Origin of the sequence: Nocardia colli (genome assembly GCF_008704205.1) — a bacterium.
Classification (GTDB): Bacteria; Actinomycetota; Actinomycetes; order Mycobacteriales; family Mycobacteriaceae; genus Nocardia; species Nocardia colli.
On record NZ_VXLC01000011.1, the window covers coordinates 115,343 to 173,013 of the forward strand.

General features: G+C 66.7%; 53 protein-coding genes (2 of these 53 running past the window's edge). 41 read left to right on the top strand and 12 right to left on the bottom strand.

The features are described 5' to 3' along the window. The 13 genes from F3087_RS22885 to F3087_RS22945 form a co-directional block, all read left to right on the top strand. Positions 1–2,202: the 3' portion of a non-ribosomal peptide synthetase gene (locus F3087_RS22885; RefSeq protein ID WP_150404080.1), read on the top strand. Its footprint begins 2,121 nt before the window's first position; 2,202 of the gene's 4,323 nt are visible here — the last part of the coding sequence; the start codon falls outside the window, past its left edge; the stop codon is at positions 2,200–2,202. A gap of 157 nt (positions 2,203–2,359) precedes the next feature. Continuing rightward, positions 2,360–5,800 carry a non-ribosomal peptide synthetase gene (locus F3087_RS22890; protein ID WP_150404081.1) on the top strand — a complete coding sequence of 1,147 codons (3,441 nt, stop codon included), beginning with the start codon at positions 2,360–2,362 and terminating at the stop codon, positions 5,798–5,800. 51 nt (positions 5,801–5,851) lie between these two features. After that, positions 5,852–11,980 carry a non-ribosomal peptide synthetase gene (locus F3087_RS22895; RefSeq protein WP_150404082.1) on the top strand — a complete coding sequence of 2,043 codons (6,129 nt, stop codon included), beginning with the start codon at positions 5,852–5,854 and terminating at the stop codon, positions 11,978–11,980. 37 nt (positions 11,981–12,017) lie between these two features. Beyond that, the gene (locus F3087_RS22900; RefSeq protein ID WP_150404083.1) at positions 12,018–12,782 is read left to right on the top strand and encodes a thioesterase II family protein; all 765 of its coding nucleotides are present in this window, start codon (positions 12,018–12,020) and stop codon (positions 12,780–12,782) included. Then, positions 12,779–14,107, top strand: coding sequence for a beta-ketoacyl [acyl carrier protein] synthase domain-containing protein (locus tag F3087_RS22905; protein WP_150404084.1), 1,329 nt, complete (start codon positions 12,779–12,781; stop codon positions 14,105–14,107). The genes F3087_RS22900 and F3087_RS22905 overlap by 4 nt, the downstream gene beginning before the upstream one ends. Then, positions 14,100–17,216 (top strand): nocobactin polyketide synthase NbtC, encoded by a 3,117-nt coding sequence (gene nbtC, locus F3087_RS22910; protein WP_150404085.1) that lies wholly within the window; start codon positions 14,100–14,102, stop codon positions 17,214–17,216. The genes F3087_RS22905 and nbtC overlap by 8 nt, the downstream gene beginning before the upstream one ends. A gap of 52 nt (positions 17,217–17,268) precedes the next feature. Further along, entirely contained in the window at positions 17,269–18,249 is a 981-nt protein-coding gene (locus tag F3087_RS22915; protein WP_150404086.1) for an ATP-binding cassette domain-containing protein, read from the top strand. Further along, positions 18,246–19,016: an ABC transporter permease gene (locus F3087_RS22920; RefSeq protein WP_150404087.1), complete on the top strand. Its 771-nt coding sequence runs from the start codon at positions 18,246–18,248 to the stop codon at positions 19,014–19,016. Before F3087_RS22915 ends, F3087_RS22920 begins: the two co-directional genes overlap by 4 nt. Continuing rightward, positions 19,013–19,777 (top strand): ABC transporter permease, encoded by a 765-nt coding sequence (locus tag F3087_RS22925; RefSeq protein WP_150404088.1) that lies wholly within the window; start codon positions 19,013–19,015, stop codon positions 19,775–19,777. The genes F3087_RS22920 and F3087_RS22925 overlap by 4 nt, the downstream gene beginning before the upstream one ends. Positions 19,778–19,832: 55 nt before the next feature. Then, a complete protein-coding gene (locus F3087_RS22930) occupies positions 19,833–20,906 on the top strand; it encodes an MAB_1171c family putative transporter (RefSeq protein ID WP_150404089.1) in 1,074 nt (357 codons plus the stop codon). After that, positions 20,903–21,976 carry an MAB_1171c family putative transporter gene (locus tag F3087_RS22935; protein ID WP_150404090.1) on the top strand — a complete coding sequence of 358 codons (1,074 nt, stop codon included), beginning with the start codon at positions 20,903–20,905 and terminating at the stop codon, positions 21,974–21,976. Before F3087_RS22930 ends, F3087_RS22935 begins: the two co-directional genes overlap by 4 nt. 107 nt (positions 21,977–22,083) lie before the next feature. Further along, a complete protein-coding gene (locus F3087_RS22940; RefSeq protein ID WP_150404091.1) occupies positions 22,084–23,859 on the top strand; it encodes an MFS transporter in 1,776 nt (591 codons plus the stop codon). Between the two features lie 59 nt (positions 23,860–23,918). Beyond that, positions 23,919–25,019, top strand: coding sequence for an MAB_1171c family putative transporter (locus F3087_RS22945; protein WP_150404092.1), 1,101 nt, complete (start codon positions 23,919–23,921; stop codon positions 25,017–25,019). A 102-nt stretch (positions 25,020–25,121) separates the two neighbouring features. On the opposite strand, the gene F3087_RS22950 is transcribed toward F3087_RS22945, so the two are convergent. Together F3087_RS22950 and F3087_RS22955 are read right to left on the bottom strand one after the other, a co-directional pair. Beyond that, positions 25,122–27,161: a M13 family metallopeptidase gene (locus F3087_RS22950; RefSeq protein WP_150404093.1), complete on the bottom strand. Its 2,040-nt coding sequence runs from the start codon at positions 27,159–27,161 to the stop codon at positions 25,122–25,124. A gap of 97 nt (positions 27,162–27,258) precedes the next feature. After that, complete coding sequence (locus F3087_RS22955) at positions 27,259–29,307, bottom strand: M13 family metallopeptidase (protein ID WP_150404094.1); 2,049 nt, start codon at positions 29,305–29,307, stop codon at positions 27,259–27,261. Between the two features lie 394 nt (positions 29,308–29,701). Between F3087_RS22955 and rplN the strand changes: the two genes are divergently transcribed. The 4 genes from rplN to F3087_RS22975 are packed head-to-tail and all read left to right on the top strand — an operon-like array spanning position 29,702 to position 31,142. Further along, positions 29,702–30,070: a 50S ribosomal protein L14 gene (rplN, locus tag F3087_RS22960; protein WP_107654146.1), complete on the top strand. Its 369-nt coding sequence runs from the start codon at positions 29,702–29,704 to the stop codon at positions 30,068–30,070. Between the two features lies 1 nt (position 30,071). Continuing rightward, the gene (gene rplX / locus F3087_RS22965) at positions 30,072–30,389 is read left to right on the top strand and encodes a 50S ribosomal protein L24 (RefSeq protein ID WP_150404095.1); all 318 of its coding nucleotides are present in this window, start codon (positions 30,072–30,074) and stop codon (positions 30,387–30,389) included. Between the two features lies 1 nt (position 30,390). Next, positions 30,391–30,954 (top strand): 50S ribosomal protein L5, encoded by a 564-nt coding sequence (gene rplE, locus F3087_RS22970; RefSeq protein ID WP_150404096.1) that lies wholly within the window; start codon positions 30,391–30,393, stop codon positions 30,952–30,954. Between the two features lie 2 nt (positions 30,955–30,956). After that, the gene (locus F3087_RS22975; RefSeq protein ID WP_040731429.1) at positions 30,957–31,142 is read left to right on the top strand and encodes a type Z 30S ribosomal protein S14; all 186 of its coding nucleotides are present in this window, start codon (positions 30,957–30,959) and stop codon (positions 31,140–31,142) included. Between the two features lie 103 nt (positions 31,143–31,245). On the opposite strand, the gene F3087_RS22980 is transcribed toward F3087_RS22975, so the two are convergent. Together F3087_RS22980 and F3087_RS22985 are read right to left on the bottom strand one after the other, a co-directional pair. Continuing rightward, positions 31,246–31,452 carry a hypothetical protein gene (locus tag F3087_RS22980; RefSeq protein WP_150404097.1) on the bottom strand — a complete coding sequence of 69 codons (207 nt, stop codon included), beginning with the start codon at positions 31,450–31,452 and terminating at the stop codon, positions 31,246–31,248. Between the two features lie 277 nt (positions 31,453–31,729). Continuing rightward, the gene (locus F3087_RS22985) at positions 31,730–32,119 is read right to left on the bottom strand and encodes a nitroreductase family deazaflavin-dependent oxidoreductase (RefSeq protein ID WP_150404098.1); all 390 of its coding nucleotides are present in this window, start codon (positions 32,117–32,119) and stop codon (positions 31,730–31,732) included. Between the two features lie 87 nt (positions 32,120–32,206). Between F3087_RS22985 and F3087_RS22990 the strand changes: the two genes are divergently transcribed. The 9 genes from F3087_RS22990 to F3087_RS23030 all read left to right on the top strand — a co-directional run bounded on the left by F3087_RS22990 (position 32,207) and on the right by F3087_RS23030 (position 36,652). Then, entirely contained in the window at positions 32,207–32,785 is a 579-nt protein-coding gene (locus tag F3087_RS22990; protein WP_150404099.1) for a TetR/AcrR family transcriptional regulator, read from the top strand. A gap of 84 nt (positions 32,786–32,869) precedes the next feature. Continuing rightward, positions 32,870–33,181 (top strand): WXG100 family type VII secretion target, encoded by a 312-nt coding sequence (locus F3087_RS22995; protein ID WP_150404100.1) that lies wholly within the window; start codon positions 32,870–32,872, stop codon positions 33,179–33,181. A 15-nt stretch (positions 33,182–33,196) separates the two neighbouring features. Further along, positions 33,197–33,499, top strand: a complete 303-nt coding sequence (locus F3087_RS23000) for a WXG100 family type VII secretion target (protein WP_150404101.1) — start codon at positions 33,197–33,199, stop codon at positions 33,497–33,499. Continuing rightward, complete coding sequence (locus F3087_RS23005; RefSeq protein ID WP_150404102.1) at positions 33,496–34,785, top strand: WXG100-like domain-containing protein; 1,290 nt, start codon at positions 33,496–33,498, stop codon at positions 34,783–34,785. Before F3087_RS23000 ends, F3087_RS23005 begins: the two co-directional genes overlap by 4 nt. Positions 34,786–34,841: 56 nt before the next feature. Beyond that, complete coding sequence (locus F3087_RS23010; RefSeq protein ID WP_223885274.1) at positions 34,842–35,165, top strand: hypothetical protein; 324 nt, start codon at positions 34,842–34,844, stop codon at positions 35,163–35,165. A gap of 269 nt (positions 35,166–35,434) precedes the next feature. Further along, entirely contained in the window at positions 35,435–35,701 is a 267-nt protein-coding gene (locus tag F3087_RS46035; RefSeq protein WP_223885275.1) for a hypothetical protein, read from the top strand. A 102-nt stretch (positions 35,702–35,803) separates the two neighbouring features. Next, on the top strand, positions 35,804–36,016 hold the full coding sequence (locus tag F3087_RS23020; RefSeq protein WP_150404105.1) for an Imm8 family immunity protein: 213 nt from the start codon (positions 35,804–35,806) through the stop codon (positions 36,014–36,016). Between the two features lie 64 nt (positions 36,017–36,080). Beyond that, complete coding sequence (locus tag F3087_RS23025; protein ID WP_150404106.1) at positions 36,081–36,284, top strand: CopG family transcriptional regulator; 204 nt, start codon at positions 36,081–36,083, stop codon at positions 36,282–36,284. Beyond that, on the top strand, positions 36,281–36,652 hold the full coding sequence (locus F3087_RS23030) for a type II toxin-antitoxin system death-on-curing family toxin (RefSeq protein ID WP_223885276.1): 372 nt from the start codon (positions 36,281–36,283) through the stop codon (positions 36,650–36,652). The genes F3087_RS23025 and F3087_RS23030 overlap by 4 nt, the downstream gene beginning before the upstream one ends. 100 nt (positions 36,653–36,752) lie before the next feature. Here F3087_RS23030 and F3087_RS47470 read toward each other — a convergent pair whose 3' ends face one another. After that, positions 36,753–37,001 (bottom strand): DUF3916 domain-containing protein, encoded by a 249-nt coding sequence (locus F3087_RS47470; RefSeq protein WP_150404138.1) that lies wholly within the window; start codon positions 36,999–37,001, stop codon positions 36,753–36,755. A gap of 345 nt (positions 37,002–37,346) precedes the next feature. Between F3087_RS47470 and rpsH the strand changes: the two genes are divergently transcribed. The 9 genes from rpsH to map all read left to right on the top strand — a co-directional run bounded on the left by rpsH (position 37,347) and on the right by map (position 42,907). Beyond that, positions 37,347–37,745 (top strand): 30S ribosomal protein S8, encoded by a 399-nt coding sequence (rpsH, locus tag F3087_RS23040; RefSeq protein ID WP_069161946.1) that lies wholly within the window; start codon positions 37,347–37,349, stop codon positions 37,743–37,745. 15 nt (positions 37,746–37,760) lie between these two features. Next, entirely contained in the window at positions 37,761–38,300 is a 540-nt protein-coding gene (rplF, locus tag F3087_RS23045) for a 50S ribosomal protein L6 (RefSeq protein ID WP_150404108.1), read from the top strand. Between the two features lie 2 nt (positions 38,301–38,302). Next, entirely contained in the window at positions 38,303–38,710 is a 408-nt protein-coding gene (gene rplR, locus F3087_RS23050; protein ID WP_150404109.1) for a 50S ribosomal protein L18, read from the top strand. A 28-nt stretch (positions 38,711–38,738) separates the two neighbouring features. After that, positions 38,739–39,398 carry a 30S ribosomal protein S5 gene (gene rpsE / locus F3087_RS23055; RefSeq protein WP_107654159.1) on the top strand — a complete coding sequence of 220 codons (660 nt, stop codon included), beginning with the start codon at positions 38,739–38,741 and terminating at the stop codon, positions 39,396–39,398. Continuing rightward, positions 39,398–39,577 (top strand): 50S ribosomal protein L30, encoded by a 180-nt coding sequence (rpmD, locus tag F3087_RS23060; RefSeq protein WP_150404110.1) that lies wholly within the window; start codon positions 39,398–39,400, stop codon positions 39,575–39,577. Before rpsE ends, rpmD begins: the two co-directional genes overlap by 1 nt. Before the next feature lies 1 nt (position 39,578). Next, on the top strand, positions 39,579–40,022 hold the full coding sequence (rplO, locus tag F3087_RS23065; RefSeq protein ID WP_150404111.1) for a 50S ribosomal protein L15: 444 nt from the start codon (positions 39,579–39,581) through the stop codon (positions 40,020–40,022). A 185-nt stretch (positions 40,023–40,207) separates the two neighbouring features. Next, complete coding sequence (gene secY, locus F3087_RS23070) at positions 40,208–41,530, top strand: preprotein translocase subunit SecY (protein ID WP_150404112.1); 1,323 nt, start codon at positions 40,208–40,210, stop codon at positions 41,528–41,530. Beyond that, complete coding sequence (locus F3087_RS23075) at positions 41,527–42,084, top strand: adenylate kinase (RefSeq protein WP_150404113.1); 558 nt, start codon at positions 41,527–41,529, stop codon at positions 42,082–42,084. The genes secY and F3087_RS23075 overlap by 4 nt, the downstream gene beginning before the upstream one ends. 22 nt (positions 42,085–42,106) lie before the next feature. Next, entirely contained in the window at positions 42,107–42,907 is an 801-nt protein-coding gene (gene map, locus F3087_RS23080; RefSeq protein ID WP_150404114.1) for a type I methionyl aminopeptidase, read from the top strand. A gap of 524 nt (positions 42,908–43,431) precedes the next feature. Here map and F3087_RS23085 read toward each other — a convergent pair. Genes F3087_RS23085 through F3087_RS23095 form a run of 3 tightly spaced genes read right to left on the bottom strand, consistent with a single transcriptional unit; the run spans position 43,432 to position 45,148 of the window. Next, a complete protein-coding gene (locus tag F3087_RS23085) occupies positions 43,432–44,223 on the bottom strand; it encodes a class I SAM-dependent methyltransferase (RefSeq protein WP_150404115.1) in 792 nt (263 codons plus the stop codon). Between the two features lie 41 nt (positions 44,224–44,264). Next, positions 44,265–44,693 carry a DUF4254 domain-containing protein gene (locus F3087_RS23090; protein WP_150404116.1) on the bottom strand — a complete coding sequence of 143 codons (429 nt, stop codon included), beginning with the start codon at positions 44,691–44,693 and terminating at the stop codon, positions 44,265–44,267. Further along, positions 44,690–45,148 carry a DNA-directed RNA polymerase subunit beta gene (locus tag F3087_RS23095; protein WP_150404117.1) on the bottom strand — a complete coding sequence of 153 codons (459 nt, stop codon included), beginning with the start codon at positions 45,146–45,148 and terminating at the stop codon, positions 44,690–44,692. The genes F3087_RS23090 and F3087_RS23095 overlap by 4 nt, the downstream gene beginning before the upstream one ends. Before the next feature lie 423 nt (positions 45,149–45,571). Here F3087_RS23095 and F3087_RS23100 point away from each other — a divergent pair, with 423 nt between their 5' ends. Then, positions 45,572–45,853 carry a PLD nuclease N-terminal domain-containing protein gene (locus tag F3087_RS23100; RefSeq protein WP_150404118.1) on the top strand — a complete coding sequence of 94 codons (282 nt, stop codon included), beginning with the start codon at positions 45,572–45,574 and terminating at the stop codon, positions 45,851–45,853. 4 nt (positions 45,854–45,857) lie between these two features. Here the strand turns inward: F3087_RS23100 and F3087_RS23105 are convergent, their stop codons facing one another. After that, entirely contained in the window at positions 45,858–47,381 is a 1,524-nt protein-coding gene (locus F3087_RS23105) for a hypothetical protein (RefSeq protein ID WP_223885277.1), read from the bottom strand. Between the two features lie 147 nt (positions 47,382–47,528). Further along, positions 47,529–47,972: a D-aminoacyl-tRNA deacylase gene (gene dtd, locus F3087_RS23110; protein WP_150404140.1), complete on the bottom strand. Its 444-nt coding sequence runs from the start codon at positions 47,970–47,972 to the stop codon at positions 47,529–47,531. 249 nt (positions 47,973–48,221) lie between these two features. On the opposite strand from dtd, the gene F3087_RS23115 reads away from it, so the two are divergent. Both F3087_RS23115 and F3087_RS23120 read left to right on the top strand, forming a co-directional pair. Beyond that, positions 48,222–50,741: a WXG100-like domain-containing protein gene (locus F3087_RS23115; RefSeq protein WP_150404119.1), complete on the top strand. Its 2,520-nt coding sequence runs from the start codon at positions 48,222–48,224 to the stop codon at positions 50,739–50,741. Next, entirely contained in the window at positions 50,741–51,067 is a 327-nt protein-coding gene (locus F3087_RS23120) for a WXG100 family type VII secretion target (protein ID WP_150404120.1), read from the top strand. Before F3087_RS23115 ends, F3087_RS23120 begins: the two co-directional genes overlap by 1 nt. Before the next feature lie 31 nt (positions 51,068–51,098). On the opposite strand, the gene F3087_RS23125 is transcribed toward F3087_RS23120, so the two are convergent. Then, positions 51,099–53,420, bottom strand: coding sequence for a serine/threonine-protein kinase (locus tag F3087_RS23125; protein WP_150404121.1), 2,322 nt, complete (start codon positions 53,418–53,420; stop codon positions 51,099–51,101). Between the two features lie 103 nt (positions 53,421–53,523). Further along, positions 53,524–55,089 (bottom strand): amino acid permease, encoded by a 1,566-nt coding sequence (locus F3087_RS23130; protein ID WP_150404122.1) that lies wholly within the window; start codon positions 55,087–55,089, stop codon positions 53,524–53,526. A gap of 181 nt (positions 55,090–55,270) precedes the next feature. Between F3087_RS23130 and F3087_RS23135 the strand changes: the two genes are divergently transcribed. The 3 genes from F3087_RS23135 to F3087_RS23145 all read left to right on the top strand — a co-directional run. After that, positions 55,271–56,053 carry a MerR family transcriptional regulator gene (locus F3087_RS23135; protein WP_150404123.1) on the top strand — a complete coding sequence of 261 codons (783 nt, stop codon included), beginning with the start codon at positions 55,271–55,273 and terminating at the stop codon, positions 56,051–56,053. A 409-nt stretch (positions 56,054–56,462) separates the two neighbouring features. After that, the gene (locus F3087_RS23140; protein ID WP_150404124.1) at positions 56,463–56,786 is read left to right on the top strand and encodes a hypothetical protein; all 324 of its coding nucleotides are present in this window, start codon (positions 56,463–56,465) and stop codon (positions 56,784–56,786) included. A gap of 6 nt (positions 56,787–56,792) precedes the next feature. Beyond that, positions 56,793–57,671: the 5' portion of a WXG100-like domain-containing protein gene (locus F3087_RS23145; RefSeq protein WP_150404125.1), read on the top strand. 8,814 nt of this gene lie beyond the right edge of the window; the window shows 879 of its 9,693 coding nt (coding positions 1–879); its start codon is at positions 56,793–56,795; the stop codon falls past the right edge of the window.

Here is a 57,671-nt window from a genome sequence, read left to right on the forward strand (position 1 = left end):
TTGATCGCCGCCGGACTGTTCACCGAATCCACGGAGCCCGTAGGGGAGTACTGTCCTTTGCTGGTGCTCGCACTCGGCGGCGAGGCGATCAGCCAGGACACCTGGACGCGACTGCGGCGACTGCCGAGCACCCGCGTCATCAACTTCTACGGACCGACCGAAACCACGGTCGAAGCGCTGATGGCCGACGTGCACGAGCACGCGGCGCCCACGATCGGGCGCACCTTCGACGGGCTGGCCGCCGAGGTGCTCGATCACCGGCTGCGCCCGGTGCCGCCGGGCGGCCACGGCGAGCTGTACCTGTCCGGCGCGCAACTCGCGCTCGGCTACCTCGGCCGGGCGGGTACCACGGCGGCCGCGTTCGTCGCGGGAACCGGCGGACGGCGTTACCGTACCGGCGATCTGGTCCGCCGGACCACCGCGGGCACGGTGGCCTACGAGGGTCGCATCGACAGCCAGGTCAAGATCAACGGCTATCGGGTCGAACCGGACGAGGCGACGGTCGTGTTGCGTGAGCTCGACGGCGTAACGCATGCCGCCGCACTGGCTTTCGTGGAGAACGGCCGAACCCGGCTGGGCGCCCTGGTCGTCGCCGAGCGCTCGGTCGCCGAGATCCGCGCGGCGCTGGCGCTGCGGCTGCCGCGGTTCCTGGTGCCGACCAGGATCGTGCACGTCGATCAGATCCCGTTGAACCGCAACGACAAACTCGATGTGCACGCCGCGACCGCGCTGTTGCACGCACCGGTCACCGACGCGGTCGCGGCCGAGCCTGCCACCGAGACCGAGCGGACCCTGCTCGGGCTGATCGCCGCGATGGGCGAGGGACGTACGGCGACGGTGGGTGTGCTGGACAGCCTGGTGGATCTGGGCATCGACAGCATCGGAATCATCGATCTGGTGTCCCGGCTGCGTGGCGCCGGCTTCCGGGTAACCGCGAAAGACGTTGTCGCCGCGGCGGATCTGCGTGAGCTCGCGGGCACCCTCGACGCCGCGGACGCGGCGGACCCGGTCGAGGCGGCGCACACGCCCGCGGGCACCGTCCTCGCGCTCACCCCGCTCGCGCACGAGATCATCGCCAACGGCGACTACCGCTACCTGGCGCAGAGTCAGGTGATCACGCTCCCCGACGACGCGTCGGCCGAGCAGATCGCCGAGCGGATCGACGCCTTGGCGGCCGCCCACCCGACGCTGCGTTCCCGGCTCGACTTCGGTGCGCACGGCACGGCAGTGCTGGTCGTCGAGGAATCCGCGGACGCGGCAACATGTCTGACCGTGGTCGCCGACTCCTCGGCCGACGCGGCCGCCCGGCTGTCCGAAACCGTCGACCGGCTGAATCCGGCGACCGGGCAGATGATCGCCGCGACGCTGCTCGACGGCGGACCCGGTCGACGCCGCCTGCTCCTGTCGATCCACCATCTCGCCGTCGACGTCGTCTCCTGGCTGATCCTCGTCGACGATCTACGCAGGCTCGAACAGGGCCGGCTCCCGTTGAACGAGGCCGTCCGGCGGACAGCCGAGGGCCCGGCCCCGACCACCCGGTCACCGATCCTCGGCGCCCCGCTCGGCGGCAGGCTCACCGACCCCGCCACCGACCGTGCGGCCAAAGTGATCCAGCGCGTGCTCGAGCTCGGCCCCGAACGCACCGAGCGGCTGCTCGCCCGATGCGCGGAGACCGGAATCTCGGTGGAGGACATCCTGATTCTCGCCGGCGCGCGCACGTTCGCCGACAGTGCCGACGCCGCGGGCCTGGTCGCGCTCACCAGGGAATCACACGGCCGACCCGCCGACGACGACACCCGTCAGGTCGGCTGGTTCACCGTGGAGGAGACCGTGCTGGTTCCGCTCGCGGAGATCGACGGCTGGACGCCCGGCGCGGGCGCCCCGCCACTCGGCGAGCGCACGCACGCCGCGCGCGGCCAGCTCCGGCTCAATCATCTCGGCCGATTCGACGTGTTGAGCTTCGGCGCCGGCGCGTGGTCGCTGGCCCCGCTGGCGGAATTCACCGCCGAGTTCGGTGTCGCGGGTCATCCCGATCTGCCGGTGCGTTTCACCGTCGACATGACGACGGCGGTCGTTCCCCGGGACGAGGGTCCGTCGCTGGTCGCCCAATTCGACGTCAACTCGGCGGTTCTGGGCGAGGCGGACACCGACGTCCGGGTCGGCCGCTGGGCCGCGGCGCTGACCGAATTCACCGAACGGTGAGCCGGTAACCGGCGGTACGCCGATGACAAGTCATGAAAATGGGTTAGGCAAACCACACTCTGTCTCTGGGCCCCATTCGTGGGTTACGATGCCTTGAGATTAGGCAAGGCTTGCCTACGTGGCCCGATGGGCCGCTTCTCGGCTGGTGAGGAGTCTGATGCTCGGCAAGGCTGAACTGCGCGACCTGGTGGCGGCAGATCTCGGCGTAGCACCCGAAACGGTGGGCTACGACGACGATCTGGTGAGTCTGGGCATGCACTCGATGAAGCTCATGCACTTGGCGGCCAAGTGGCGTAAACAGGGCTACGACGTGCGCAGCTCCACTCTCGCGTTGTCCCCGACGATCGCCGCCTGGGCGCAGTTGCTGGGTGTAAGCCAGATTGCGGAAGAGCCCGCGCCGACTCCGGTTGCCGAGACCGGTGCCGCCACCGACGAATTCGCGCTGGCGACGATGCAGCACGCCTACTGGGTCGGCCGCAGGCAGGATCAGCGGCTCGGCGGCGTGGCGGCCCACCTCTACGTCGAATTCGACGGCCGTGGCCTGCAAGCGGATCGGATGCGCCGCGCGGCCGAGCGGCTGGTGCGGCACCACGCGATGCTGCGCGCCCAGTTCCTGGACAGCGGCATGCAGCGGATCTTGCCCGAGCCGCTGGTTCCGGTATGCCACACGCTCGACCTGAGCGCGCGGGCCGAGGCAGACGTCGAGGCCGAGCTGAGCCGGATCCGGCAGGACAAGAGTCATCAGCGCATGGACGTGGCCGCCGGACAGGTGGTGGACATCGCTGTCACGGTGCTGCCGGACGGCGCGCACCGCCTGCATCTCGACGTCGACATGGTCGCCGCCGACGCGCAGAGCTACCGCCGCATCCTCGACGACCTGGCCACGCTCTACGCGGCCGACGACGACACGCTCCCGCCGCTCGGCTTCACCTTCCGCGAATACCTGGCCGCCAAAGCGCGCACCGCGCCGGACAATTCGGTCGACGAGCAGTGGTGGGCGCAGAAGGCGCCGACGCTGCCCGACATTCCGTCGCTGCCGGTCGTCGCGGAGAACGAGCGACCGGATCCGGCGCGCAGCATCCGGCTGCACCACTGGTTCGACCCCGCGGGCAAGGCCCGATTGCAGCAGTACGCGCACGGCAACGGCGTGACCCCGGCCGTCGCGCTGGCCACCGTGTTCAGCGAGGCGATCGCGCGCTGGTCGGCGCAGCAGCGTTTCCTGCTGAACCTGCCGCTGTTCGCCCGCGAGCCGCTGCACGACGACATCGACCGGGTGGTCGGCGATTTCACCAATTCCGTGCTGGTCGACGTCGACGCGCGCACGACGGAGTCGATGGTGGCCCGGGCGAAGCGGTTGCAGCGCGAACTGCACACCGCGGCCGCGCACGCCGGCTACGAGGGCCTGGACGTGCTGCGCGATCTCGGCAGGTTGCGCGGCGCGCCGGTTACGCCGTCGGTGGTCTTCACCTCGGGGCTCGATCTGGGGGAGTTGTTCTCCGAGCAGGTCACTCGCGTCTTCGGCGAGCCGGTCTGGATCCTCTCCCAGGGGCCGCAGGTCGACCTGGACGCACAGGTCGTGGAGCTGGCCGGCGGGTTGCTGGTGAACTGGGACATCCGCCGTGACGCACTGCCCGCGGGTGTCGCCGAGGCGATGTTCGCCGAATTCCGTGCCACCCTGGACGCACTCGTGCGGGCGGATGCCGACTGGTCCGCGGCGCTGACCATCGCGCTGCCGGAAGCACAGCGCGCGGTGCGTGATTCGGCGAACGACAGCACCGTCGATCTGGGCGAGCGCACCCTGCACGACGCGTTCTTCGCACTGGCCGAGCAGCATCCGGAGCGCGTGGCGCTGCACTGGCGCGACGATGGGTCGTCCAGTTACGGCGAGCTGTCCGCGCAGTCGCTGGCGGTCGCCCGCGCCCTGGTGGACGCGGGCGTCGAGCCCGGCGACACCGTGGCGGTCGTGATCCCGAAGGGGCACCGGCAGATTCCCGCCGTGCTCGGGGTGCTCGCCGCCGGCGCGGCCTACCTGCCGATCGGCACCGACCAGCCGAGCGCACGGCGGGATCGGATCCTCGCGCGCGGCGGTGTGCGGGTCGCGCTGATCGACGACACGGATGCGCTGCCCGCGTCGGTGACCGGCGTCACCCTCCGAACCGCGCTGGCGGCAACGCCTTTGGCCGGTCCGGTGACCACGACACCGGATGCCCTGGCCTACGTGCTGTTCACCTCGGGATCCACCGGCGAGCCCAAGGGCGTCGAGGTCAGCCACCGCGCCGCCGCCAACACCATCGACGCGATCGGCGCCCGCTTCGGCCTCGGCGCGGACGATCGGCTGATCGGCTTGTCCGCCTTGGGATTCGACCTGTCGGTCTACGACATCTTCGCTCCGCTGTCGCTCGGCGGCGCACTCGCCTGCGTCGACGCGGAGATCGAGCGGGACGCCGCCGCGTGGGCCGCGCTCATCGCCGACGCCGGGGTCACCGTGCTCAACTGCGCACCCGGCCTGATCGGCATGCTGCTCGAGCTCGCCGCACCCGATCAACTGCGCTCGCTGCGGCTCGTGCTCACCGGCGGCGACAAGGTGAAAACCCAACTCGCGCAACGGGCCCGTGCCCTGGTGCCCGGCCTGCGCTTCGTCGGCCTCGGCGGCACCACCGAAACCGCGATCCACTCCACCGTCTGCGAGGTCACCGACGACTTCCCCGCCGAATGGGTCGATGTGCCCTACGGCACGCCGCTGGCGAACGTGCGACTGCGCGCGGTCAACGAGCGCGGCGAGGACTGCCCCGACTGGGTGCCCGGTGAACTCTGGATCGGCGGCGCGAGCGTCGCCGACGGCTACCGCGGCGACGCCGAGCGAACGGCGGACCGGTTCGTCCAGGTCGACGGCGTGCGTTGGTACCGGACCGGTGATCTGGCGCGCTATCTGCCGGACGGCACCGTCGACTTCCTCGGGCGGGCCGACCATCAGGTCAAGATTCGCGGCTACCGGGTCGAACTCGGTGAAGTCGAGTCGGCGCTGGTCACGCTCGCACCGCTGCGCTCGGCCGTCGTGGTGATCACCGCGGCGGGCAGGCTCGCCGCCGCAGTCACCGCGGACGGACCGGTCGAGGTTGCCGACATCGTCGAGCAGCTGCGGGAACTGTTGCCCGCCTACATGATTCCCGAAGTCGTCGAGGTGCTCGACGCGCTTCCGCTCACCGCCAACGGCAAGCTCGACCGGGCCGCGATCGGCGCCCTGTTCGCCGCGGATGCCGATACCCGGACCGTCTACGTGCCCCCGGCGAACGAGGTGGAGGCCGCGGTCGAATACATCACCGCCCAGGTGCTCGGGCTCGACCGGCTCGGCGTCGATACGGACTTCTTCGACGCCGGTGGCAACTCGATCCTGGCCACCACGCTGACCGGGCAGATCCGCGGCCTGCTGGCGGTGGACGGCTTCGGCGTGACCGGGGTGCTCGAGGGCCGCACCGTGCGCCGGATCAGCGCGGGCCTGCTGGCCGCCGAGCCGGCGCCGGACCGGCTGGTGCACGTCGCCCGGATCCTGCTCGAGCTGGCCGAGATCAGCCTGCCGCCGACGGTGGCCCTGGTGTAGCGCGGAATGCGTTGCCGCACCGGATAGTTCGAGACAGATTGGTTTGACGTAATGCGATCGCTGGAAGACCTACAGGAAGCGATGCGGGCCAGGCTCGCCGCGGCGGGGCTGGCAAGCACGCCCACCGTGCCGCAGCGCCGGGATCCGGCCCGGGCCGCCATGTCCTTCGGGCAACGCTATGTGTGGGCGCACCAGCAGATTTCACCGGACAGCACCGCGTACAACCTGTGCCTGGCGCTGACCTTCGACGGCGAGGTCGTCGACGACGCACTGCGGCAAGCCTTTCTGGCGCTGGTGCGACGACACGAGGTGCTGCGCACCACCTATCACAACGACGAGCACGGAAACCCGTACCAGCGCATCCATCCGGAGCTCGCGCCCCGGGTGCGCGAGCTCGATCTGACCGGATTCGCGGCGAGCGAGGCAGAGCACAGGCTGGGCGTGCGGGTCGAGGCAGCCGCGCACGAGACCTTCGACCTGTCGAACGAATCGTCGCTGCGGCTCGACTTCGTCCGGCTCGACCCGCGCCGCGTGGTCGTCATCGTCGTGATCCAGCACATCGCCTGGGACGGCATGACCTTGCCCGCGTTGTCGAAGGATGTCGAGCGGTACTACCGCGCGGCGCTGACCGGTTCGATCACCGTCGAGCCGCTGCGCCGCCAGGTCGCCGACTTCGCGGAGTGGGAGCAGGATCGGTTCGCCACCGCCGATCACGGTGCGGACAGCGACTTCTGGGCCGGTCGATTCGACGGTGAGGTGCCGGAACTGCCGCTGCCGTACAACCGGCGTCCCCTGCTCGTCACCGAAACCGGCAGCCGCCTGGACCGGCTGCTCGGCGCGACCGCGGATGCCAACCTGCGCAACCTCAGCGCGGCATTGCGCACCACCCCGTTCTCGGTGTTCCTGGCCGCGTATTACGTTGCGCTGCGCCAGATCACGGGTCAGGCCGATGTGGTGATCGGCACCACGGTCGCCAACCGCGAAGAGCCCGGGATGGAGCTGCTGATCGGCAACTTCAGCAACATGCTCCCGTTGCGGTTGAACCCGCCGGCGGATCGGGCCGGCGGCGGTACCTTCGCCGAGCTGGTCGAATACGTGCGCGCAGTGACCACAGATGCGTTTCGGCACAAGAACTTCCCGCAGGAGGGCGTGGTGCGCGCGGTCAACCGCGCCACCGGCAATGTCGGTTCCGCGCTGTTCGACACCATGGTGCTGTTCCTGGACCAGAAGATCGACGGACCGCAGCTGCCCGGCGCGGTCACCAGCTGGCGGCTGGCCGACCACGGCGCCTCGTTGCTGCCGATCGCGGTCGAGGCGTTCCTGCACAGCGATCGAGTCGACGTCCAGATCACCTATCGGACAGATCTTTTCGACGAGTCGACGATCCAACGGCTGCACGAATACATCGATCAGACGCTCGCCGATGCCACGGCGGCCCGCCGAGTGGACGAACTCCTCGTGCTCTCGGCCGCGGATCGTGCGGCGGTGCAGACCTGGTCCCGCGGCGACCGGGTGCCGATCGAGCCGGCCACCGTCGACGCGATGATCCGCGATTCCGCGCGCGACCATCCCGATCGCATCGCCGTGGTCTTCGGTGAAATCGAGCTTCCCTACGCCGAATTCGACGCGCGGGTCAACCGTCTCGCCCGCCGACTGCTCGAACGTGGCGTACGGACCGGCGACCGGGTCGGTGTCTTCGCCGAGCGCAGCGAATGGCTGCCGGTGGTGTTCGCGGCCGTGCTACGTGCGGGTGCCGTGTATGTGCCGATCGATCCGAGTTACCCCGCCGATCGCATCGAATTCATGCTCGGCGATGCGCGACCGGCCTTGCTGGTGCGTTCGGCCGGGCCCGACCGGCTGCTCGATCCGGAACATATCGCGGGTGTGCCGATCCTGGATCTCGCCGACCAGGCCGAGCAGGCGGCGTCGGCTCGGCTCGACGCGACCCCGATCCGGCCCGGCGAACTTACCCGCCCCATCCACCCGCTCGACGCCGCCTACCTGCTCTACACCTCGGGCACCACGGGCAGGCCGAAGGGCGTGGTGATCAATCATCGCGCGGTCGCCAGTCACGTCCAATGGATGCGCGACTACCTGGGCTTCGGCGCCGAGCGAATCCTGCAGAAGGCGCCGATCGGCTTCGACGTCTCGGTCTTCGAACTGGTCAACGCGTTGTGCACCGGCTCGGCCACGGTGCTGCCGCCGCCGGATTGGTGGCAGGCCGATGTAGAAGCCTTGGCCGACATCATCGATCGGCACCAGATCACCCAGCTGTCCCTGGTGCCCAGCGTGACCCGGGCGTTTCTCGACGCGGATCCCGATCCCGCCCGCCTGCGCTCGATGCGGTTCGTCTATCTCGGCGGCGAGGCGGTGCCGCCGCCGCTGGTCGAGGAGGCCGGCCGGGTATTCGGCGGCACCGTGCTCGGTCTCTACGGGCCGACCGAGGCGGCGATGGACCTCATGCACGAGAACTTCGCGGGCGCGCTGGCCGCACCGGAGGATTTCCGCGCCGCGCTGATCGGCCTGCCCGAATCGAATTCGGACGTCTATGTGCTCGACGATCGATTGCGGCCGGTGCCGCCCGGGGTGACCGGTGAATTGTATTTGGGCGGAACCCAACTCGCGCAGGGCTACCATCACCGCTCGGGCCTGAGCTCGGCGACCTTCGTCGCCTGCCCCTTCACCGACGAACCCGGCGCGCGGATGTATCGCACGGGTGATGTCGTGCGCTGGCATCCCAGCGGCAGCATGGAGTACCTCGGCCGGATCGACGATCAGGTCAAGGTGCGCGGTCACCGGATCGAGCTCGGCGAGGTCGGCTCGGTGCTGCGTCAGGTGCCCGGCATCGCGTCCGCCGCGGCGATCGCGATCAACCGTGCGACCGACGCGGCCTTGGTCGCGTACTACGTGCCCGAACCGGGTTCGGCGTACGAGTCCGGCACCGAGGCCGAGAACTCCGGTGCCATCCGAGTCCACCTCGCCGACCGGCTGCCCGACTACATGATCCCGTCGGCGCTGGTGCGATTGGCCGAGCTGCCGCTCACCGCGAACGGGAAGCTGGACCGCAAGGCCCTGCCGGTGCCGGACCTCGGCGGCGGCACCGGGCGCGGCCGGGCCCTGCGCGACCCGGCCGAGCAGGCGGTCGCCGCGGTGATCCGGCAGGTGCTCGGGCTGGCCGAGCAGGTCGAACTGGCCGCCGACGACGACTTCCTCGCGCTCGGCGGCGATTCCATCAGCGCGATCCGGATGGCCTCGGCGCTCAAGAAGCGCGGCCTGCTGATCACCACCAGCGCGCTGTTCGCGGCGCGCACCATCGCGCTGATCGCCGCGGCCACCGTGCCGATCGACCTGTCCACCGCGCCCGCGCTGGTGGAATCCGGTGACGGCACCGGATGGATCCCGCTCAACCCGATCGCCACCCTGCTGACCGGGCAGAGCGCCGACTACGCCGCATACAGCCAGGCCACCGCCATGGTGACCCCGCAAGACAGCTCGCTCGAGCGACTGACGGCCGTCCTGCACGGGCTGCTCGACCGGCATCCGCTGCTGCGCGCACGGCTGGCGACCGGACCGGACGGCCGCACCGCCTACTATGTGCCGCAGGCCGACGAGCCGTTCACCCACCCCGGCCTCATCGACGTCGAGATCGATTGCGCCGCATGGGCATCGACCGCGACCGAGGTACTCAACGAGCAGTTGCGCGCCATCGCCGAAGCGCTCGACCCGGCGGCGGGCCGGATGGTCGGCGCGGCCTGGGTGCACACCGGCGACCGGTCCGCCGGACGGCTGCTGCTGGTGCTGCACCACCTGGTGGTCGACGGTGTGTCCTGGCGCGTCATCCACGAAGATCTGCGCAGACTCTGGGCGCACGAAGAGGTTTCGGCGGCCGACCTCGGCACGTCGGTGCAGGCCTGGAATACCAATCTGGTCCGGCTCGCGCAGGCCGATTCGGTGACCGAGACCCTGCCGTTCTGGCAGGAGATCGCGGACAGCGCCGACCCGCTGCTCGGCGACCGCGCCTTCGACGCCGCCGTCGATACCGTCGCGACGGTGCGCGAGGTCACCGCCGAGCTGGACATCGCCGACACCCAGTACCTGATGACCACCGCGGCACAGGCTTTCGGCTGCGACTTCCTGGACATCCAGGTGGCGGCGCTCGCCGTGGCGACCCGGCGGTTCCGGCGGGCCCGCGATCGAGACGCAGGTCCGGTCACCTTGACCATGGAGCGGCACGGCCGCGTCGAAAGCCTGTTCGCCGGAGTAGATCTCGCCAACGCCGTCGGCTGGTTCACCACCGCCTATCCGGTCGCGCTGGACATCGCGGCCGATGCGGAGATGGTCGGCGCGGTCAAGGCGGTCAAGGAGCAGCTGCGCGCGGTACCCGACTCCGGCATCGGCTGGGGTCTGCTCCGGCAGCTCAATCCCGACACCGCATCCCGGCTCGCCGATGGCGCGCCGCCGCAGCTCAGCTTCAACTACATGGGCCGCTTCGCCGTCGCCGACGCGGCGACGGAATGGGACGCCGCACCGGAATTCGGCTATCTCGGCGGCCACGCGAACGCGGCCATGCCCGCGCCTGCCCTGCTCGACATCAACACGGTCGCGTTGCTGGACAGCGACTCGCCGCAGCTCCGGGCATCCTTCCGGTTCCCGTCCGGCCCGATCGCCGAGGCCGAGGTCCGCGAACTAGCCGACCGGTGGATCGGTGCGCTGCGCGAACTGGCGAAGACCGTGCGCGAGAACCCGGCGCGGCGGTTGACGCCGAGCGACGTGCTCGCCCGCGACGTGACCCAGCTCGACCTCGATCGCTGGCAGTCGCTCTACGGCCGCTGCGCCGACGTGTATCCGCTCGCACCGCTGCAGGCGGGGCTGTATTTCACCGCGATCAGCAACGCGGGCCGCGACGCCTACACCGTGCAGACCACGATCACCGTGCGCGGTGCGCTGGATGTGCCCCGGTTGACCCGCTCGCTGAACAACGTGCTGAATCGGTATCCGAATCTGCGCGTTGCCATTTCGGTGTCGCACGCGGGACAGCCGTACGCGATCGTCGCCGATCGGATGGACTTCCTGGTCGAGGAGGTCGACTTCGCGGCCAAGCCGGACGCACCGGAACGACTGCTGGAATTCCTGGACGCCGATCAGGCGGGCGTGTTCGATCTGTCCCGCGGACCGCTGATGCGGGCGACCGTGGTGCATCTGCCGGATGCGTCGCACATGCTGGTGCTCGCTTCGCACCACATCCTGACCGACGGCTGGTCCGGCCAGCTGCTGCCGCGTGAGATCTTCGCCGACTACGCCAGCGGCGGCACCGCCGAACCGCTCGGCAACCCGGCGACTTTCGCCGAGTTCCTGCGGCTCACCGAAGATCGAGAGCAAGCGACCGAAGAGGTGTGGAACGAGTACCTCGCCGGGGTGCAGCCGTGCGTGGTCGCACCGAATCGGGTGCCCGGTGGCTCGGGAGTGCCGGTGGCGCACCGCTTCCCGGTCGACGCCGCGGTCGCGGACGCGCTGACCGAACTGGCCGCCGCGGCCGGCACCACGTTCAGCGCGGTCTGCCAGTTGGCCTGGGCGAACGTGCTGCGCTATGTAACCGGCGGCGACGCAGCGGTTTTCGGCGAGGTCGTCTCCGGCCGCCCGGCCGACCTCGACGAGGTGGACAACGCCATCGGCTGCTTCGTGAACACCGTCCCGGTCGCCATCGAGCTACCCGCCGAGCAGACCTGGCGCGGCCGGCTCACCGACGTTCAGCGCCGGCGCGCGGACCTCATGGAATTCCAGCAGTACCGGCTGACCTCGGCGAACCGAGTCGCGGGCGCGCGCAGGCTGTTCGACAGCATGTTCGTCTTCCAGTCCTACCCGTCGGGTCGCGACGAACTGGTGCGGCTGCTCGGCGAGGAGCAGCTGGATCTGGTGTCGTTCGAGGGCCGCGGCGCCACCGACAACGCGCTGCTGATCATGATCTTCCCCGCGGACCTGCTGTTCCCCGGTGAACCCCTTCAGGTCGTCGTCTTCTACGCCGAGGACTCCTTCGACGACAACGACATTCAGATCATCGAATCCGCTTTCACCAACACCCTGCGGGCCATCGCCGAGGACGCCGATCGCCGCATCGGCGACACCGCGATCCTCGACGACGCGGACCTGGGGATGTTGGTCATGCGACGGATGTGGCAGTGAAGCACCGCAATCGCGGTGCCAGGCAGGAGATCAGGTAATGGCTAGTACACCGGGCTGGATCCGAAAGTTTCACAAACCGCGGTCCGCGGACAACCCACCGCTGGTGATCTGTCCGCATGCGGGCGGCGGCGCCTCGACGTACCGGCCGTTCTCCAAGGCGCTCAGTGCGCACTTCGACGTGATCCTGCTGCAATACCCGGGCCGGCAGGATCGGGCCCAGGAACCGGTACGCGACACCATCCAGGAGACCGCAGGCGACGCGTTCGACGAATTCGCGCGCTCGCCGTTCAACCGGGGTGAGCCGATCACCATCTTCGGCCACAGCATGGGCACGATGGTGGCCTTCGAGTTCGCCAGGCTGGCCGACGCCGCGGGCGTGCCGGTGCGGCTGCTGGGTGTCTCCGGGGCCTGCGCGCCATGGCAGGTGGCCGATATGCCGCCGCATCCGACCGAGGACGACGAGCTGCTCGATCATGTCGGCGGGTTGCAGGGCACCGGTGCCGATCTGCTGGCGAACCGGGAATTGATGCGGATGGCGTTGCCCGCGTTGAAGGGTGACTACCGCGCGTTCGACGCCTACAGCTGCCCCAAGGACGTCACGGTCGGGACCCGGATCCACGCGCTCGGCGGTAGCGAGGACGAATTCGTCGGCATCGGCGATCTGTTCGCCTGGCAACAGCACACCGAGCAGGAGCTGGCGGTGACGATGTTCGACGGCGGGCACTTCTATCTCAACGATCAAGTCGACGGCATCGCGGAAATTCTTTCTGCCGAGCTGATTTCGCAGGAGGCCACGCGATGAGCGAACATCCGAGCGAGGACGATCCCATCGTGATCGCCGGGCTTGCCGTCGAGGTACCCGGCAGCATCGACACCCTGGCGGGGTTCTGGTCGGCACTGGCCGAATCACGTGATCTGATCGGCCCGTTCCCCCGCGATCGGGAGTGGCCGATCGAACGATTGCTGGCGCAGTCCGAAGCCGAAGGCTGGAGCCGGGTCCGCGACGCGGGCGGCTTCCTCGACGGCGCGGCGGAATTCGACCCGATGTTCTTCGGTATCACGCCGCGTGAGGCGGTGGCGATGGATCCGCAACAGCGAGTGGCGCTCCGGGTGGCGTGGCGTGCGCTGGAGAACGCCGGTATCAATCCGGAGGATCTGGCAGGCGAGGAAATCGGCTGCTACATGGGCGCCTCGTACACCGAGTACGGGCCGCGCGGCGACGAGGCGAACGAGCAGACCGGGTACCGGGCGACCGGTGCGGCGATGGCTGCCGTTGCCGGGCGCATATCGAACTGTCTCGGGCTGTCCGGACCGTCGATGACAGTGGAAGCGGCCTGTGCGTCCTCGTTGGCCGCGGTGCACCTGGCGGCGTCGGCAATCCGCGCCGGCGAGTGCGAGTGGGCGCTCGCGGGTGGTGTCTGCGTCATGGGCTCACTCGGTGGCTTCTTCGAATTCTCCAAGGTCAACGCGCTGTCCACGGATGGACAATGCAAGCCGTATTCCGCGGACGCGCGCGGCACCCTCTGGGGTGAAGGCGCCGGAGTCGTTGTGCTGGAACGAGAATCACGGGCCAAGGCGCTCGGACATCGAGTGTACGGCCGGGTGCTCGCGACCCGGGTGAACCACAACGGCGCGGGTGCGCCGATCGCCGTGCCGAGTGCCGCGGCGCAGGAGCGGCTGATCACGAAAACACTTCGGGCAGCTGGTATTTCGGCGGACTTGATCGGCATGATCGAGGGGCACGGGACCGGTACCGCAGTCGGTGATCCCCTCGAACTGACCGCGCTGGCCCGGGTTTACGGGGCAGCCGCGCAGCCGGGCAGCGGTCCTCGGCTCGGTTCGGTGAAGTCGAACCTCGGCCACGCGCAAGCGGCGGCCGGGATTCTCGGCCTGATCAAGGTGCTGCTCAGCGGCCTGCACGGACAGATCGCGCCGACCAGGCACTCGGAAAACCCCACCACGCAGCTGGATTGGGCACAGTCCGGGTTACGCCTGGCCGAACGGCTGGAGGACTGGGCGCCCCGCGACGGGGTGCGCTACGGCGCGGTCTCGTCGTTCGGCGTAGCGGGCACGAACGCGCACGCGGTCATCGCGATGCCCGTGCTGGAGAAGGAGATCCATGTCTGACTATCGACTTCCGGACGGCAGCATCCCGGTCCTGCTGTCCTCGGACGCGCCTGATTCGCTGCGTCGCGAGGCCGCGGCCATCCTGTCCTACCTCGGCGATCATCCCGAGGTCGGACCCGATCAGGTCGCCGACATGCTCTTCCGGACCCGGGTGGCGCGCCGGTATCGCGCGCTGGCCATGGTCACCGAGCGGACCGAGCTCATCGAGGCGCTGAGCGCGGTCGCCAACGGTGAGCCGCATGCATCGGTCGTCGCCATCGGGAGCGCCGCCAAGCCGCGCAAGATCGGCTACATCTTCCCCGGCCAGGGCAGCCAGTACCCGGGAATGGGCCGGATGCTCTACGCGCATTCACCTGCGTTCAAGTCTGCGGTGGACGAGGCGGAGACAGTCTTCCAGGACCTCTTCGAGCTCTCGCCGCGGTCCTACCTGCTCGCGGAATCCGATCCGGGACACAACCTGCTGCGCATCGTGCAGCCCGCGCTGTTCATGCAAATGATCGGGCTCGCGGCGATGTGGCGGGCCGCCGGGGTCTCCCCGGGCGTCACCGTCGGGCACAGCCAGGGCGAGCTGGCCGCGGGCGTGGTGTCCGGCGTGATCACACTGGCCGATGCCGTGCGTGTGGTGACCATGCGCGGTGGACTCGTCGACACACTGGCCAAGCAGGAGGGCCGGGAAGACAAGTACTCGATGGCCGTGGTCGGCGTGGACCGCGAGGAGTGCGAGGCCATCCTGGCCCGGCAGTCCGGCTGGGCGGAGCTGTCGGTGATCAATTCCCCGCACGTGCTCGCCATCGGCGGGGAGAGCCCGACGGTCGCCGCCGTGGTGGCCGAGCTGACCGAACAGGGCAAGTTCGCCAAGGAGATTCGCGTCGGTTATCCGGCGCACACCTCCGTGGTGACCGAGTTCCGGGACAGCTTCCTGGACAACTCGCTGGCCGCCAAACTCGATCGCCCCGAATTCGCGGCGACCGAGATCGAATGCATCGGATCCACCCTCGGCGCCGCGATCACCCCCGATCTGCCGGTGGGGGACTACTGGTATTGGAACCTGCGCAACCGGGTTCGCTTCGACCTGGCGATCGCCCTCGCGGCCGAGCGAGGGGTCGACACCTTCCTCGAGATCGCCGATCATCCCGCGCTGTTCCTCGCGGTCCAGGAGAACCTGAGCGCCGTCACCCCGCAGCGCGACTTCCAGACGATCGGGACCTCCCGCCGATCGGCCACCGATCTGCGCGAGTTCACCCGCAACCTCGGTCTCGTCGCGGTCAGCGATCTCGGCTACGACTGGTCCGCGTTGCGCACGAATTCGACTGCCGCACCCCGACTTCCGCTACTCGACTTTCCGAACACCCAGATGAACCCGAAGCATCTGTGGGCGGCCTACGATCACTCCGCGGCTCCGGCGGCGACCGGCACCGCCCCGGTGCGCGCGGCCGCGGTCGAGCAGGACACTGTGCCCGCACAGCGCATTGTCGAACAGTGGGCGCGGATGAGCGGCCGTGCGCTGGTGCCGCCGCGCACCATGGCGGTGCTGGACCACGACGGTCGCAGCGCCGAGCTGGTGACCGCACTCCATGACGCTGCACTGCGGCACGGTGTGTCGATTGTCGATCCGGACGCCACATCGCACAGTGCCGGAACGGTTTTCGACACCGCCGTCATCGTGCTGCCGGAACTGGGTGACCTCGAGGCCGATGCGGCGGTCGCCGAACTAGCCGAATTCCTCGGCGAGCGTGGCCGATTGCCCCGGCTCGACGGTGTTCGCGACGTGTGGCTGGTCACCGTCGGCGGCGAGCAGGTGCTCGACGCGGACGTCCCGAATCTCTTCCACGCCGGCGCGCAGGCCGGATTCCGGTGCCTCGCCGCCGAACACCTCGGTGTCTCGTTCCGGCACGTGGATCTCGCGCCCGGCAGGCCCGTCGCGGACGCGGCCAAGGCGCTCATGGTCGCGCTGCACACTGCTCAGGAACCCGAGCTCGCGCTGCGCGATGGTCACGTGTACGCGAAACGGCTGGTCGCCGAGGATGTCTCGACCGTTCGGCCGCTCGACTCCGCCGACCTGCACGAGGTGGTGATCGTCGGCGGCACCGGCAAGCTCGGGCTGGACTTCTGCGAGCGTTTCGCCCGGGACGGCGCCGGACGGATCACCTTGCTGAGCCGATCCGGCGGTACTGCCGGGGCACTGGCGCGGATCGAGCAGATCAAGCAGCTCGGCGGTACCGAGGTGATCGTCCGGCGCTGCGATGTCACCGACGAGGCCGCGGTGCGCGCTCTGGCCGACGAATACCGCAGCACGCCTGCGGATCTGATCGTGCACGCCGCGGTCGACTATGTCGCGGCCGCCGAGCTCACCCCGGAGTCCGTGCGGGGCGCGGCGGCGCCGAAGGTCGTCGCGCTGGAGCACCTGGTCCGGCACTTCCCGCGCACGCCGGACGGCCGGATCGTGCTGTGCTCGTCGCTCTCGGCGACCATCGGCGGCCGCGGGCACATGGTGTACGCCGCGGTGAATCGGATGCTCGACGCGGCGGCGGCGCGATACCGCGGCCGCGGTATCGCGAGTTCTTCTGTGCAGTGGGGACTTTGGCGTGCGGTCGGAGCCGATCAAGCCGACGCGCTGGCGAAGATCAGCGGAACCGGCCTGCGGCCGATGGAACCGGGCAGCGCGATCGCCGCCGGCGTCACGGTGCAGGCGGAGAACGTCATCGTCGCGACGGCGGACTGGGATCGGCTGGCAACCTTGTTCTCCGCCTTCGGTTTCGATCCGTTGTTCAGTACTTTGGAGCTCGGCGACCTGCCCGAGGAGTTCGCCGAGGTGAAGGCCGAGCCGGTCGTCGCCGCGCCCCCGGCGGCCGCACAGCCGGAACCGGCCACGAGCCGGTCCGTCGCACCGAACACCGCCGAGCAAGTGCAGTTCGCCCTGCGCGCGGTGATGGGCATGGACACCACCGAGGCCATCGACGGATCGATCCCGCTCGTCGCGCTCGGTCTGGATTCGTTGCAGGCGTTGGACTTACGTAAACGCATCGAACTCGAACTGAAGCGTGAACTACCGGTCACCGCCATTTTGGGCGGCGCGTCCCTCGACGAGGTGGTGACTTTGCTGGGCTGATCGGGATTCACAGGGACCGAGCACGATTCGCAGCAAGGACGGAGACAGCACGGTGGATTCGAGCAGGGTAACGGGGGCGCCCGCGGCTTCGGCCGAGCACGCGATCGTCGTAGAGGGCGTGCAGAAGTCCTTCGGCGAGGTGAAAGCGTTGCGCGGCATCAGCTTCCAGGTGCCGAAGGGCAGTGTGCTCGGGGTGCTCGGCCCGAACGGGGCGGGCAAGACCACCACCGTGTCCGTGCTGTCGACGCTCACCAAACCCGACGCGGGCCGCGCCGTGGTGGCCGGATACGACGTCGTCCAGCAGGCCGCCGAGGTCCGCGCGTCCATCATGCTCACCGGTCAGTACGCGGCGTTGGACGAGATGCTGAGCGGCCGGGAGAATCTGGTGTTGTTCGGTCGCCTGATGGGCTTGCGCCGCAAGCAGGCCCGGGCCCGCGCCGACGAACTGCTCGACCAGTTCGAGCTGACCGAGTCCGCCGATCGGCGGGTCGGCCAGTACTCCGGCGGCATGCGGCGGCGCATCGACATCGCGTGCGGTCTGGTCCGGACGCCGGAGGTGGTCTTCCTGGACGAGCCGACCACCGGCCTCGACCCGGTGAGCAGGCAGAGCCTGTGGGGGCTGGTGCGCTCGCTCAAGCAGCAGGGCGTCACCATTCTGCTCACCACGCAGTACCTCGAGGAAGCGGATGTGCTGAGCGACAACATCATTGTCGTGGACCAGGGCACGGTGATCGCGGAGGGCACGGCCGACCAGCTCAAGGCGCGCACCGGCGCGAGTTACTGCGAGGTGGTCCCGGCCGACCCGGGCGATCTGCCCGCCGTCGTCACCGCGCTGAGCGGGCTCGGTGAGATCACCGTCGCCGAGTCCGCCGACCGGGTCTCGCTGCCCGCGCCGGACGGCGCCACCACCCTCGGCGAGGCGCTGCGCCGGATCACCGACGCCGAGATCGAACTCATCGACATCGCGTTGCGCCGGCCCTCGCTCGACGAGGTGTTCATCGAACTGACCAAGCCCGCCGAGGCCGCCAAATGACCACCGACACCATCCTGCGGGTGCCGCACGGGATGCAGTGGACCGCGTTGAGCGGGCGCGGTATTCGGGCTGCGGTGCGGGAGGGCGACCTGGTGCTCGCGTTCGCGGCGCCGCTGACCTTCTTCGTCTGTATCTATGTGCCGCTGCGTCGTTCGATGGAGGCGACGGGGATCGATTACGCGCAGTACCTGCTGCCGCTGATCGCGATCCAGGCCATGTTCTTCACCGCCATGTTCGCCGGCGATCGGGCGGCGCGAGAGGTGGCGGGCGGCATGGGTACTCGGCTGCGGGCCATGCCGGTGCCGCCGTGGGTACCGCCCGCCGCGCGTATCTCCGCGAACGCGGTGCGCGCACTCGCCGCACTGGCCGGCGCGCTGACCATCGGTTCGCTGTTCGGTTTCCGTTTCCACGGATTCGGCCCGACAGTGGCCTTCCTGGTGCTCGTCCTGGGCTTCGGCGCGGCCGTGGTGATCGCCGCCGACGCGCTGGGCACCGCGACGGCGAATCCGGAACTCGGCGCGACGGTGCTGTTCGCGCCGCAGCTGCTGTTGCTCATGATGTCGACGGGTTTCGTTCCCGCGCAGGGTTTCCCGGGCTGGATCCAGCCCTTCGTGCGCAACCAACCGGTCTCGCAGGTGGCGGCCGCACTGCGCGAGCTGTCCGAAGGCAGGCACACATCGACCACCGCGGTGGCCGCGGTCTGGGTGATCGGGTTGCTGGCCGGGGCCATGATCGTGTCGGTGCGAGTGGAAGGACGGCGGCGATGAACGCGCTGGTCGATCAGAGCCTGGTGGAAACCGGCAGGCTGCTGCGCCGCTGGAGCAGGCAGCAGGAGGTGGTGACCACGACCCTGGTGCTGCCGATCCTGCTGCTGCTCATGTTCGATCTGGTGCTCAGCAAGTCGCTCGACCTCGGCGGCGGCACCGACGCCATCTACGGTTTCGTGCCGATGATCGCCGTGGCCGGCGCCATGTACGGGGCGACCGGCACCGGCCTTTCGCTGTACGGCGAGCGGGAGAGCGGCCTGCTGCGCCGCTTCTGGGTGCTGCCGATCAATCGCTCGGCCGGGCTGATCGGCCGGCTGATCGCCGAATGCCTGCGGGCAGTGGCGGCGACGGTGGTCGTGGTGGTGGTCGGCGTCGTGCTCGGCCTGCGCTTCCAGCAGGGCCTGGTCGGTGTGCTCGGCGTGCTGATCGTGCCGGTCATCGTCATCGCGGGGTTCACGCCGATGGTGATCGTGGTGGGAGTCAGCCGGATCGGCGACAAGGTGGTGCAGATCTTCGCCGCGGTCGTGCTGCTCGCGATGTTCTTCAACTCCGGTTTCGTGCCGATCGAGAACTACCCCGATTGGCTGCAGCCGATCGTGCGCGGCCAGCCGATCAGCTGTGCGGTGGAGGCGATGCGCGGGTTCACCGTCGGTGGGCCGGTCGCGGTTCCGCTGTTGCAGACCGTCGCCTGGTCGGTGGGGCTGGTCGCGGTCTTCGGGGCGTTGGCCGTTCGTGGTTATCGCAGAGCGGCGGAGAGCTGAACGACCGGACCCGCCCCATGGCCGGGGGAACGATCGCGAGTTAGTGTCACCGACGATGAATTCTGTACCTGCTTGGCTCGTGCTGTCGATCGGTGTGTTCGCCGCGATCGTCACGATCGGGCGATGGTTCTTCGCGAACAGCACGAGCATGGATCGGCTGATCAACCGCCTGTTCAGCTGGGAGCTGGCCGGGTTCCTGCTGCACGGCGTCGTCACCGGCGCCGGGGCACCGGACCTGGCGCAGCGGGTGTTCATGGGCTGCGGGTTGATGGCGGGTGCGCAGGCCTACGGGTTCGCCAGACTGTTGTTCGACGGGACGGCTCGTTACGAAGCCCGCCGCGGCCAACGCGTCTACGACACGATCGCGGCCGTCGCGGCGGGTTCGGTGCTGCTGGCCGAACCCATCCTCGATCACCTGTTGCCGTTCAGCTGGTCCACCGCCGTGTGGACCGTCTCCCAGGTCTTCGCCGCGGTCTCGGGCTTGCTGATCCTGCGGGTCTGCGTCCGGGAGCTGCGCAAAGACGATCTGGTCGGCAAGGAGACGTTGCTGTATTCGCTCCTGCTCCTGCTCGCGGGCTACTGGACCGTCGGTTCGTTGATCGGCAGCGTGCGAACGGTTTCCGGGGCACCGCCGTCCGAACCGGGCGCGGCGTGGGTCGTCGTCATTCTCGCCAACTTCTTCTTGCTCACGTTGCTGATCTCGGTCCGGTTGGTCGACGTGCTGCTCGCGCGCACCGGGTGGGATCGCGCGGGCAGGCACTGCCGCCGCCTCGGTCCGATGTGGCACGACCTCACCACCGCGGTGCCGGAAGTGGTGCTGCCACCCGACGATTCGGCGAGCCAGGATTCCGCGTACCGCCGCTATCGCATGACGGTCGAGATCTGGGACGCGTTGCTGCAACTGCGGCCGTACGTGCCCGACCTCGCCGAGGACGCCGCGATCCGCCCCCTGTTCGAAGACGATCGCAAGGGCTACGCGGTGTTGATGGCCAGTGCGGCGCGCGCGAGGGCGCGAGGTGCGGCCGCGTCCGGGCGGCGTCCGATCGATGCCGCACCGCGCCCACCCGACCGTTCCTCCGAGCTCCAGATGCTTCTCGGCCTGGCCCGTGAGTGGCCGTCCACCCGATGAATTCCGCACCGCCCGTATTCACCACCGTCGTCATCGCTTTCGTGCTGGCGATCGTCTGTGGTCGTTGGTGGCTGGTCAACGAATCGCTCACCGATCGCTTGATCAACCGCGCATTGACCTGGGATATCGGTGCGGTGGCCGGCTACGGGGTGGTGGCCGGTATCGGCTTTCCCGATGTGGGACAACGAGTGTTCATGGCCATTGGCTTTCTGACGTTGTCCAACACGTGCGGGTTCATCGCTTTGCTCGGCGGCGCTGATCAGCGGACGACCTGGCAGCGCCAGCGCGCATACGATTCGGTGGCCGCGTCGGCCGGACTCCTCGTGCTGCTCTGTGCCGTGGCCGGCGAAATAGGCCTGTTCCCGGCATCGATGCGCGTGGTGGACTGGGACGGTTTGTTGTGGGTGGCCGCCGATATCTTCCTCATCGCGATCGCCGTGACGCTCGGGCGGGCATGCGTGCGTGAACTTCGCGCCGCCGCTGCGACCGCCGGGGAAACGCTGACCTACTGGGCCTTGTTCGCCGTCGCCTGCTACACCGTGTGCGCGTCGACGTATCGAACACTGCACACGCTGTCCGGGGCGTCGCCGCAGGACTTGGGCACCGCCTGGGCGGTGGGTTCGTTCGTCATGCTGGCGATCCTGGCCACGCTGATATCGATGCCGCTGGTCAGCGCCCTGCTCGTGCGGGCAGGTCTCGATCGGGAAAGCAGATGGTGCCGCCGGCTGCGCCCGCTGTGGCACGACCTCACGGCGGCCGTGCCCGAGGTGGTGCTGCCGTTCGACCACGAGGATCGCCCCGGCTCGAGCGCGCGCCTCTATCGCATGACCGTCGAAATCCGGGATGCCCTCTTGCATCTCAAGCAGTACGTGCCCGATCCGAGCGCCACCGAGACCACCGATCTCCGCACCTACGTCCGGGATATCGCGGAGGCCGCCCGCTTGAAACAGCATGGGAGGCCGCCGGCCTATCCGGGCCGAGCGGTGCAGTTTCCGGCGGGCGACCGAACCACCGAGCTCAGCAGTCTGCTCGCGTTGTCGCGCGAGTGGGCGGCCGATCGATCCCGCTGACCTCCTGGTCGAGGTCGATCCGGTCACAGATCACACCGGTCAGTCTTGATCGTTACATCCGCTAACTATATAGTTTGCGGTGATAATCATCTGCGAGGGGCTGTGCTGTGACGTCTCCATCCACCGATCTCGACCTCGGCGAGGTTTCGACCATCCGCCGCAGGCAGCGCTACGACCGGGACCATCCGCACTACAAGTGGATCGTGCTGACCAACACCACACTCGGGGTGCTGCTCACCGCGATCAACTCGTCGATCGTGCTGATCTCGCTACCCGCGATCTTCCGCGGCGTCGGGCTGAACCCGCTCGACGCGGGTAACGTCGGCTACCTGCTGTGGATGTTGATGGGGTACCTGCTCGCGACGGCGGTGCTGGTCGTCATGTTCGGCCGGCTCGGCGACCTGTTCGGCCGAGTACGCGTGTACAACATGGGTTTCGCGGTGTTCGCGTTCTGTGCGCTCGCGCTGTCCTTCGATCCGTTCCACGGTGGTGCGGGCGCCATGTGGATCATCGTCTGGCGCGTGATCCAGGGTGTCGGCGGCGCGATGCTGACCGCGAACGCCACCGCCATCCTCACCGACGCCTTCCCGGCCAAGCAGCGTGGAACCGCGCTCGGCATCAACATGGTGGCGGCGGTCGCGGGCTCGTTCCTCGGCCTGCTCATCGGCGGCGTGCTGTCGGAATGGGATTGGCGCGCGGTGTTCTGGGTGAGCGTCCCGATCGGCATCCTCGGTGCGTTCTGGTCGTACCGCTCGTTGCACGAGGTCGGCATCCGGTCGAAGGGCAAGGTCGACTGGGCGGGCACGATCACCTTCGGGCTCGGGCTCACCGCGCTGCTCACCGGCATCACCTATGGCATTCAGCCCTACGGCGGACATGCCACCGGCTGGTCCAGTCCATGGGTGCTCGGGTCGGTGATCGGCGGCATCGCGCTGCTCGGTGTGTTCTGCGTGGTGGAGAGCAAGGTCGAGGATCCGATGTTCCACCTTGCGCTGTTCCGTAACCGGGCCTTCGGTCTCGGCAACTTCAGCAACCTGATGGTCTCCATCGGCCGCGGCGGCATGCAGTTCATGTTGATCATCTGGTTGCAAGGCATCTGGCTTCCGTTGCACGGCTTCAGCTTCGAGTCGACGCCGCTGTGGGCCGGCATCTACCTGTTGCCGCTGACCGTGGGATTCCTTGCGGCCGGACCGATCTCGGGCTGGCTGTCGGACCGCTACGGTTCGCGTCCGTTCACCACCGGCGGCGCGCTGGTCGCGGGAGTGACGTTCCTGCTGCTGCTGGTCGTCCCCGTCGACTTCAACTACTGGGTGTTCGCCGCGATCATCCTGCTCAACGGCATCGGCAGCGGCCTGTTCTTCTCGCCCAACACCGCCGCCATCATGTCCAGCGTGCCCGCCGCCCAGCGCGGTGCGGCCTCCGGCATGCGCGGCACCCTGTTCAACGGCGGCAACGCGCTGTCCATGGGAATCTTCTTCTCGCTCATGGTCGTCGGCCTCGCCGCCAGCCTGCCCTCGGCGCTCGACGCGGGCCTGCGTGCCCAGGGCGTCTCCGCCGGAGCCGCCGCCGACGTGGCCGGGCTACCCCCGGTGGCCAGCATGTTCGCCGCGTTCCTCGGCTACAACCCGATCCAGGAATTGCTCGGCCCCACCGGCGAATTGGCCAAACCAGGCGTCAACGCCGACACCCTCACCGGCCAGGAATTCTTCCCCCACCTCCTCACCGGCCCCTTCCACACCGGCCTGGTCGTAGTCTTCGTAGCCGCCGCCATCATGATGTTCCTGGCCGCCGCAGCGTCCTTCTTCGCTGGCAACAAATACGTCCACGACGAACAAGCCGAACTCGCCGAAGCCGAGGACCTCATCCCGGTCCCCGCTCGCTGAGCAAAGGCCGGAGCCCAACGGGCAAGGGCCGGAGCGAGTGAGACATATTCTCAACGGCGATGAACGCCGCTCCGCCCTTGCTCACCGGGATTGTCGTCCTGTTCGCGGCCCTGGTCATGGTCGGCCGGTGGTTGCTCGTCAACGAGACGACCACTGACCATCTGATCAATCGAACCCTGATCTGGGTCATCGGCTCGGTGCTCGGATATGCGATTGCCGCGGGCCTCGGCTACCCGGATTTCGGGCAGCGGCTGTTCCTGGCGGTGGGCGCAGGGTCGCTGTCCGGTTATTTCGGGTTTGTCGCGCTGTTCGGCCGAGCCGATCCGCGGACGTGGCGCCGGCACCAGCGCAGCTACGACGCGATCGCGGCGACCTTCGGTACCTTCGTATTGATCTGCGCGGGAGCCGAAGCGGCAGGTTTACCTCTGCATCGCAGTGTCGACTGGGAGCGGATCGCATGGGCGGCGGTCTATCTGGTCCTCGCCTGGACCGGCGTGCTGCTCGGCCGGGCCTGCGTGCGCGAACTTCGCAACGCGGCGCCGACCAGGCGCGAGCGGCTGACCTACTCGGCCCTGCTGCTCTTCGGCGTCTACTCCGTAGACAGCGCGTTCTATGCGATGTTGCAACTGATATCGGGCGGGCCACCTGGAAGACCCGGGACCGTCGGAGTCGTCGGCTCTTTTCTCGGCATGGCCGTGCTCACCGCGTTAATCGCGATCCCGTTGATCAACGCGATTATCGTTCGGGCCGAACTGGATCGGACAGGCAGGCAATGTCGCCGGCTACGCCCCCTATGGCTCGATCTCACCGACGCCGTCCCCGAAGTGGTCCTGCACTCGGCAGACGCCGCGCGCCAAGGATCTGCCGCCCGCCTCTACCGGATGACCATCGAAATCGGTGATGCCCTACTGCATCTGCGGCAGTTCGCCCCGGACACGGCCGCACCCCACGCCGACACCATCAGCAGCTTTGCCATGCGTATCGCCGAGGCCGTCGAGCACAAACGCCGCGGCCTCCCGGTGCCGAACCGAACCGGCCACCCCCGCAGCGCGATTCGGCCTCCGGCTGACGACCGCACCGCCGAACTCCGCAACCTGCTGGCCTTGTCCCGCGAATGGCCGAAGGCCCGAGCCGCGGTCGAAACTCCGGCCGATGCATGAATCCGGAAGTCGCGGACGCCGCGCTGGACGCACACCCGCTGACTTCCCGCACACCGAATCGCCGACGAGACGGTGTGCGGGAAATCAAGGGGTGTGCGGGAATCAGAAGGTGACGCGCTGGTCCGCGGGCATGAAGAGTTTGTCGCCTTCTTTGACGCCGAAGGTGTTGTAGAACTCGGTGAGGTTGCGGACGACCTGGTTGCAGCGGAATTCGGCGGGGGAGTGGGTGTCGGTGGCGAGGTAGCGGACCGTCAGTTCCTTGGTCTGCTTTTCCCGCCAGCTGCGCGCCCAGGACAGGAAGAAGGTCTGGTAGTCGGGGTTGTCGATGCCGCGGCGCTTCTCCGAGATGCGGAAGGCGGACAGCGTGATCTGCAGGCCGCGCAGGTCGGCGAGGTTTTCGCCGACGGTCAGCTCGCCGTTGATGTGCTGGCTCGGCTCGAGACCCTCGGGCACCAGGACATTGAACTGATCGATGAGCTGCTTGGTCTTGGCTTCGAACGCGGCCTTGTCCTCGGGCGTCCACCAGTCTTTCCGGTTGCCGTCACCGTCGTACTTGGAACCCTGGTCGTCGAAACCGTGGCCGATCTCGTGGCCGATGGTCGAACCGACCGCGCCGAAGTTGACGGCAGGCTGGGCGTCCTTGTCGAAAAACGGCGGCTGGAGATAGGCGGCCGGGAACACGATCTGATTGGAGGACGCCGAGTAGTAGGCGTTCACAGTCTGCGGCGACATCCCCCATTCGGTCTTGTCGACCGGGGTGCCGAGCCGGGCGAACGCGCGCTTGGACTCGAAAGTATTGATGGACAGCAGAGATTCGATCAGCTTGCCCCGGGTGATCTTCATCTGCGAGTAGTCGACCCACTTGTCCGGGTAACCGATCTTGGGATCGATCTTGTCCAGCTTCGCGATCGACGCCGTCCTGGTCGCGGGGGACATCCAGGTCGAGTTGGTGAAGTTGTCCCGGTACGCGGCGATGACATCGTCCAGCATTTCCTTGGCCCGCTGCTTGGCCTCGGGCGGAAAGTACTTGTCCACGTACACTTTTCCGAGCTGTTCGCCGAGCTTGTCGTCGACGATCCCGACCCCGTACTTCCACCGGTCCGGGCGCTCCTCCTGCCCGTTGAGCACCTTGCCCTTGAACTCGAAGTTCGCGTCGTTGACGGCCTTCGGCAGGTACGGCGCGAAGTCGCGGATCACGCTGATCTTGAGATAGTCCCGCCAGGTGGCGATGTCGACCTCGGTCCACAACTGGCCGGCCGCCGTGATGAACGACGGCTGGCCGACCACCATCGTCGCGAACAGGTCGCGCGGCCGGTCGGTGTTCCCGGCCATCCACGGATCCCAGTCGAATCCCGGTGCGAGAGCGACCATATCGGCCCAGCTGAACACGTTGTACGTGGCGTCGGTGTCGCGGGTGCGCACGTTGTCCCAGTGCGCGGGCGCAATGCGCTTCTCCAAGTCGAACACTCGCTGCGCCAAGGCCTCCGGATCGGGCAGCCCCGCGCCGGCGGCGATGCGCCCCAGGAAGATTCGATACTGCGCGAGCACGTCGGCGTATTCGGGCTTGCGGTAGTACTGCTCGCCGAGCCCGAGCCCGGACTGCCCGACCGACGGGATATAGGCGTTCGAGTTCTTCCGGTCGGTGCCGATGCCGATGCCGATCAGGCCGGCGATCGGCAGCTCGGCCATCACCTTGGCCAGGTCTGCCTTGGTCGCCGCGCCGTCGATCTTGCCGAACAGTCCGGCCAGCGGGGTCATGCCGAGCCGCTCGATCTCGTCCCAATCCACCCTGGCGTCGAACAGATCCCGGATCTGCTGCTCCTCTGAGCCCGGCTTCGGATCCTTGATGCCGTCGATGATCTCGCGCAGCTGCTGCTCGGTGCGTTCGGCCGCCTCGCTCGTCGAACCGAAGGCGACCTTGTCCGGCGGCAGCTGGTAGTCGCGCAACCACTTTCCGTTGACATGCCGGTACAGATCGTCCTGTGGCCGGATCGCCGGGTCCGCACCCCCCATGTCCACACCGGCGAGCTGCTTGCTCGCCGGTGTGCTGTCGTTCGAGCAAGACGCCAGCGCGGCAGCGGCGGGCACCACCCCGAGCGCGATCAGGAAGGCACGACGGTCCAGGTGTCCGAGACGTGTCACGAGGATTTCCTCTCCCGATGCGGTTCCGCCGCATCCTCGTCAGGCGCGATTTGTTCGCCCGAGGCTACCCGTCGCCGGCGCTACCCGGCTGTCCATCTCAGAGCGTGACCCGCTGCTCCGGCGCCAGGAACAGTTCGTCGCCCGCGACGATGCCGAACGTGGAGTAGTAGTCGGCGATATTGCGCACCACCTGGTTGGCCCGGAACTCGTTGGGCGAGTGCACGTCCCTGGCGAGCATCATCTCCTTGGTCTGCGTGGTGGACTGCTGCCGCCAGATCCTGGCCCAGGACAGGAACACCGTCTGCAGGTCCGGCTGCTTGCCGTCGCGCTCGGCGGCCGCGCGATAGGCGGCCAGGGCGATCTGCAATCCGCGCAGGTCGGCCAGATTCTCGCCGACGGTCAGCGCGCCGTTGACGTGCTTGCTCGGATCGAGACCCTGCGGGACCAGCGCGTTGTACTGCTCGATGAGCTGCTTGGTCTTGGCCTCGAACGCGGCGGTGTCCTCGGGCGTCCACCAGTCGCGCCGGTTGCCGTCGCCGTCGTACTTGGCGCCCTGGTCGTCGAAGCCGTGCCCGATTTCGTGGCCGATGACCGCGCCGATGCCGCCGAAGTTCACCGCGGCCACGGCGTCGGCGTCGAAGAACGGCGCCTGCAAGATGGCGGCGGGGAAGGTGATCTGATTGGCGTTCGGGTCGTACATGGCGTTCACCGTCTGCGGCGGGAAACCCCATTCGGTCTTGTCGACCGGCGTGCCGAGCTTCTCGAATGCCCGGGCGACCTCGAAAGTCCGTACGGCGCGGACGGATTCGACCAGCTTGCCCTTGGTGATCCGCACCCCGGAGTAATCGATCCACTTGTCCGGGTACCCGATCTTCGCGACGATCTTGTCGAGCTTCGCGAGCGCGGCGGTCTTGGTCGTCGGCGACATCCACGAGGAGTTGGTGAAGTCCTGCCGGTAGGCGGCTATGAGATCGGCGACCAGCGCCTTGGCCCGATCCTTGGCCGACGCCGGAAAGTGTTTGGCCACATAGAGTTTGCCGAACGGCTCACCGAGGTTGGCGTCGACCGTGTCGAGGCCGTCCTTCCACGGTTCCTGGCGTTCGTCCCGGCCTTGCAGCGTCTTGTCGACGAACTCGAACGTGGCGTCGGCGATCGCCTTGGGCAGGTAGCGCGCGAATTCCTTCACGACACCGACGCGCAGGTACTCCTGCCACTGTTCGATCGGGACGTCGGCCCACAACTGACCCGCGGTCGTGACGAACGAGGGCTGCCGGACCACCAGGTTGTCGAACAACTGCTTCGGCCGGTCGGTGCTGCCCGCCAGCCACGGATCCCAGTCGAATTGCGGTGCGAGCTTGATCAATTCGGCCCAGGTGGTCGGGTTGTAGGTGGTGTCGGGGTCGCGATCGCGGACGCTGTCCCAGAATCCGGCGGCGATCTTCGTCTCCAGGTCGAGCACCCGCTGCGCGGTGCCGGCCGGATCCGCGAGCCCGGCGCCGGTCGCAACCTGCTCCAGATAGGTCCGGTAGGCGGCGATCTGCTCGGCGTACTCGGGCTTGCGGTAGTACTGCTCGTCCAGATTCGCGTCGATGCCGGACTGGCTGACCTGCGCGATGTAGGTGGCGGAGTTCTTCTGATCCACCACGACCTGCAACCCGATCAGCCCTGCGATCGGCAGCGAACCCATCACCCGAGCCAGATCCGGCTTGGTCTTCGCGCCGTCGATCGCGGCGAGCAGGTCGGCGACCGGCGTCATACCGAGTCGCTCGATCTCGTCCCGGTCGAGCCGGGCGTCGTAGAGATCGCGGATCTGCTGCTCGGTCGAACCGGCCTTCGGATTGCGGATGCCCTCGACGATGCCGCGCAGCTGCTGCTCGGTCCGGTCGTTCGCCTCGTCGAAGGAACCGAACGACGACTTGTCCGGCGGCAGCCGATACTGCGACAGCCAGGTCCCGTTCACGTGCCGGTAGAGATCGTCCTGCGGGCGGATCGCCGGGTTCGCCCCGGCCAGATCGACGCCGGTGAGCCGGACGTTCGAGGCTTGCGAGTCCTGAGAGCAGGAGGCCAACGTCGCCGCGGCGGGCACAGCCGCGAGGGCGAGCAGGAAGGCGCGGCGATCGAGACGAGCGGACGAGCTCAAGAGCATCCCCTTTTCGGTACGGTCGAGCCGAACGGTGCTTCTCCTTTACTGATCTTGCTCGGTCCGAGGGTAGCCTCCGCGCGGACACTCCCCAGGTATCCGAGACCGGCCCTCCTGATGTTTCGTCCCAGGTTGGTCCGCCAACAATCTGGGTCCTCCAGGACCCCACGCGAAGGATGCGCCCCCCGATTTGGGTCGACCTGCGGGTTCACCTACACTGGAACAGTTGCCTGCGGGAGCTATGCCCGCAATTCGGCAGTGAACCCCCAGTGGTTGGTTCTCGAGTTGCACATTCGGATCCACGAAACCGCTGGCAGGCGCGCGTCCGGAGGGCAACTGACCATGCCCGTCGGGTCGGCAATCCGGCGTGCGTATACATCCAGGTCCAGGAGGAGCTGAAGTGATTCAGCAGGAGTCGCGACTGCGCGTCGCCGACAACACGGGCGCGAAGGAAATCCTTTGCATCCGCGTTCTCGGTGGTTCGTCGCGTCGCTATGCCGGTATCGGCGACATCATCGTCGCTACCGTGAAGGACGCTGTCCCCGGTGGCAACGTCAAGAAGGGTGAGGTCGTCAAGGCCGTCATCGTGCGCACCACCAAGGAGCGCCGTCGCCCGGACGGTTCGTACATCAAGTTCGACGAGAACGCGGCCGTGCTGATCAAGGCGGACAACGACCCGCGTGGCACTCGCATCTTCGGCCCGGTCGGCCGTGAGCTGCGCGAGAAGAAGTTCATGAAGATCGTTTCGCTGGCCCCGGAGGTGCTCTGACATGAAGGTGCACAAGGGCGACACCGTGCTCGTCATCTCGGGTAAGGACAAGGGCGCCAAGGGCAAGGTCATTCAGGCCTACCCCGAGCGCAACCGGATCCTGGTCGAGGGCGTCAACCGGATCAAGAAGCACGTCGCGAACTCCACCAACCAGCGTGGCGCCTCTTCGGGTGGCATCGTGACCCAGGAAGCTCCGATCCACGTGTCCAACGTGATGATCGTCGACTCCGATGGCAAGCCGACCCGCGTCGGTTACCGGACCGACGAGGAGAGCGGCAAGCGGGTCCGGATCTCCCGTAACAACGGGAAGGACATCTGACATGACTACCTCTGAGCAGACCCAGCCGCGCCTGAAGGCGCGCTACCGGGCCGAGATCAAGGACGCGCTGAACAGCGAGTTCGACTACGCCAACGTGATGCAGATCCCGGGCGTGGTCAAGGTTGTCGTGAACATGGGTGTCGGCGACGCCGCCCGCGACGCGAAGCTCATCAACGGTGCGGTCAAGGACCTCGAGCTGATCACCGGCCAGAAGCCGGAGATCCGCAAGGCGACCAAGTCGATCGCGCAGTTCAAGCTGCGTGAGGGCATGCCCATCGGTGCGAAGGTCACGCTGCGTGGCGATCGCATGTGGGAGTTCCTGGATCGCCTGGTCTCCATCGCGCTGCCCCGTATCCGCGACTTCCGCGGCCTGTCGCCGAAGCAGTTCGACGGCAACGGCAACTACACGTTCGGCCTCAGCGAGCAGTCGATGTTCCACGAGATCGACGTGGACTCCATCGACCGTCCGCGCGGTATGGACATCACCGTCGTGACCACCGCGACGAACAACGAAGAGGGCCGCGCCCTGCTCAAGCACCTCGGCTTCCCGTTCAAGGAGAACTGACGATGGCCAAGAAAGCACTGCGGATCAAGGCTGAGGCCAAGCCGAAGTTCGCCGTTCGCGCCTACACCCGCTGCCAGCGTTGCGGTCGCCCGCACGCCGTCTACCGCAAGTTCGGCCTCTGCCGTGTCTGCCTTCGCGAGATGGCGCACCGCGGCGAGCTGCCGGGCGTGCACAAGAGCTCCTGGTGATCCTGCCCTCCGCGTGAGTGCAGTCGACTAGGACTTTTAACTGAACAAAGGCTCGGCCTCCGGTGGAGGCCGAGCCTTTGTGCGTTCTTCGCCGTTGAATTCGTCAGTTGAGCTGGCCCAGCAATTCCAGCGAGCGCTGGTGGGCGCTGACTGCCAACGCGGTTTCCCGCGCGGCGTCGGTGCCGCCTTGTCCGGCGAGGTACGAATGCAGATTGGCTTTGGCCTCGTACCAGGCCGCACGCTCGATGTCGCCGGCCCCGGCAGTGGGGCGGCTCAGGGTCAGGGCGGTCATTTCGACCAGGACGTTCACCCGCGGTCCTTCCTCGACGTGGTGCAGATGGTTCCTTCGATACACCGTGACCCGCGTTCGGAGTGTTACGCCCGGTCGCGAGCACCTACGTAGTATGCGCAGCTCGGTCGCCTGCCCAATAGAGGTCACGTGGGGTTCGCTGAGATGTCCTATCGAGGTTGCTGGATCGCGGTGAAGTAGGTCTTGGCTCCGGCAGAACACCCGTGTACAGCCGCATTGCGGCTTTGTTGCATCCAATGTGCTGCATGATTGCTGATCATGCACTTCGGTGTGCGGACTACAGTTCGCGGCGGATGTCGACGCTGAGGAAGTCCGGTGCGGCGAGGACCCTGCGGAGCATGAAGCGGATGAACGGCGGCATGTCGGCGGCGCTGTCGTCGCGGTACACGCGAGGGCTATCGACCTCGTAGCGCCGGCGCCTGGACTCGAGTTGGCAACCGCCGGCGGCGAGAACGTTTCGCACCCAATCGGATTCGGGTCCGTAGGTCAGTGCGATCACATATCCGCCTTCGCGCCGGAACGCCCACAGCGGCGTTCGGAAGGTCCGGCCCGATTTGCGTCCACGATGAACCACCACCGCCCAGCCCGGTGCCCAGGGAGCGATGAACCTGGTGAGTCGGTTGAGTCCGATGCGGTTCGCGCGAGCGACCCAACGTGGAGCAGGCATCTCGGGAACTCCTCACTTGTGGAATTACTGCGCTCAGCGTATCGCGGCGGAAAGCAGGAAATCAACGGTTGTAGAGTTTCCGTCATCATGCCTCCGATCGGACGACGCCCCGGCAAGACCGACACCCGGGAACTACTGCTGACGACGGCGCGACGCATCTTCGCCGAAACCGGCTACGACAAGACAACCGTGCGCGCGGTCGCCACCGCTGCCGCCGTCGACCCCGCGCTGATCAGGCACTATTTTGGCAGCAAGGCCGACCTGTTCCGCGCCACCATGGGCTGGCCGTTCGAGCCGGCCGACATCGCGGCCCGCATCACCCAGGGCGACCCGAGCGAAACCGGCGAGCGGCTGACCCGAGTGTTCTTCGAAGCCTGGGACCACCCGGAAACCCGCGCCCCCCTCCTGGCAATCCTCCGCGGCGCCGCAACCCACGAAGAATCCGCCAACCTGGTCCGCGAATTCATCCAGGGCCAGGTCTACGTCCAGATCGCGGCCGCACTCCCCGCCCCCGACGCGGAACTACGAATCGACCTAGCGATGGCCCAACTACTCGGCATCGCCTACCTCCGCTACATCCTGCGAGTAGAACCCATCGCCTCGGAAAACCTGGACGAACTGACCGCCCGAGTCGCCCCAATAATCAAAACCCACCTCAACATCTGATCCCCTCGTGGAACCGGGACAGCATCCGGTGCGTCAGAGTAAGAACAGAGCACCTGAGCCGCCACCGAAAGGAACTGATCAGCCATGAGCGATCCACCGTCGCTATCGGTTGAGCCCGAAGAGGTGAAAGCGCTGGGGCGCATGGCCTACCAGATCGCGGACGAATTGAAGTCCGGGTATTCGTCGCTGGTCACCGACACGAAGGCCACGATCGACAGCTGGGCGGGGAACAATGCGGGTGCTTTCACCGCCGCCTGGGACGAGTTCCATGAAGGTGCCGACCAAGTGTGGGATGCATTGATCGAGCTGGCCGAAAAGCTGGGCGTGACCGCTGAGACACTCCAGTCGGCCGACCAGTCGTTCGCCTTAGGCATCAGCTCCCTGGACTTACCTTGAACGGGGGCCGATCTCATGACCGCTGATACGCCGGCTTTCTCGGTCGACCTCGACAAACTCGAGGAGTTGGCCGCTCGCATGCGCGCATACAAGGCCGCGGTTGCCGATCGGCTGGCGCAGCTCGAGGCGAAGGCCAAGGAAGTGGAAGGCGTGTGGGTCGGTACGGCAGCCGTGGCCTACAGCCAGGCGCACACCGAATGGATGGCGGGGGTTACCGACATGCAGGACGGGCTAGTGGCTCTGGAAGCGGCGTTGAAGACCGCTCATGACAGCTACACCAACGCCGCATCCCAGACCCTGCGGATTCTCGGCGTATGAGCAAGCTCGAGGTAGATCCCAAGGTCTACTACCAGGCCGCGGTCAACTGCTTCGACGCCGCTGCCGCGCTGAACGACAGCTTCAAATACGTCTTCGGCGAACTCAACAGCTGTGGACAGATGGCAGGCCGCGACGAGGACGGCCGCGCCTGGGCAGCCTCCTACGACGAATCAGCCCGCGATGCCGTGTCGTTCTTCGACCAGACCTTCTCGACCCTGCGCGCCTACGGCACCGCCCTCAACGACGTCGGTTTCGAACACGCCAAATCCGATGCCGCACTGAAAGGTACGGCACAACCAGACAGACCGGCCGACTCGGCATCGACAGCGACCTTCGGGCCCTACGCACTTCCGGCATCGGCCGCAGGCGGAACCCCGCAAGGCTTGGCGAAGACTTCCATCGAAGTACTCGACGCCATCAATTGCCCTCTCCCCGACGGCAACACCGACACCCTGACCAAGGCCGCCGACGCCTGGGACCGTCTCGGCACGATCTACCAGAACACCAACGCCAAAGACAAAATCACCATCGCCGCCGGCCTCTTCGATGATGTGACATCCAAGGACGCGGTACAGGTCCGCGAAGACCTGAAAACCCTGGAGACGTCCATCGGACAACTCCTCACCACCTGCACCCAGATCAGCAAGACCTGCCTCGACTACAAAGAATCGATCGTCGAACTCCGCAACGAGATCAAGGGTTTCATCGAAGCCATCATCGAAGAAGCCGCTATCAACGTGGCAGTCATCGTCATAGCCTCCTGCCTGACGGGTGTCGGCGGTCTGATCGCCGGCGCCAAAGCCGCCGAATCGGCCCACAAATGGGCCGGGAAGATCAAAGCATCCGTTTCTGCCTGGCGTGCCCGCAAGGTCTTGCAGCTGAGGGGCCTCGCGGACGATGCGAGGACTGCGCTGGCAAAGGGCCGCCAAGCTGTCGAGGATCTGTACGAGCGGATACGCAAGGCTGTCGGATCGTTGAATCCCTTCAACCGCAAGAAGTTCGAGGATCTCTTCCAAGGGCGGACGCCCAAAGCCAGTGAGATCGAAGATTTTGCGAAAAACCAGGGCTGGACCAGATCGCAGACCGAGAATGGCCCGCTAAAATACACGGACGAGAACGGAATTGTACGAATAACAATCAAGAAGGGGAGCGATAGAGCGCCTGGCAGTGGAGATCCTCACGTTGAGATCAGGGATAGCACCGGGCAGCGAACGGATCCATATGGAAACCCTGTCACGCGTAAAAGCCCGGATAACCATACGTCGATTGATTGGGACCTACCATGACGCTAAATTACACGGACTATTCAACTCTTGCAGGCCTCTATTTAGAGGACAGTTATGTGATAGACATCGCCGAGGATGCGACTGAAATCAGGTTTGTGCTCGAAGCGGTCTTGACGCCTGATCACCCTCGATATCACGCGCCTGCGGCTGGTGAGCAGTATTGCTATGTTGACGGTGAGCTCGTCTTCGGTGAAGTTCGCAGTGTCGAGTGGCTTGATCGGTCGTTCCGAAAATACAAAGATGCAACCGGTACCGAGGACATGGGCAATATTGATTCGTTGACCAGTTCGGACGGGGTGTACACCGTGGTCGGCGATTGGGGAAAAGTGCAGATTTGCACCAGTGCGGATCCGGAGTTTCGAATCTCCGAGAGTGGCTGATCTCGATGCCACATGAAGGGATGCGTGACAAGCTGCGACCTACGGCTTGGAGTTAGGCGTGACGTATGGCTAATACGGAGAATTTAGAGTCCATGAGAGCCATATGCCGAGACCTCGTCGGGTCGGGGTTTGCAACGGTTGACGAGATCGTTGGTTGCACCGCCGGCGAGATCGCAGAGGTTGTATCCGCGGCCCCAGGCGGGTTTCCGATCCCAGGCGAATATCTTGCATTCTTGAAGGTACTGGGTAGGGGTGCGGGAAGCTTTTTCGTGGGCACCGACCTGTTCTATCCTTCATTGCTAGAGGCAAACGAGGCGGCGGCAGATATAAGCAGCGGGCCGGGGGAGGCGCTGTCTTTGCGTGATCGCTTCTTCTTTGGGCACCATCAAGGCTATAAAGTGTATTTCTTCGATCCGGACTCCGACGCTGTATATGCGTACCAGGAGGGGAGTCCGGAAAATCAGCTGCTGGCGAATTCTTTCCTCGCCTTCCTGCGACAGGCTTTCGAGCTTCAAAAGAATCTGCGCAGCGCGTGAAATCTGCGTACTCGTACTGTAAGCGTAGGCCGCTCCGGCCAATCCGACTAGCCGGAGCGCCTGGCTTCCACTGGCATCGGCGGCGGTCGGCGATGGTCGACGATGAAGGCTGAACTGAAACATATCCACAGTCCAGAGTCTGTTGCGGACTCGAACTCGAACCGCTACCTGCTGGTGCTGGAGCGAATCGATGTCGCGTTGATCAAGCGGCACGCCGATGACTTGCTGCGCGATATCGAGCGCCCGACTTGGCCGGAACTGGCGGTGGAGATCGGCAAAATCGCCAGGTGGGAATTTCACGAGTATCGGCCGTAGCTAAGCGTTCTGATCGCAGATCGGCATGGGGCCATCGTGGGGCCACTCCGGTAGGATGGGTGGCATGACGACGATCAACTATCGCACCGATGACGAGACCAGCAACCTGCTCCGCGACCAGGCCGTCGCCGAGGGGATGAGCATGAATGCGCTGATCAACAAGGCAGTGCAGGAGTACCTGGCTCGGCATGCTCACCGCGACAGGGTTCGCGCGCTCGCTGCCGGTGAAGTGACTCGGTGGGCCGAGCTCATGGAACGGCTCAAGTGACCGAGTACCTCGATCTGGAGGATGTACTGCACATCGCAGAGGTTGCGTTCGGCGGACCGGTGCAGGTCCGGGATCTCGGTCTGCTCGATTCCGCCGTCCACCGACCTTCGTCGGGGATGTTCGGGCAGGAGGCGTATGCGGATCTGTTCGACAAGGCTTCTGCGCTGCTGCAATCGCTGACGATCAATCATCCGTTCGTTGATGGCAACAAGCGCACGGCCTGGATATCGGCAGTGGTGTTCCTCGGTCTGAACGGGGTGACATTGCCCCTGGATGTCGACGGTGCGGAAGCGTTGGTCGTGGAGGTTGCCAAAGGCTCAATCGAAGACGTGCAAGACATCAGTGCGCGATTTCGGGGTCTGAAATAAATTGAGTGCGGACTGAACCCGGCGCCTCGTGTGCCGAGCGGGACATGGTGCACCTCTTAGTCGGCGTTTCTCTCCATCACGTCCCGACGAGTGTGCGTGCTCAGCGCACCCGTTGCTGGCGGTGGGGATAGGTCCAGGTCCAGTGGGTTCTGGTAATCAAGTGCTTGGGGAGGTCCTCGTCGAATTCGAGGAGATTTGTCTCCTCCGACAGGAAGATTGTGACCTCGGAGCTGAATAGGTCGGGTGTGGTCACCAAGCAGGCGACGCGGCTGTGGGGAGGGCGGCGCGGGGAATTTTCGACAGCTTCGGCCGCGGCGAATAATGTCGCGAGGCAGGTGACGGCCGGGATTGCGCAGCTTCTTCGCGGGGTTCAGGTCGAGTCGACGCACTGTGCGGAGTCCGATCCTTCGGAGGAGGGCCAGGTGGGCAGGCTCAAGCCCCCGGATTTGGCCGCCAGCTGGGCGTTGTCTACACTAGACCGGTTGCCTGGGCACCTCTGTGTCCGCAGGTCTGTGTGCAATCACTGACCAGACACCTGCGGCCCGTCCCTGGCACCGAGAACTCATCTTGAGAACTCATCCGGTCGGCAAGCGTCGGCCGGACCAGCCCAATTGCTGTAGGCCCACGATCGGCATGTCTTGTACATGGCGGTGTTGCATGGGAACCGTAGCGAGAAAGGTGTCGAGGTCTAACCATGACCATGACTGATCCGATCGCGGACTTCTTGACTCGTCTGCGCAACGCCAACTCGGCGTACCACGATCAGGTGAAGGCTCCGCACTCGAAGCTCAAGGCGAACATCGCCGAGATCCTCAAGCGCGAGGGCTACATCGCCGATTACCGGACCGAGGACGCGACCGTGGGCAAGGCCCTCGTTGTCGACCTCAAGTACGGCCCCAGCCGTGAGCGCAGCCTGCAGGGCCTGCGCCGCGTCTCGAAGCCGGGTCTGCGTGTGTACGCGAAGTCCACCAACCTGCCCAAGGTCCTGGGCGGCCTCGGCGTGGCGATCATCTCCACGTCGACCGGTCTGCTCACCGATCGCCAGGCGGCCAAGCAAGGTGTAGGCGGGGAAGTCCTCGCCTACGTCTGGTAAGGGGAGGTAGGACAAATGTCGCGTATTGGCAAGAAGCCCATCGCAGTTCCGGCCGGCGTCGAGATCACCATCGACGGCCAGCAGGTGTCGGTCAAGGGTCCCAAGGGCACCCTGACGCACACCGTCGCCGAGCCGATCACCATCAGCAAGGGTGAAGACGGCCAGCTCGAGGTCGTTCGCCCGAACGACGAGCGGCAGAACCGCTCGCTGCACGGCCTGACCCGCACCCTCGTCGCCAACATGGTCGAAGGCGTGACCAAGGGCTACGAGAAGAAGATGGAAATCTTCGGTGTCGGTTACCGCGTGCAGGCCAAGGGCTCGAACCTGGAGTTCGCCCTCGGCTACAGCCACCCGGTGCCGATCGAGGCCCCGGCGGGCATCACCTTCGCGGTGGAATCGCCCACCAAGTTCTCCGTGTCCGGAATCGACAAGCAGGCGGTCGGTCAGATCTCCGCTGTGATCCACGGACTGCGTAAGCCCGACCCGTACAAGGGCAAGGGCATCCGCTACGCCGGCGAGGTCGTTCGCCGCAAGGTCGGAAAGACGGGTAAGTGATCATGGCGCAAACCGAAAACCAGATCGCCAAGCGCAAGCCGCGCGGCAAGGACGTGTCCACGACGCGTCGTCTGTCGAAGACCCGCCGTCACTTCCGTCTGCGCAAGAAGGTCGAAGGCACCACCGAGCGTCCGCGCCTGGTGGTCAACCGCTCCTCGCGGCACCTGCACGCGCAGCTGATCGACGACTCGGTGGGCAAGACCCTCGCCGCCGCGTCCTCGATCGAGGCGGACGTGCGTGCACTGGACGGCGACAAGTCGGCCAAGAGCAAGAAGGTCGGCGAACTGCTGGCCGCACGGGCCAAGGCTGCCGGCGTCGAGGCCGTCGTGTTCGACCGTGGTGGTCACGACTACCACGGCCGCATCGCGGCGCTCGCCGACGCTGCTCGCGAAGGTGGGTTGAAGTTCTGATGATCAAGACCAACGGAAGGAACGTCTGATGCCGGGACGTCAACGGCGTGACGGCGGCAACGGACCCGCCGGACAGCAGAATGGTGCCGCCGGTGGCGGCGACAACCAGCGCGGCGGTGGCCGCGACCGTCGGGGCGGCAACGACCGTCGCGACCAGCAGGCCGAGAAGAACCAGCTCGAGCGCGTCGTCGCGATCAACCGCGTCTCCAAGGTCGTGAAGGGTGGTCGTCGCTTCAGCTTCACCGCCCTCGTGATCGTCGGTGACGGCAACGGTCTGGTCGGCGTCGGCTACGGCAAGGCCAAGGAAGTTCCCGCGGCCATCCAGAAGGGTGTCGAGGAGGCTCGCAAGAGCTTCTTCCGCGTCCCGATGATCGGCTCCACCATCGTCCACCCGGTTCAGGGTGAGGCGGCGGCCGGTGTGGTCATGCTGCGTCCGGCTTCGCCCGGTACCGGTGTGATCGCCGGTGGTGCGGCCCGTGCCGTGCTGGAATGCGCTGGCATCCATGACATCCTGGCGAAGTCGCTCGGTAGCGACAACGCCATCAACGTCGTGCACGCGACCGTTGCGGCGCTCAAGATGCTGCAGCGTCCGGAAGAGGTCGCGGCTCGCCGTGGCCTGCCGCTCGAGGACGTTGCCCCTGCGGGCATGCTGCGTGCGCGCGCCCAGGCTGCGGGAGGTGCCAGGTAATGGCAGATCTCAAGGTGACCCAGATCAAGAGCACGATCGGCGCCAAGAAGAACCAGCGTGACAGTTTGCGCACGCTCGGTCTGCGCAAGATCCGGCAGACCGTGGTTCGCGAGGACAACTCGCAGAACCGGGGACTCATCAATGTCGTGCGCCACCTCGTGACAGTTGAGGAGGTCTGACATGACCATCAAGTTGCATCACCTGCGTCCCGCGCCCGGTGCCAAGACCGAGAAGACTCGGGTCGGCCGTGGTGAGGGATCCAAGGGTAAGACCGCGGGCCGTGGTACCAAGGGCACCAAGGCACGCAAGAACGTCCCCGCCGCCTTCGAGGGTGGGCAGATGCCGCTGCACATGCGGCTGCCCAAGCTCAAGGGCTTCACGAACCGGTTCCGCACGGAATACCAGGTCGTGAACGTCGGCGTCATCGCCAAGCTCTTCCCCGAGGGCGGCGAGATCGGCAAGGCCGAGCTCGTGGCGGCCGGCGCGGTTCGCAAGAACCAGCTGGTGAAGGTCCTCGGCGACGGCGAGATCGGCGTCGCGGTCCAGGTGACCGTCGACAAGGTGACCGGCGCGGCCAAGGAAAAGATCACTGCGGCCGGTGGCACTGTCACCGAGCTGGGCTGACGGTACTCTGACAACCAGTGGCACCGGACGAGTGAAAGCTCGTCCGGTGCCACTGTTAGAGTTCAAGTTGTTGTCTGCCAAGCCTCGTCATGGTTTTCAGCGTCCCCAGATGCCACATCGTCGGATCTGGAGTATTGCTTGAATCAACCATGTCCTGACCACCATGTCGTTCGCCAGGAGGATCTGTGCTTTCCGCCTTCGTATCGGCCTTCCGGACTCCGGACTTACGGCGGAAGATTCTCTTCACGCTGGGGTTGATCGCGCTGTACCGTCTGGGTGCCGCGTTGCCGTCCCCCGGCGTCGATTACAGGGCCGTCCAGGACTGCATCAAGCAGGTATCCGGCGGTGATTCCGGCGGTATCTACCAGCTGATCAACCTGTTTTCCGGTGGCGCGCTGCTGCAGCTGTCGGTGTTCGCGATCGGCATCATGCCGTACATCACCGCGAGCATCATCATCCAGCTGCTGACCGTCGTCATCCCGCGGTTCGAGGAACTGCGCAAGGAAGGCCAGTCCGGCCAGAACAAGATGACGCAGTACACCCGGTACCTGTCGATCGCGCTCGCGGTCCTGCAGGCCACCGGCCTCGTCGCGCTGGCCTCGCGCAAGCAGCTGCTGCAAGGCTGTGACAAGGACATCATCGCCGACAACGGCATCTTCGGCATGATCATCATCGTGCTGGTGATGACCGCCGGCGCGGCCCTGGTCATGTGGTTCGGCGAGCAGATCACCGAACGCGGTGTCGGCAACGGCATGTCGCTGCTGATCTTCGCCGGTATCGCCGCGCGCATCCCGACCGAGGGCAAGCAGATCCTGGACAGCCGCGGCGGTCTGGTGTTCGGCCTGGTCTGTGTCGCCGCGTTCGCGATCATCACCGCGGTCATCTTCGTCGAGCAGGGCCAGCGCCGTATTCCGGTGCAGTACGCGAAACGCGTGGTCGGCCGCAAGATGTACGGCGGCTCCTCGACCTATCTGCCGTTGAAGGTCAACCAGGCCGGCGTCATCCCGGTGATCTTCGCGTCCTCGCTGCTGTACCTGCCCAATCTGGTCTCCCAGCTCACCTCCTCGCGGAACAACCCGGACCCGAGCTGGTGGCAGGAGATCATCGCCAAGTACCTGGTGAACCCGGGCAACCCGGTCTACATCGCGATCTACTTCGGTCTGATCGTGTTCTTCACCTACTTCTACGTCGCGATCACCTTCAACCCGGAGGAACGCGCGGACGAGATGAAGAAGTTCGGTGGCTTCATCCCGGGGTACCGCCCCGGCAAGCCCACCGCGGATTACCTCAACCATGTGCTGAGTCGCATCACCCTCCCCGGCTCGGTCTACCTCGGTCTCGTAGCTGTCCTGCCGAATCTTTTCCTCGATATCGGCGCTTCCGGTAACGGTCAGAACCTCCCGTTCGGCGGCACCGCGGTGCTGATCATGGTGAGTGTCGGCCTGGACACGGTCAAGCAGATCGAAAGCCAGCTGATGAATCGAAATTACGAAGGGTTCCTCAAGTGAGAGTTGTACTGCTCGGTCCGCCGGGTGCCGGCAAGGGCACTCAGGCCGTCCTGCTTTCGGAAACACTGGGCGTCCCGCACATCTCCACCGGGGATCTGTTCCGCGCGAACATCAGCCAGCAGACCCTGCTCGGCCGCGAAGCACAGAAGTACATGGATGCCGGCGATCTGGTGCCCAGCGATGTCACCAACCGCATGGTCGAGGCCCGGGTCAACGAGACCGACGCCGCGAACGGCTTTGTGCTGGACGGCTACCCGCGCACGGTCGATCAGGCCGACGCGCTGGAGAAGATCCTCGCCGAGATGGACAAGAAGCTCGACGCGGTGCTGAGCTTCGACGTGCCCGAGGCGACCGTGATCGAGCGGTTGGTCGAGCGTGGCCGCACCAGCGGGCGCAGCGACGACAACGCCGAGGTCATCCACAACCGGATGGTCGTCTACCGCGACGAGACCGCGCCGCTGCTCGAGCACTACGACGGCCTGGTCGTCCCGGTGGACGCGGTCGGCACCATCGACGAGGTGCATGCCCGCGTGCTGCACGCCCTGGGCCGCTGATGCACTTCACGACGGTGCGCTGATGGTCTTCGGCCGCAAGAGCAAGAAGGTGGTGCCGTTTCGCACCACCGGTGAACTCGAAGCCATGGCGGCGGCCGGCGCGATCGTCGGCCGCGCCCTGGTCGCCGTGCGCGCCGCCGCCAAGCCCGGGGTGTCCACCCTGGAGCTGGACGAGGTCGCCGAGCAGCTCATCCGCGATGCGGGTGCGGTGCCGTCGTTCAAGGGCTACCACGGTTTCCCCGGCTCGATCTGCGCGTCGGTGAACGACCGTGTGGTGCACGGGATTCCGACCGCGGGCGAGATCCTCACCGAGGGCGACCTGGTCTCCATCGACTGCGGCGCCATTCTCGACGGCTGGCACGGTGATTCGGCGTGGACGTTCGGCGTCGGCAATATCATCGACGCCGACCGCCTGCTGAGCGAGGCGACCAAGCTGTCCATGGAGGCGGGTATCGAGGCCATGGTGCCCGGTAACCGGCTCTCCGACGTCTCGCACGCCATCGAACTCGGCACCCGCGCCGCCGAACAGTTGCATGGCCGCGCCTACGGCATCGTCGACGGTTACGGTGGTCACGCCATCGGTCGCGAGATGCACCTCGACCCGTTCCTGGCGAACGAGGGCGACCCGGGCAAGGGCCCGAAACTCGTCGTCGGATCGGTCCTCGCGATCGAACCGATGCTGACCCTCGGCACCACCCAGACCCAGGTGCTCGATGACGACTGGACCGTCGTCACCGTGGACGGCACTCGCGCCGCGCACTGGGAGCACACGGTCGCCGTCACCGAGAACGGCCCCCGCATCCTCACCCTGCGCCCGGAGTAGGCACCCCGGCACACGAATGCCGTGCCGGGTTGTGCACGATCGGCGCCGTCGATCCATGCCGACCCCTCCTGTGCGGAAGATCGAGCGGCGCAACGTTGTTCGTGAACACTGGCGGTCGGCGACGCAGCGTGGCGAGGAGTCGATACGCACCGACGCCGGTGGGGGTGGCGGCCCCTGCCGGACGATCTCGCCTCGCGGCGATACCCAGCCGAATCGCTGGATCGGTGTCGTCGTTCCTTGCGCCAGTTGCGCGCGACCGTGACATTGAGTCGGGCGGCATTGCCCGGGTGCCGGATCAGGTCGACGTTGGTGGCCTGATCGCTACGGTTGAACTATCGCTACTGTGTTGAACTCTGCGATCAGCGTATGTCCGGGCGGGTGGGCTTTGCCCGAGTAGGCGACTACTCGAATCCGATTGGCGCATCACGTGGTTCGAGCGCGCGGCGCCCCCGCCCGGGCAGGCGCCAGCGGCGGAAATCGTGTGTGGTGTGCGAATTCCCTTGCGACAGGTAGTCGGTGGGCGGTCAGCCGGTTCGGCGTGCGGTGCGCAGCACCAAAGTCACGATGGGCAGGTCGAATTCGCCCTCGGCGGTCTCCGGCCTGCTGTGCAGATACTCGGTGACCCGGCCGAGCACCTCGGCCCGCTGCTGCGCCGGCACCACCAGGGTGTGCGAGTGCGTGCCGATGGTCGCGGTCAGCGATTCCGCTGTCCGCCGTTGGGAGTGCGGGAAATTGGCGCTTTCGAAGGCCTCGAACAGCGGGTGCTCGGGTAGCGCCGCGGGGGCCAGTTCCAGCGGTGGACTCGACGCCGTCGAGCGCGCGATCCGGCCTAGTTCGGCGACCCAGTCGACTCGTGAATCGTCGGTGTTCCACAGCGCGGCGAAAACGCCGCCTTTCTGCAAAACTCGCGCGAATTCCGGAAAAGCGCGCTGTTGATCGAACCAGTGAAACGCCTGCCCGGCCACGATCGCGTCCACCGAACGATCCGGGAGCGGAATCGCTTCCGCCGTCCCCTCGAGTGCGCGCACGCCCGGCAGCCGCCGCATCAATTCCACGCGCATGCCGTCGTCGGGCTCGACCGCGATCACCGAGGCGCCGGCCGCGAGCAGGCCCTCGGTCAGCTTCCCGGTGCCGGCCCCGAGGTCGAGGACGATCGGCGCGGGGACGGTCGGCACCTGCTCCAGCGCCCAGCGGATGGCCGCTAACGGGTAGTCCGGCCGGTGGTCGGCGTAGTCCATCGCGTTGGCGCCGAAGGAAGCGGCCCGCCGGGCATGCAGGGCACGCTTGCTCGCATCTCGATCAGTCGTATTCCCCATGTGCCCCACCCTAAGTCCGGGTAGCAGCGCGCGGGCGAGATTTAGGACGCGCCTGGCAACCGCCGCACGCCCGCGCACACCTCGGCGGCCAGATCGTCGTAGCCGACGGCCAGCTCCGCGAGGCGCTGCCACGCGTCCCACAGGTCCCATTCGGAGGCGCTCGCCAGCGCCGCGTAGGCGTTGGCGGTGAACTGGGCGAGCCGGTCGATCACCGCGCCGACCGTCTCGGTGTGCACATGCGCGGCGCCGTGCGCGGGCGGCAGTTGAACGGTGATCCAGCGATCGATGTCGCGCACCAAACTGGCTCGGAGCGCGTCGATTTCGTCGGTGGTCTCCCGGCCTGCGCCGAGCCGGCGCTCGTGCAGCGTGGTCAGCTCGTGGGCGCCCCGCAGGAGTGGATTGTTCTCCGGCGGCTCACCCCGGCAAGCCTGCAGCACTTGATGTTTCGCGGGAAGCTGTCCCGTGGTCATCGCGGCCCCGTGTTCCGGCAGGAGCGCACGGTATCCACGATGGCCGCACCGGACGGCCGAAACCTGTTCTCCGGGGCCACAATCCATTCGCGGTAGCCGGCGTGTGAGTCGGCGGGGGAGGGCAGCGCGATCTCGCCGCCGATCGGCACGATCGACACGTTGAGCCGGAACAACTCCGCGAACAGGCGGACGTCGTCGGGCAGGTCGGGCCGGATCAGAAAGGTCCAGCGTTTGGAGCGCACGTGAGAAATGACGGGGCCCAATGGATTTCGATGATGTATCAAATCGTCGTGGACCTGCTGACCGAGTGCGGCGGGCATGGTGATCGCGCCGACGAAGCCGGCCCGGACGGTGATCCGGCCGATCTCCGGATGGAATCCGGCGGGTAGGTCACAGGTATGGCGGTAATAGGCGCATCGGGCGGCTGGGGTCTCCGCCAACGCCAGTTGATCCATGAGAAGAGCCTCGACTAGCATCGTTGTCCGGTGAAGCCGCCCGAGCGGGTGCTGGTCACTGAGGGTGACCTACGACACCGTTCGGGCGTGATCTCAGTAGAGCACTCCATGGCAGGGCATAAACGTTCCGTTCAATTAGTTCTCGAGAAGTTCGCCTGCGGGTTTCGCCCCGTCCGCCCAGCTGACAGGCAGATCGCACGTCATCGGTCGATTTCGGTATTCACGGCGAACCGCAGCACGGCGAACGCGGGGTACTTTAATACTGAATTGTTGAAGCGACCCTGAGACGCACATCGCCGAGGCGATCCCGACGTCGCACCCCAGGTCATCCCCGCGGCGTACATCGGTGAGCACATTCGCGACAGCAAATTCAGGGTTAGTCACCGATGTGGCGGGACGGGTCCGAAACCTACGCTGAGTGGCATGACAACAATTGCTCTCGCTTCCGCTCCCGGCCTGGCCAGTACCGCCGAAACGGCTGGCTCGATCGCCTTCGGCGTCTTCGCTGTCGCTGTCGCCATCGGCGCCATCGCGCTGTTCATCACCGGTGTGGTGAGCGCGCTACGATCCAGCAACTACGCGGCGGCCGGTAAGGCGATCTGGGTGCTGCTCATGCTCGCGTTCCCGTTCCTCGGCCCGGTCGTATGGTTCATCTGGGGCCGCAACTCGACCATTCAGCCGGTGCAGCCGACCACCGCGGTGTGACGGTCTACGGCGTAGTCCGGAAGAACAGCACGCGATCACCGTGCTCGGCGAGCGGGGTGGTCGCGCTGATCTGCCGCAACCCGCTCGACGGGAGATAGGTGAGGTTGGCGAACATCTGGGTGTTGCCGAACGCCGCGCGAAGTTTCGTCTCGTTCGCGCGGTCGGCGTTCAGATCGGCCAGCATCTTGAAGTCCAACGGCGCCAACGGTTTATCCAGCGGCGCCTGCCCCGCCGGCCGGCCGAGCGCGGCGTACTGGGTGGCTGCCCCGTGCTCGTACCAGCACAGCTCGTAGGCGATATGCTCGGTCACCGTGATCGCGGCCACCGGCCAATCCTGGGACAGCCGCCTGGCCAGCGGATGCTTGCCGACCGGCGTCAGCTCCCAGTGCAGGCTCATCACCGTCACCCAGCCGCCGTAGGGCTGATCGATCAGCACCACGTCGTCGCTGAGCTTCTCCGCGGTGTTCACCTCGGCGTCGGTAATCTTCCAATGCTCTTCGCGCTCACCGAGATAGCTCTCCCGATCCAGCGGATAGGCGTCGTCGGTCGCGTACGCGCCGATGATCGCCGCGCGGATCTGCGCGATCGCGTCCGGCACCGGGCAGTACACGCTGAGCGCGCCGAAACTGGTGCCGATCTGCACCGGCATCGACGGCGGGTCCGGTTCCGCGCCGGGCAGCAGCGGCCGCAGCCCGACGAGGGCCAGCTTCCAGTTGATCTCCTCGACGGTCGACAGATCGCCCGAGGACTTGAACAGGATCTGCTGCTGGGTCAGCCGTCCGGCCTGCTCCAGCGTGCGGCAATTGAGCTCGGCCAGCGCCTTGTACGACTTCGGGGTCAGGTCGAGATCTTGAACCCCGCACGCGCGCAACCGGATCGACATACCAGTCGAGGTGAACGCGGAGTACCGCTCGCGATACATCGACAGTGCCTGCTTGCGTGACCGGCCGACCATCAGCGTGCGCAGCAACGTGCTCAAGCTGGCCAGATACTTACCCGAGAGCTCCGGGTTCGCCGCGGCCAGCGCGCTGCGGATCCGCGCCGCCTCCTCGGTCGCCGCGACGGCGGCATCCTGATCGAGGCGGCCCAGCCACACACCGCATTTCGAGAGTCCGTCGGCGCACAGCCCCGCGACCTCCGGATGGATCCGCGCCACCTGCCGGTACGCGTCGCACGCGCGCCGGATGGTGGTGGTGGCGAGTTCCCGGCGACCGCTGTGCCTGGCCGCGAGTTCGACCGAGCGGAGCGCCTCGTTCAGCTCGCCCGCGAGCCGGGCATTCAGTACCTGCCCGGTGGAGAGCAGGCGCAGCCGAATGGCGACGGCCTCCTCGGCCGGCGCCAGCCCGTCCCTGGTCCGGTCGCGTACCGACCCGTTGGTCTTGGTGGCGATGAAGCCCTTCGCCAGCTCGGCGAGCGAGGTGGCCAGTCGCAGATCCGCCTCGATCGAACGATCAAGCGCCGCATACCGATCCGCGGCGACCCGACGCTCCAGCGCGTCCAGATCCATCGCGTCCCTCGTTTCCAGCATGATCCTCCGCTAACCGGCGGCATGGGGCCACCCGCACCTTCTAACGCACGAGTCTGTCACGGTTATCGGCTCGGCGCACCAGGATCCTGCGCGGGGGATGTGGGCAGCGTGTGCTTCGAATCGGCGGCGCGGGCCGCCTGCCGTGGATCACCCCTCCAGCAACAGCGTGACCGGGCCGTCGTTGACCAGCTCGACCTGCATGTGGGCGCCGAATCGCCCGGTCGCGACGGTCGCGCCGAGCTCGCGCAGGGCGTCGGCGAACGCGTCGACCAGCGGCTGTGCGACGGCGCCGGGCGCGGCCGCGTTCCAGGACGGGCGGCGGCCTTTGGCGGTGTCGGCATAGAGGGTGAACTGGCTGACCACCAGGATCGGCGCGGACAGGTCGGCGGCGGAGCGTTCGCCGTCGAGGATGCGCAGCCGCCACACCTTGTCGGCGAGCGTCTTCGCGTTTGCCTCGGTGTCGCTGTGCGTGGCGCCGACCAGGGCGAGCAGTCCGTGGGGCACTCCGGACGCGGCCGGGGCGATCCGGCCGACGATCTCGTCGTCGACGCTCACCTGGGCTGAGCTCACTCGTTGCAGCAGGATTCGCACAGTCATCGATCATGCCGTGCGGGCTCGCGGTGGGTACCGCGGGTCCGTTCCGGCTGCTCGCGATGATCATTCGCTGACCCGGGTGTGATTGATATTGAGCCCGAATTCCGTTGGGCGACACCGCGAGTTCATCCGTGTGCGGTGTCGTGGAGGCCAGTCGACGGGCGAGCGGGTGGAGCATCGATGACCGACGAGCGGACCGAGACCGACAGGGCGACGATGGCCGCCGGCGCGGGCCGGTGAGCGGGGATGGGACTGTATCTGCCCGAGGAGCTGCGCTGGCTGGGCTGGATCGCCGGCGCGACCTGGCCGGACGGCGACGAGAGCGGCATGTGGGAGATCTCGGCCGCCTGGAAGGCCGCGAGCGCTGACCTGACCGCACTGCTGTCCGAGATCGACGCGGCCAAGAGCACGACGATGCGGGCGTATCTACAGGGCGACGGCGCCACCGCCATGGGCGCCACGTTCGACCATTTGCGCACCGGCGACGAATCTTTGGAGTCCCTGGCGCAATTGCTTCAGACCGTGTCCGATTCCACGTTCGACGCGGGCACCGAACTCGAGGCGACGAAGATCAACATCATCGTCTCGCTCGTCTGGCTGGCGCTGGAAATCATTTGGGCTTGGCTGTTTCCGCCGACCGCGCCCGCGGCGGAGGCGGCGGCCATCACCACCACGCGGTCGATCCTGCGGGTGCTCGAGGACAAGCTGGCCGCGCAGATCGGCCGGCTGGCCGCGAAGCTGGGCGCGGCCACCGAGAAGCGCTTCTTCCTGAAGACGCTGGCGTCGGGCCGCCTGGTCGCGCCGACCGCCAAGGGGTGGGGCGTGTACTCGGTGAAGCTGCTGGAGACCGGTGTCACCTCGGCAGGTTTGGACGCCGCCGTACAGCTCGGGCAGATGGCCGCGGGGCATCGCCGGAAGTTCGACGGCACCCAGTTCGGGGTCTCGATTTTCGCCTCGGCCGCAGGCACGTTGCCGTCGCGAGAGTTCGCGCGCTACTTGGGTTTCGGGCTGGACAAGGTGATCGGCGGGCGGAACATCGGGGCGTGGAGCGCCACCGGGCGCGGTGCGTTCATCGGCGCGGCCTCCGGGATCGTCGGCTCGGCCGCGGGGAATCTGGCGGTCGGGGTGGCGACCGGGTCGTGGACGTCGTTCTCCTCGCCCAGTGGATGGGTGGGTGCGGCGGCCAGGGGCGGGTTGGTCGGCGGTGCGCGCGGTGGGTTCACGCTGAAGACGGTGTCGCCGAACGACATACGCCGGTTTGCCTGGGCGAACAAGCCGACGCCTGCCCCGGCTCCGGTCACCAACGGCGGGCGTACTGGGTCGGTCCGGAGTGGTGACGGGTCGGTATCGGTAGCGAATAGTTCAGGGGGGCATTCGAATTCGGGCGGATCGCGGTCGGTGTCGACGGCCTCGGTGTCGAATGGTGGTGGGTCCCAGCACGGATCGCAGTCGAGCGGTTCCAGAGGTGGGTCGCAGCACGGTTCGGAGTCGATCGTGTCCGGCGGTGGGTCGCAAAATGGTTCGCAGTCGGGCGGTTCCGGGCGCGGGTCGCAGCATGGTTCACAGTCCGGTGGCGGTTCGCAGAGCGGTTCGCAGTCCGGCGGGGGATCGCAGAACGGTTCGCACTCGGGTGGGGGTTCGCAGAATGGTGCGCACTCTGTCACGTCCGATGGCGGGTCGCAGCACGGTTCGCAGTCCGGTGGAGGATCGCAGGGCGGTTCACACTCTGGTGCGTCCGGTGGTGGTTCGCAGAACGGATCACATTCGGGTGCGTCCGGCGGTGGGTCCCGGGCGCAGAATGCGCATTCGTTCGGTGGTGGCGGCGACGGGCAGTCCGCCACGTCCAGCCGGTCATCGACGCATGGTGACGGATCGTCGGTGCGGTCTTCGGGTGGATCGTCGAGCAGTGGTTCGGGCCGGACGGATTCCTTTGTGACAGCTCGCGAGTCACCGGGCGGGTCTTCGATCCGTGATTCGACGGGTGGTTCATCGATCCGTGAATCGAACGGCGGTTCCTCGGTGCGTGATTCGGCCGGTGGGTCTTCGAGCCGCGCGTCGGTGGGCAGTTCGTCGGGACGTGATTCGGTTGGTGGAACGTCGGGTCGTGAGTCGACGGGCGGAGTATCGGGTCGTGACTCGGCCGACGGATCCTCGGGCTCCTCACGGAACTCCGGCTCGTTCGTCACCGCGACGGAAACGGGTGGCGCAGAAGGAAGCCCGCCGCCATCCGTCCGCAGTAGCACCGCCAGCGTCGAGCCGCCGACCTCATATCAGTCGTCGGTCGACGGCGGGTGGACGCCGCCCGGTGGCAGTGTCCACGGGTCGTCGGGTGGCAGCGGGCACGGGTCGCCGCCCGGTGGCAGCGTCCACGGATCATCGACCGGCGCGCCGAGCGTCGCGAGCCATCCGTCGGGTTCCTCGTCGTCGACGCACAGCGGCTCGAGCTCGTCCTCGAACCAGAGCGGCTCTGGCACAACCGGTTCCACCGGAACATCGGGCTCACGACCGTCGTCGTCGGGCAGCGGCGGATCCGAACCGGATCGACCGGCCCCGCGTCCGGATCCGAATGCCTACCTCGGCCCGGGCAAGGACATGAAGGCAAAGACCCGGCCGAAACAGATCATCGACTGGGGCCCGATGCCCGCGCCGTTCAAGGTGCCCACCGCCCCGACGGCCGAGCACTGGATACCGGAGGCCGCGGAACCAGAGGCGGCACCGGAGGTCGATGTGCCGTTCACCATGACCGATGAGGAGAAGAAGAAATAATGCCGAAGTTCGAGGTCGACACCGATCAGCTCCGCACGGCGGCGAATCACGCGGCCGGCATTCACGACCGAATCGACGGCGTGCTCACCACCCTGGAGTCCAAGCTGGGTGCGACAGGTACTCCGTGGGGCAAGGACAGTTTCGGGAAGAAGTTCGCCGATGGCGAGAAGGGCTACCTCGCCGCACGCACCAACCTGCTCCAGGGGATCGGCGGAATCTCGGGGACGTTCGGTGCGATCGCCGACGGCCAACGCGATGCGGCGGGCCTGATCGATGGGCAGGAAACCAACAACACCCACTCGTTCGGCAAGCGCGACAAACCCTGACCGAATCGCAATGGCGGACGAACTCCGTTTCCTACCAGAGGGATCGGGGCCGAATATCGTTGGCCAGATCGATCAGCGCATAGCGGTGCAGCCGATTCTGTGTCGTCCGCGCGACTGCCCGGAGGACCGATTCGAGTCCACCACGCAGGCCGTCCTCGGTATAGCGAAATCCGAGGATCGTGGTGCGCCCCTCCGGTTTTCCACCTCGGTTCAGCCAGGCCAGCGCGGCGCTCAATACGGTCGCCTGCAACTGCATCAGTCGTGGCTCGTCCGGGAGCGCGTAGAGGTGTGCGGCCGCAGCGTCGAGGTCCGTTTGCGTCAGCTCGGTGACCGGCCGGGTGACCAGCAGCAGGCACGCGGTCATTCGCGCCGCGTTGTGATGCCGCGAGGAATCCGGCACCTGCTGCAAGGTGGAAACGGCGGTGGCTACATCGCCGTCGACGGCAAGCCTGCGCGCCAGGCCGAATGCCGCGCTGGCCACGCCGCGGGTGTTTCGCCAGACCGACCGGTAATACTCCGTCGCCGCCTGCCGCCATTGATCCGGCCCGTCCGGATTCGAGTCCGTCTGGAGTAAGAGTTCAGCGGTCGCGGCCAGCGCCAGCAGCGGCGCGATCTCACCCGGAACCATCGAGTGCACGCGATCGAAATGCTCGTAGGCCTGCGCATAGTCGGCGCAGGACAGTTCCGCGATACCGGTATACCAGTCGATGCGCCAGTCCGCGGGATATGCGGGCAGCAAGCGCGCGAGACTTTCCCGGGCCTGCTCCACCTCGTCCAGGTCCAGATGCGCCCGGACCGCGGCCAATGTGCCTTCCAGATCGAAGGTTTCGGGTGTGCCGATCGCTCCCGCGTGCATGTCGGCGGTGCTCTGTCGCAGTGTGTCGAGTGTCTGCTGCGGATCGCCGTGGAGCAAGGGAGACAACAGCTCTGCGCTCGGATCCTCGCTGTCGATCAGCGGGACAGGTAGTGCGGCAACGACACTCGGTGGGTCGAGCATCGGCACCTGACGTGCACCCTCGAACACCCCCTCGGTCTGCCGAATCACCGTATCGATGCCGAAATCACCACGCGGCGAACCGAATACCGCCGAAGTCTGCGGATACTCCCGGTTCGTATCCTCGGCGAGTACCGCGCGCAGCACGCCCGCGAGCTGGCGGTACATCGCATACGCAGACGGAAAGCGTTGTGCCGGATCGGGATCGGTCGCCCGCAACAGCAGGCGCTCGAAGACGGGATAGCGGCGCAGCACCGGTTCCTCGTCGGCCGACGGAATTCCGGGGAGTTTCGGCCCCTGCCGTTCGGTCGGCATATTCAGCGTCAACGCGGCCAATGTCCGTCCGACCGTGTGGATATCGGAGGCGACGGTCGGACCGGTGCTGGTGAACTCGGGCGCCTGATATCCCAGGGTGCCGTAAAGACTGCCGCCGGATTCCCTGGCCGCCACCGCGCCGAGGTCGATGAGTTTGACCTCGTCCTCGGTGACCATGATGTTGTCCGGTTTCAGATCGTTGTAGGCCAGGCCGAACGAGTGCAGATAATCCAGTGCGGGCAGCACCTCCATCACATAGGCGATGGCCTCGGCCACCGGGATGTGTTCGGGGGCGCGCAGATCGAGCATTTCCTTCAGCGATTGCCCGCCTACGTACTCCATCACGATGTATCCGCACGGAATTCCGTCGGCCGACCGATGTTTGACGAAGTTGAAGATCTTCACGATCCCCGGGTGCGCCATTTCCGACAGGAACTGTCGTTCGGCCAGCGCGACCACGTGGGCCTCGAAGTCGAGCGGATTCTGCAAACCTTTCAGGACCACCCAGCGGTCGCTGACATTGCGGTCGCGGGCGAGGAATATCCAGCCCATGCCGCCGTAGGCGAGGCAGCCCTGCACCTCGTATTGGTCGGCGATCAGATCGCCGGGGGCCAGCAGCGGCCGGAAGTTGAACGGCGATCCGCAATTCGGACATTTCCCCGAAGTCGGCGCGTATCCGTCGCCCGCCGAGCGGCCGACGGGCTTCTGGCATTTCCAGCAGAACCGTTTCTCTTCGGGTACTTCGGGATTACGCAGGATCGCGGTCGCGGGGTCGACCTGCGAAACTCGGGGCAGGTCGACGAGTCCCGCGCTGAGCCGGCGAACACTGGGCCGGGACCGGACACTGCGTTCGGAACCGGGTTCGGCTTCCAGTGATAGCGAATCGTCCTGATCCGGCAGCCACGGAGTGGTTTCGGCCGGCGATACTCGTCGGGTAGCCCACGGATTCTGCGCGCGGTATGCCAATTCTCCGAGATCCTCGGTCAGTGTGGTCGACTGCGCAGCCGGGCGAATGTCCTCGGAGCCACTGAAGTGTTCCGGCATTCGACCCTCTCAGCACCAACGCGTTCGACATGGGGCCGAACCCGCACCGCTCCGCGACACCGGTGGACAACCGTTGTGGCGGAGCGGGCGGAACAGGTCGGCCTTATCGCGATTCTGCCTCATTGTTCGTTGCGGTGTTGTTGCTTGTGCCGGATATATCGGCGATACGCGGATCGCGGTGTTCCATCGGCCGCTCGGCGACCACGGGGAACGCGCCGGTGAAGCCTTCGCGCAGGGCCGCGAGGTGCATGACCCGGCCGCGGGCGAAGAACCAGCCCAGGATCATGGCCGGGACCATGATCACCGCCATCGCGATCACCGCGCCGCGTTGTACCTCGCTGCCGCTGAACAGCATGAGCACGACTACCGCGGCCAGGAAGACCAGCGTCGCGATGCTCGTGTACGGGGCACCGATCAGCCGGAAGGACGGACGCGCCATCTTGCCTTCGGTGGACCAGCGCCACAGCTTGAGCTGGCAGAGCACGATCGCCGCCCACGCGGTGATGGTGCCGAGTGCGGACATGTTCAGCACGATCTCGAAGGCCTTGTCCGGGACCAGCGCGTTGAGCCCGACCCCGATCAGCGCGACCGCGCCGGTGGCGAGGATGCCGACGTAGGGCACGCCGCGCCTGGACATCAGCCCGGCCATCGCGGGGGCGCTGCCGTTCATCGACATCGAGCGCAGGATGCGCCCTGTCGAATACAGCCCGGCGTTGAGGCTGGAGAATGCCGCGGTCAGCACGACCAGGTTCATCATGGTGCCCGCGCCGCCGACACCGATCTTGGAGAAGAAGGTGACGAACGGGCTCTCGCCGGACTTGAACGCGGTGTAGGGCAGCAGCAGCGACAGCAGCACCAGCGACCCGACGTAGAACAGCGCGATGCGGGCGATGACCGAGTTGATCGCGCGCGGCATGATCTTTTCCGGGTTCTCCGCCTCACCGGCGGCGGTGCCGATCAATTCCACTGCGGCATAAGCGAAGATGACGCCGGTGGTGCACAGCACGATCGGGATGATGCCGTTCGGGAGCAGGCCGCCGTGCTGGCTGATCACGCTGATTCCGGTGCTGTTGCCCTCGATCGGGCGCCGCCCGGCCAGGAAGATGGTGCCGACGATGAGGAAGCCCACCAGCGCGACCACCTTGATCAGGGCCGCCCAGAACTCCATCTCGCCGAACCAGCGCACCGAGACCATGTTGATCGCGACCACCAGGGCCAGCGCGACCAGCGCGATGGTCCACTGCGGAATCACCTGCATGCTGCCCCAGTAGTGGACATAGGTGGCGATCGCGGTGATGTCGACGATGCCGGTCATACACCAGTGGAAGAAGTACATCCAGCCGACGCCGAAGGCCAGCTTCTCGCCGTAGAACTCGCGAGCGTAGGAGACGAACGAACCCGAGGACGGGCGATGCAGGATCAGCTCGCCCAGGGCCCGCAGGATGAAGAACACGAAGATGCCGCACACGGCGTACGCCAGGAAAAGCCCTGCCCCAGCGTCTTTCAGTCTGCCGCCGGCGCCTAGGAACAGTCCGGTGCCGATCGCGCCGCCGATGGCGATCATCTGCAATTGACGTGGACGCAGCGCCTTGTGATAACCCGCGTCCTCGGCGTGCAGGGCCCGCGAAGCGGGCTCCTGCGTCTGTACGGGAGGTCGAACGATGGTCATGCCTGGGCCTTTCATGTGACGGCAGTCATATCGCTCAGTAACGTACCGTTGTTTAACGGCACGTTCAATAGATGTACATGGTTGTCATCTCATGAAATGTGATCGTCATCTGGCCGAGTCGACCGGCTATCGAGCGGCAATCATTCGGTCAGCGCAGGTTTCGGTGTGGTTTCCTTGAGGTATGGCAGCAGGTACGGAATTTACGATCGATGAGCTGGCGCGTGAGGCCGGCACGACCGTGCGAAGCCTGCGCGTCTATCACGAGCGTGGCGTGCTGCCGCCGCCGCAGGTGAAGGGGCGCACCGGGTTCTACGGGTCCGACCATCTCAACCGGGTGCGCACCATCGGCCGGTTGCTGGATCGGGGCATCAAGCTGAACGGGATCAGGGAACTGCTCGAGGCCTGGGATCGCGGCGACGACCTCGGTGACATCCTCGGCGTCCCCGAACCGGAGGCGCTCGATCATGCCGGCGCGGCGGCCGAGTTCGATGCGCCGAGTGATTCGGGCGCGGGCGCTGCTGTCAGTGAAATGGTCGTTGCCGCAACAGAACTCGCCGATCGGTACCGTGATGTGCCGCACGGTCTCGCCCGGGTTGTCGCGACCGGAATGTATGAGCCGCTCGATGCCGCCACCTATGTCGTGGCCGACCAGCAGCTCGTCCGGATCGCCGAGCAATTGGCGGCGTCGGGGGCGGCGCCGGCGCAGATTCTGGACGAGGTCGAGCGGTTGCGGGGGGATTGCGATCGCATCGCCCGGCGCTTCGTCGACGTGTTCGAGCGGACCGCCTGGCAGTCGTTCCGGCAGTCGGGGCGCACGCAGGCGGATCGGGCCGAGCTGGCCGATCGTGTGCTCGCTGCCCGGGTTGTGCCCGGTCAGGCGGCGGCCGAGCTGGTCAACCGTTTCGTCGCGCACTACCTGAACCGCGATATCGCCGAGCTGGCCGAAGAGCTGCCCGGTCTGTAGGCGAGGATGGTCGGCGTCCACGCCGCGAACCTTGCCGCTAGACAGCGGCACGTTTCTTGATGTAACGTTTTAGACGGGATCCGGGGGCATGCACAAAGCGACGCCAATCTGCGCATGCCCTCGGAACCTGGCCTCTCGAACAGGCGCCCGCCGACTCCCCGCGGCACACCGGCCGAAGTAGCTGATGTTGTGCGCGGTTGAGCTTCCCGTAGCGCCCCCGCCGGCCGAACATCAACGCGTATAGCACATTTCGCGAGGTGAACGGCCAGGTGTACCCGCATGTTGTCTGTAACTGTCGCGGCACTTTCCGTTCATGTGCGAGCAACAGGCGAGTTGCTATGGACTGTCATCGTCGAATGCGTACAGCTGATGTGGGTGCGGGGGACCGCACATACGCGGAGGGAACGCGGTGGCGGACAAAGTCCAGTACGACTCGGATCTGTTCTTCAAGGCAGCGAAGAAGACCGGGGACGCGCGCGACCGAATCAACACGGTGCTGCACACCCTGCAGGCGTCGATCAACGCGCGCGGAAACCCTTGGGGCAACGACACACTCGGCCGCAACTTCGCCAACGGTGCGGACGGGTCCGGCGGTTACACTTCCTCGCGGGACAACATGATCACCGGCGCGCAGAACATCGCTGGCTCGCTCGACAACTTCTCGACCGGTCAGACCAAGAGCGCCAAGCTGCTCGAGCAGATGGAACACGGGAACCGCGACGGTTTTCGCTGATCCACCATGATCGAACTGCCGGGCTTCCTGGAGTGGCTCGAGCCGATCGTCGGCATGGAGTGGCCCGAGGGCAACGAAGATCAGATGTGGGCCCTGGCCCAGGACTGGCACACCGCCGCCGCTGATCTGCGCACCATCCTCACCGATATCGACGCGGCGAAAAACGCCTCGCTGACCGCCTATCCGGTCGGCGAGGGGGTCGAGGAGATGATCAAGGGCTTCGACAGCATGCGCTCCGGCGACGGTTCGGCGAAGGACCAGTCGCTGAACAAGCTGGCCGAGCTCTTCGACCAGATCGGCGAATCCGCCAACGGCGTCGGCACCGAGATCGAGTACGCCAAGCTGATGTACTGGTCGTCGCTGGGCCTGCTGGCCGGCGAACTCGCCGCGGCCTGGCTGTTCCCGCCGACCGCGCCCGCGGTCGAGGCGGCCGCGATCGGGATCACCCGGATCGCGGTACGGGTCATCGGTGAACGGGTGGTCTCGGCGATCATCCGGCACGCGGGCAAGCTCGTGGCGTCGAAGCTCGCGAAGTTCCTGCTGCGGCACGTGGCGATCGATACGATGCTCGGCACGTTGCAGGAGCTCGGCGTTCAGCAGTGGCAGGTGGACCACGGCCACCGCAAATCGATCAACTGGGACCAGGTCGCGGTCACCGCGGTCAGTTCGGCCGCGGGCGGAGCCGCCGCCGGCCCGTTCGGCGACTGGCTCGGCCACCGGCTGAGCTCGGAGATGAAGCCGTGGATGCGGGCCGCGATCACCGGCCCGGCCGCCGGATTGGTCGGTGCGGGTGCGGGTTTCGTCGCCGCCACCGGCACCCAGTTCGGCATCGACGCCGCCCGCAACGGTGTCGGCGATGCCTGGAACAACCTGAAGAACACCCAG

What these genes read in the sequence shown, in the direction of transcription:
- F3087_RS22890 (WP_150404081.1), top strand. Translation starts at nt 2,360, where the DNA reads ATGCTCGGCAAGGCTGAACTGCGCGACCTGGTGGCGGCAGATCTCGGC.
- F3087_RS22895 (WP_150404082.1), top strand. Translation starts at nt 5,852, where the DNA reads ATGCGATCGCTGGAAGACCTACAGGAAGCGATGCGGGCCAGGCTCGCC.
- F3087_RS22900 (WP_150404083.1), top strand. Translation starts at nt 12,018, where the DNA reads ATGGCTAGTACACCGGGCTGGATCCGAAAGTTTCACAAACCGCGGTCC.
- F3087_RS22905 (WP_150404084.1), top strand. Translation starts at nt 12,779, where the DNA reads ATGAGCGAACATCCGAGCGAGGACGATCCCATCGTGATCGCCGGGCTT.
- nbtC (WP_150404085.1), top strand. Translation starts at nt 14,100, where the DNA reads ATGTCTGACTATCGACTTCCGGACGGCAGCATCCCGGTCCTGCTGTCC.
- F3087_RS22920 (WP_150404087.1), top strand. Translation starts at nt 18,246, where the DNA reads ATGACCACCGACACCATCCTGCGGGTGCCGCACGGGATGCAGTGGACC.
- F3087_RS22925 (WP_150404088.1), top strand. Translation starts at nt 19,013, where the DNA reads ATGAACGCGCTGGTCGATCAGAGCCTGGTGGAAACCGGCAGGCTGCTG.
- F3087_RS22930 (WP_150404089.1), top strand. Translation starts at nt 19,833, where the DNA reads ATGAATTCTGTACCTGCTTGGCTCGTGCTGTCGATCGGTGTGTTCGCC.
- F3087_RS22935 (WP_150404090.1), top strand. Translation starts at nt 20,903, where the DNA reads ATGAATTCCGCACCGCCCGTATTCACCACCGTCGTCATCGCTTTCGTG.
- F3087_RS22945 (WP_150404092.1), top strand. Translation starts at nt 23,919, where the DNA reads ATGAACGCCGCTCCGCCCTTGCTCACCGGGATTGTCGTCCTGTTCGCG.
- F3087_RS22955 (WP_150404094.1), bottom strand. Translation starts at nt 29,307, where the DNA reads ATGCTCTTGAGCTCGTCCGCTCGTCTCGATCGCCGCGCCTTCCTGCTC.
- rplX (WP_150404095.1), top strand. Translation starts at nt 30,072, where the DNA reads ATGAAGGTGCACAAGGGCGACACCGTGCTCGTCATCTCGGGTAAGGAC.
- rplE (WP_150404096.1), top strand. Translation starts at nt 30,391, where the DNA reads ATGACTACCTCTGAGCAGACCCAGCCGCGCCTGAAGGCGCGCTACCGG.
- F3087_RS22975 (WP_040731429.1), top strand. Translation starts at nt 30,957, where the DNA reads ATGGCCAAGAAAGCACTGCGGATCAAGGCTGAGGCCAAGCCGAAGTTC.
- F3087_RS22985 (WP_150404098.1), bottom strand. Translation starts at nt 32,119, where the DNA reads ATGCCTGCTCCACGTTGGGTCGCTCGCGCGAACCGCATCGGACTCAAC.
- F3087_RS22990 (WP_150404099.1), top strand. Translation starts at nt 32,207, where the DNA reads ATGCCTCCGATCGGACGACGCCCCGGCAAGACCGACACCCGGGAACTA.
- F3087_RS22995 (WP_150404100.1), top strand. Translation starts at nt 32,870, where the DNA reads ATGAGCGATCCACCGTCGCTATCGGTTGAGCCCGAAGAGGTGAAAGCG.
- F3087_RS23000 (WP_150404101.1), top strand. Translation starts at nt 33,197, where the DNA reads ATGACCGCTGATACGCCGGCTTTCTCGGTCGACCTCGACAAACTCGAG.
- F3087_RS23005 (WP_150404102.1), top strand. Translation starts at nt 33,496, where the DNA reads ATGAGCAAGCTCGAGGTAGATCCCAAGGTCTACTACCAGGCCGCGGTC.
- F3087_RS23020 (WP_150404105.1), top strand. Translation starts at nt 35,804, where the DNA reads ATGAAGGCTGAACTGAAACATATCCACAGTCCAGAGTCTGTTGCGGAC.
- F3087_RS23025 (WP_150404106.1), top strand. Translation starts at nt 36,081, where the DNA reads ATGACGACGATCAACTATCGCACCGATGACGAGACCAGCAACCTGCTC.
- rpsH (WP_069161946.1), top strand. Translation starts at nt 37,347, where the DNA reads ATGACCATGACTGATCCGATCGCGGACTTCTTGACTCGTCTGCGCAAC.
- rplF (WP_150404108.1), top strand. Translation starts at nt 37,761, where the DNA reads ATGTCGCGTATTGGCAAGAAGCCCATCGCAGTTCCGGCCGGCGTCGAG.
- rplR (WP_150404109.1), top strand. Translation starts at nt 38,303, where the DNA reads ATGGCGCAAACCGAAAACCAGATCGCCAAGCGCAAGCCGCGCGGCAAG.
- rpsE (WP_107654159.1), top strand. Translation starts at nt 38,739, where the DNA reads ATGCCGGGACGTCAACGGCGTGACGGCGGCAACGGACCCGCCGGACAG.
- rpmD (WP_150404110.1), top strand. Translation starts at nt 39,398, where the DNA reads ATGGCAGATCTCAAGGTGACCCAGATCAAGAGCACGATCGGCGCCAAG.
- rplO (WP_150404111.1), top strand. Translation starts at nt 39,579, where the DNA reads ATGACCATCAAGTTGCATCACCTGCGTCCCGCGCCCGGTGCCAAGACC.
- map (WP_150404114.1), top strand. Translation starts at nt 42,107, where the DNA reads ATGGTCTTCGGCCGCAAGAGCAAGAAGGTGGTGCCGTTTCGCACCACC.
- F3087_RS23085 (WP_150404115.1), bottom strand. Translation starts at nt 44,223, where the DNA reads ATGGGGAATACGACTGATCGAGATGCGAGCAAGCGTGCCCTGCATGCC.
- F3087_RS23090 (WP_150404116.1), bottom strand. Translation starts at nt 44,693, where the DNA reads ATGACCACGGGACAGCTTCCCGCGAAACATCAAGTGCTGCAGGCTTGC.
- F3087_RS23095 (WP_150404117.1), bottom strand. Translation starts at nt 45,148, where the DNA reads ATGGATCAACTGGCGTTGGCGGAGACCCCAGCCGCCCGATGCGCCTAT.
- F3087_RS23100 (WP_150404118.1), top strand. Translation starts at nt 45,572, where the DNA reads ATGACAACAATTGCTCTCGCTTCCGCTCCCGGCCTGGCCAGTACCGCC.
- F3087_RS23105 (WP_223885277.1), bottom strand. Translation starts at nt 47,381, where the DNA reads ATGCTGGAAACGAGGGACGCGATGGATCTGGACGCGCTGGAGCGTCGG.
- F3087_RS23115 (WP_150404119.1), top strand. Translation starts at nt 48,222, where the DNA reads ATGGGACTGTATCTGCCCGAGGAGCTGCGCTGGCTGGGCTGGATCGCC.
- F3087_RS23120 (WP_150404120.1), top strand. Translation starts at nt 50,741, where the DNA reads ATGCCGAAGTTCGAGGTCGACACCGATCAGCTCCGCACGGCGGCGAAT.
- F3087_RS23125 (WP_150404121.1), bottom strand. Translation starts at nt 53,420, where the DNA reads ATGCCGGAACACTTCAGTGGCTCCGAGGACATTCGCCCGGCTGCGCAG.
- F3087_RS23130 (WP_150404122.1), bottom strand. Translation starts at nt 55,089, where the DNA reads ATGACCATCGTTCGACCTCCCGTACAGACGCAGGAGCCCGCTTCGCGG.
- F3087_RS23135 (WP_150404123.1), top strand. Translation starts at nt 55,271, where the DNA reads ATGGCAGCAGGTACGGAATTTACGATCGATGAGCTGGCGCGTGAGGCC.